Source organism: Actinomadura harenae (assembly GCF_003696215.1).
Lineage (GTDB): Bacteria > Actinomycetota > Actinomycetes > Streptosporangiales > Streptosporangiaceae > Spirillospora > Spirillospora harenae.
In genome coordinates this window covers 114044-170875 of record NZ_RFFG01000003.1, presented here as the reverse complement: position 1 = coordinate 170875, position 56832 = coordinate 114044, and the positions used below count along the sequence as shown (strand labels likewise).

Annotated in this window: 49 protein-coding genes and 2 tRNA genes; 23 read left to right on the top strand and 28 right to left on the bottom strand. The window is 70.9% G+C overall.

What is annotated here, in order from left to right; all coding sequences use genetic code 11:
- Positions 1-807 precede the first annotated feature (807 nt).
- From EBO15_RS44010 to EBO15_RS43515, 7 genes are read left to right on the top strand one after another with little or no spacing between them, the layout of a single operon-like run.
- Positions 808-1233 carry a hypothetical protein gene (locus EBO15_RS44010; RefSeq protein ID WP_158628110.1) on the top strand — a complete coding sequence of 142 codons (426 nt, stop codon included), beginning with the start codon at positions 808-810 and terminating at the stop codon, positions 1231-1233.
- Positions 1178-2350, top strand: coding sequence for a S8 family peptidase (locus tag EBO15_RS02945; RefSeq protein ID WP_158628109.1), 1173 nt, complete (start codon positions 1178-1180; stop codon positions 2348-2350). Before EBO15_RS44010 ends, EBO15_RS02945 begins: the two co-directional genes overlap by 56 nt.
- Before the next feature lie 53 nt (positions 2351-2403).
- On the top strand, positions 2404-2691 hold the full coding sequence (locus EBO15_RS02940; RefSeq protein ID WP_158628108.1) for a YbaB/EbfC family nucleoid-associated protein: 288 nt from the start codon (positions 2404-2406) through the stop codon (positions 2689-2691).
- A 5-nt stretch (positions 2692-2696) separates the two neighbouring features.
- Positions 2697-3071: a hypothetical protein gene (locus EBO15_RS02935; RefSeq protein ID WP_122192708.1), complete on the top strand. Its 375-nt coding sequence runs from the start codon at positions 2697-2699 to the stop codon at positions 3069-3071.
- Positions 3072-3090: 19 nt separating this feature from the next.
- The gene (locus EBO15_RS02930) at positions 3091-3801 is read left to right on the top strand and encodes a hypothetical protein (protein ID WP_147481358.1); all 711 of its coding nucleotides are present in this window, start codon (positions 3091-3093) and stop codon (positions 3799-3801) included.
- A 17-nt stretch (positions 3802-3818) separates the two neighbouring features.
- The gene (locus EBO15_RS43520) at positions 3819-4367 is read left to right on the top strand and encodes a DUF3558 domain-containing protein (protein WP_147481357.1); all 549 of its coding nucleotides are present in this window, start codon (positions 3819-3821) and stop codon (positions 4365-4367) included.
- Positions 4368-4400: 33 nt separating this feature from the next.
- The gene (locus tag EBO15_RS43515) at positions 4401-4751 is read left to right on the top strand and encodes a hypothetical protein (RefSeq protein WP_147481356.1); all 351 of its coding nucleotides are present in this window, start codon (positions 4401-4403) and stop codon (positions 4749-4751) included.
- A 298-nt stretch (positions 4752-5049) separates the two neighbouring features.
- On the opposite strand, the gene EBO15_RS02910 is transcribed toward EBO15_RS43515, so the two are convergent.
- From EBO15_RS02910 to EBO15_RS02900, 3 genes are read right to left on the bottom strand one after another with little or no spacing between them, the layout of a single operon-like run.
- Complete coding sequence (locus EBO15_RS02910) at positions 5050-5841, bottom strand: ABC transporter permease subunit (RefSeq protein ID WP_122192703.1); 792 nt, start codon at positions 5839-5841, stop codon at positions 5050-5052.
- On the bottom strand, positions 5834-6634 hold the full coding sequence (locus EBO15_RS02905; protein ID WP_122192702.1) for an ABC transporter permease subunit: 801 nt from the start codon (positions 6632-6634) through the stop codon (positions 5834-5836). Before EBO15_RS02905 ends, EBO15_RS02910 begins: the two co-directional genes overlap by 8 nt.
- Positions 6631-7545 carry an ABC transporter ATP-binding protein gene (locus EBO15_RS02900; protein ID WP_122192701.1) on the bottom strand — a complete coding sequence of 305 codons (915 nt, stop codon included), beginning with the start codon at positions 7543-7545 and terminating at the stop codon, positions 6631-6633. Before EBO15_RS02900 ends, EBO15_RS02905 begins: the two co-directional genes overlap by 4 nt.
- Positions 7546-7733: 188 nt before the next feature.
- On the opposite strand from EBO15_RS02900, the gene EBO15_RS02895 reads away from it, so the two are divergent.
- The 6 genes from EBO15_RS02895 (at position 7734) to EBO15_RS02870 (ending at position 12846) form a co-directional block, all read left to right on the top strand.
- Complete coding sequence (locus EBO15_RS02895) at positions 7734-8924, top strand: sensor histidine kinase (RefSeq protein ID WP_122192700.1); 1191 nt, start codon at positions 7734-7736, stop codon at positions 8922-8924.
- Positions 8921-9577, top strand: coding sequence for a response regulator (locus tag EBO15_RS02890; protein ID WP_122192699.1), 657 nt, complete (start codon positions 8921-8923; stop codon positions 9575-9577). Before EBO15_RS02895 ends, EBO15_RS02890 begins: the two co-directional genes overlap by 4 nt.
- A gap of 115 nt (positions 9578-9692) precedes the next feature.
- A complete protein-coding gene (locus tag EBO15_RS02885) occupies positions 9693-10208 on the top strand; it encodes a hypothetical protein (protein ID WP_122192698.1) in 516 nt (171 codons plus the stop codon).
- A gap of 229 nt (positions 10209-10437) precedes the next feature.
- On the top strand, positions 10438-11196 hold the full coding sequence (locus EBO15_RS02880) for a L,D-transpeptidase family protein (protein WP_122192697.1): 759 nt from the start codon (positions 10438-10440) through the stop codon (positions 11194-11196).
- Between the two features lie 312 nt (positions 11197-11508).
- On the top strand, positions 11509-11982 hold the full coding sequence (locus tag EBO15_RS02875) for a BlaI/MecI/CopY family transcriptional regulator (RefSeq protein WP_122192696.1): 474 nt from the start codon (positions 11509-11511) through the stop codon (positions 11980-11982).
- 24 nt (positions 11983-12006) lie between these two features.
- The gene (locus EBO15_RS02870) at positions 12007-12846 is read left to right on the top strand and encodes an arylamine N-acetyltransferase family protein (protein WP_122192695.1); all 840 of its coding nucleotides are present in this window, start codon (positions 12007-12009) and stop codon (positions 12844-12846) included.
- A 4-nt stretch (positions 12847-12850) separates the two neighbouring features.
- Here EBO15_RS02870 and EBO15_RS02865 read toward each other — a convergent pair whose 3' ends face one another.
- The 3 genes from EBO15_RS02865 to EBO15_RS02855 all read right to left on the bottom strand — a co-directional run bounded on the left by EBO15_RS02865 (position 12851) and on the right by EBO15_RS02855 (position 17102).
- Positions 12851-15643, bottom strand: a complete 2793-nt coding sequence (locus EBO15_RS02865; RefSeq protein ID WP_122192694.1) for an FAD-binding and (Fe-S)-binding domain-containing protein — start codon at positions 15641-15643, stop codon at positions 12851-12853.
- Positions 15644-15778: 135 nt separating this feature from the next.
- Positions 15779-16003 (bottom strand): DUF397 domain-containing protein, encoded by a 225-nt coding sequence (locus EBO15_RS47200; protein WP_122192693.1) that lies wholly within the window; start codon positions 16001-16003, stop codon positions 15779-15781.
- A gap of 226 nt (positions 16004-16229) precedes the next feature.
- Positions 16230-17102, bottom strand: a complete 873-nt coding sequence (locus EBO15_RS02855; RefSeq protein ID WP_122192692.1) for a helix-turn-helix domain-containing protein — start codon at positions 17100-17102, stop codon at positions 16230-16232.
- Positions 17103-17970: 868 nt separating this feature from the next.
- On the opposite strand from EBO15_RS02855, the gene EBO15_RS02850 reads away from it, so the two are divergent.
- The gene (locus EBO15_RS02850; protein ID WP_147481355.1) at positions 17971-19722 is read left to right on the top strand and encodes a cyclic nucleotide-binding domain-containing protein; all 1752 of its coding nucleotides are present in this window, start codon (positions 17971-17973) and stop codon (positions 19720-19722) included.
- 139 nt (positions 19723-19861) lie between these two features.
- On the opposite strand, the gene EBO15_RS02845 is transcribed toward EBO15_RS02850, so the two are convergent.
- From EBO15_RS02845 to EBO15_RS02835, 3 genes are all read right to left on the bottom strand, one after another.
- Entirely contained in the window at positions 19862-21226 is a 1365-nt protein-coding gene (locus tag EBO15_RS02845; protein ID WP_233615890.1) for a sensor histidine kinase, read from the bottom strand.
- A gap of 213 nt (positions 21227-21439) precedes the next feature.
- Positions 21440-23134, bottom strand: a complete 1695-nt coding sequence (locus EBO15_RS02840) for an adenylate/guanylate cyclase domain-containing protein (protein WP_233615889.1) — start codon at positions 23132-23134, stop codon at positions 21440-21442.
- A gap of 240 nt (positions 23135-23374) precedes the next feature.
- Complete coding sequence (locus EBO15_RS02835; RefSeq protein ID WP_122192690.1) at positions 23375-24790, bottom strand: amino acid permease; 1416 nt, start codon at positions 24788-24790, stop codon at positions 23375-23377.
- A 450-nt stretch (positions 24791-25240) separates the two neighbouring features.
- On the opposite strand from EBO15_RS02835, the gene EBO15_RS02830 reads away from it, so the two are divergent.
- The 3 genes from EBO15_RS02830 to EBO15_RS02820 are packed head-to-tail and all read left to right on the top strand — an operon-like array spanning position 25241 to position 27851.
- Positions 25241-26215 (top strand): ABC transporter substrate-binding protein, encoded by a 975-nt coding sequence (locus EBO15_RS02830; RefSeq protein ID WP_122192689.1) that lies wholly within the window; start codon positions 25241-25243, stop codon positions 26213-26215.
- Positions 26212-27084, top strand: coding sequence for an ABC transporter permease (locus EBO15_RS46700; protein ID WP_122192688.1), 873 nt, complete (start codon positions 26212-26214; stop codon positions 27082-27084). Before EBO15_RS02830 ends, EBO15_RS46700 begins: the two co-directional genes overlap by 4 nt.
- A complete protein-coding gene (locus tag EBO15_RS02820) occupies positions 27081-27851 on the top strand; it encodes an ABC transporter permease (RefSeq protein ID WP_122192687.1) in 771 nt (256 codons plus the stop codon). Before EBO15_RS46700 ends, EBO15_RS02820 begins: the two co-directional genes overlap by 4 nt.
- On the opposite strand, the gene EBO15_RS02815 is transcribed toward EBO15_RS02820, so the two are convergent.
- Complete coding sequence (locus EBO15_RS02815; RefSeq protein WP_122192686.1) at positions 27842-28270, bottom strand: hypothetical protein; 429 nt, start codon at positions 28268-28270, stop codon at positions 27842-27844. The two genes, EBO15_RS02820 and EBO15_RS02815, sit on opposite strands and share 10 nt — an antisense overlap.
- Positions 28271-28473: 203 nt before the next feature.
- Between EBO15_RS02815 and EBO15_RS02810 the strand changes: the two genes are divergently transcribed.
- Positions 28474-28548: transfer RNA gene (locus EBO15_RS02810), tRNA-Asp, on the top strand.
- 23 nt (positions 28549-28571) lie between these two features.
- Positions 28572-28645: transfer RNA gene (locus EBO15_RS02805), tRNA-Phe, on the top strand.
- 86 nt (positions 28646-28731) lie between these two features.
- Here the strand turns inward: EBO15_RS02805 and EBO15_RS02800 are convergent.
- The 11 genes from EBO15_RS02800 to EBO15_RS02745 all read right to left on the bottom strand — a co-directional run bounded on the left by EBO15_RS02800 (position 28732) and on the right by EBO15_RS02745 (position 41927).
- Positions 28732-29397, bottom strand: coding sequence for a site-specific integrase (locus EBO15_RS02800; protein ID WP_233615887.1), 666 nt, complete (start codon positions 29395-29397; stop codon positions 28732-28734).
- Between the two features lie 379 nt (positions 29398-29776).
- Positions 29777-31192: a DEAD/DEAH box helicase gene (locus tag EBO15_RS02795; protein ID WP_122192684.1), complete on the bottom strand. Its 1416-nt coding sequence runs from the start codon at positions 31190-31192 to the stop codon at positions 29777-29779.
- Positions 31193-31527: 335 nt separating this feature from the next.
- Positions 31528-31731 (bottom strand): cold-shock protein, encoded by a 204-nt coding sequence (locus EBO15_RS02790; RefSeq protein WP_122192683.1) that lies wholly within the window; start codon positions 31729-31731, stop codon positions 31528-31530.
- Positions 31732-32491: 760 nt separating this feature from the next.
- Positions 32492-33841 (bottom strand): hypothetical protein, encoded by a 1350-nt coding sequence (locus EBO15_RS02780; RefSeq protein ID WP_122192682.1) that lies wholly within the window; start codon positions 33839-33841, stop codon positions 32492-32494.
- Positions 33842-33848: 7 nt separating this feature from the next.
- Positions 33849-35114, bottom strand: coding sequence for an ATP-grasp domain-containing protein (locus tag EBO15_RS02775; protein WP_122192681.1), 1266 nt, complete (start codon positions 35112-35114; stop codon positions 33849-33851).
- Entirely contained in the window at positions 35111-36325 is a 1215-nt protein-coding gene (locus EBO15_RS02770; protein ID WP_147481354.1) for an MFS transporter, read from the bottom strand. The genes EBO15_RS02775 and EBO15_RS02770 overlap by 4 nt, the downstream gene beginning before the upstream one ends.
- A gap of 41 nt (positions 36326-36366) precedes the next feature.
- Positions 36367-37599: an ATP-grasp domain-containing protein gene (locus tag EBO15_RS02765; protein ID WP_158628107.1), complete on the bottom strand. Its 1233-nt coding sequence runs from the start codon at positions 37597-37599 to the stop codon at positions 36367-36369.
- 8 nt (positions 37600-37607) lie between these two features.
- The gene (locus EBO15_RS02760; protein WP_122192678.1) at positions 37608-38981 is read right to left on the bottom strand and encodes an iron-containing redox enzyme family protein; all 1374 of its coding nucleotides are present in this window, start codon (positions 38979-38981) and stop codon (positions 37608-37610) included.
- Entirely contained in the window at positions 38978-40066 is a 1089-nt protein-coding gene (locus EBO15_RS02755) for a 50S ribosomal protein L11 methyltransferase (RefSeq protein ID WP_122192677.1), read from the bottom strand. Before EBO15_RS02755 ends, EBO15_RS02760 begins: the two co-directional genes overlap by 4 nt.
- Positions 40063-40539, bottom strand: a complete 477-nt coding sequence (locus EBO15_RS02750; RefSeq protein WP_122192676.1) for a Rieske 2Fe-2S domain-containing protein — start codon at positions 40537-40539, stop codon at positions 40063-40065. The genes EBO15_RS02755 and EBO15_RS02750 overlap by 4 nt, the downstream gene beginning before the upstream one ends.
- On the bottom strand, positions 40536-41927 hold the full coding sequence (locus EBO15_RS02745; RefSeq protein ID WP_122192675.1) for an iron-containing redox enzyme family protein: 1392 nt from the start codon (positions 41925-41927) through the stop codon (positions 40536-40538). The genes EBO15_RS02750 and EBO15_RS02745 overlap by 4 nt, the downstream gene beginning before the upstream one ends.
- Positions 41928-42787: 860 nt before the next feature.
- Between EBO15_RS02745 and EBO15_RS02740 the strand changes: the two genes are divergently transcribed.
- Positions 42788-43339: an RNA polymerase sigma factor gene (locus EBO15_RS02740; RefSeq protein ID WP_122192674.1), complete on the top strand. Its 552-nt coding sequence runs from the start codon at positions 42788-42790 to the stop codon at positions 43337-43339.
- A gap of 10 nt (positions 43340-43349) precedes the next feature.
- Positions 43350-43814, top strand: a complete 465-nt coding sequence (locus EBO15_RS02735; protein WP_122192673.1) for a peroxiredoxin family protein — start codon at positions 43350-43352, stop codon at positions 43812-43814.
- An 8-nt stretch (positions 43815-43822) separates the two neighbouring features.
- Here the strand turns inward: EBO15_RS02735 and EBO15_RS02730 are convergent, their stop codons facing one another.
- Positions 43823-44314, bottom strand: coding sequence for an HAD domain-containing protein (locus tag EBO15_RS02730; RefSeq protein ID WP_122192672.1), 492 nt, complete (start codon positions 44312-44314; stop codon positions 43823-43825).
- A 104-nt stretch (positions 44315-44418) separates the two neighbouring features.
- Here EBO15_RS02730 and EBO15_RS02725 point away from each other — a divergent pair, with 104 nt between their 5' ends.
- Together EBO15_RS02725 and EBO15_RS02720 are read left to right on the top strand one after the other, a co-directional pair.
- The gene (locus EBO15_RS02725; RefSeq protein ID WP_122192671.1) at positions 44419-45027 is read left to right on the top strand and encodes a dihydrofolate reductase family protein; all 609 of its coding nucleotides are present in this window, start codon (positions 44419-44421) and stop codon (positions 45025-45027) included.
- 473 nt (positions 45028-45500) lie between these two features.
- Positions 45501-46166 carry a response regulator transcription factor gene (locus tag EBO15_RS02720; RefSeq protein ID WP_122192670.1) on the top strand — a complete coding sequence of 222 codons (666 nt, stop codon included), beginning with the start codon at positions 45501-45503 and terminating at the stop codon, positions 46164-46166.
- 4 nt (positions 46167-46170) lie between these two features.
- On the opposite strand, the gene EBO15_RS02715 is transcribed toward EBO15_RS02720, so the two are convergent.
- The 6 genes from EBO15_RS02715 to EBO15_RS02690 form a co-directional block, all read right to left on the bottom strand.
- On the bottom strand, positions 46171-48174 hold the full coding sequence (locus EBO15_RS02715) for a prolyl oligopeptidase family serine peptidase (RefSeq protein WP_122192669.1): 2004 nt from the start codon (positions 48172-48174) through the stop codon (positions 46171-46173).
- 39 nt (positions 48175-48213) lie between these two features.
- On the bottom strand, positions 48214-49839 hold the full coding sequence (locus tag EBO15_RS02710) for an ATP-binding cassette domain-containing protein (protein ID WP_233615886.1): 1626 nt from the start codon (positions 49837-49839) through the stop codon (positions 48214-48216).
- A 125-nt stretch (positions 49840-49964) separates the two neighbouring features.
- Complete coding sequence (locus tag EBO15_RS02705; RefSeq protein ID WP_122192667.1) at positions 49965-51710, bottom strand: ABC transporter ATP-binding protein; 1746 nt, start codon at positions 51708-51710, stop codon at positions 49965-49967.
- A gap of 138 nt (positions 51711-51848) precedes the next feature.
- Entirely contained in the window at positions 51849-51980 is a 132-nt protein-coding gene (locus tag EBO15_RS02700) for a SapB/AmfS family lanthipeptide (protein WP_122192666.1), read from the bottom strand.
- Between the two features lie 57 nt (positions 51981-52037).
- A complete protein-coding gene (gene lanKC, locus EBO15_RS02695; RefSeq protein ID WP_122192665.1) occupies positions 52038-54782 on the bottom strand; it encodes a class III lanthionine synthetase LanKC in 2745 nt (914 codons plus the stop codon).
- Positions 54783-55294: 512 nt separating this feature from the next.
- Positions 55295-56314 carry a hypothetical protein gene (locus EBO15_RS02690; RefSeq protein ID WP_147481353.1) on the bottom strand — a complete coding sequence of 340 codons (1020 nt, stop codon included), beginning with the start codon at positions 56312-56314 and terminating at the stop codon, positions 55295-55297.
- Positions 56315-56832: the final 518 nt, after the last annotated feature.

The window sequence follows — 56832 nt, the reverse complement described above, 5'->3', positions numbered from 1 at the left end:
TCGGCGCTGCAGCAATACAGCGCGGTGCTTCCCCAGTACAAGACTGTGCAGTGGCCCGCCGATCCGATTCCGGCGACTTCCAAGCCGATGGCAGACGCCGCAGCACAGGCCCTGATGCTCACGGTGACACACCACATCGTCAGCGCTTGGGCGGGGATGCCGGACAAGGTCACCAACGATCTCCCCTCCCTGGGGGACGAACGCTATGTGTCAGAGCCAGGCCCCGGCTCTGGACCGTCCGGGCCGGGCGGCGGAACAGGCGGTGGCTCGGGGCCTCATCGTTCGCTTCCCGGGGGCGGTCCTGGCGGCCCATCGGGCCACGCCCCACAGAGTCCGGGCGGCTCTCACGGGGGCACGCCACACCGCGGGGGTTCGCATCCTGGTGGATCGCATTCTGGGACATCGCCCTCGGGGCCTGGTGATGATCCACGCACCGGGTCTCCCTCTGATCCGTTCTTCTCCAAGCCTCCGACTGACCTGTCGGCCATGCCGCCCTCCGCTGCGCCTGGGAGTGGGCCAGGCGGAGGCACGTGGGGGTGGCCTGGTGGGAATCAGTTCGGGGGCCCGGCCGGTCCAGGGGGTCCGGCTTCGGGATCGGGAGGCTTCGGCTCCAGTCCATTCCTCGCGCCTCCGGGCGGGGATCCGATCGGGATGCGTGGATCGATGGGGCCGAACACCGTGGACGCAGCGGCCTCCCAAGCGCAGGGCAGCGCGGCGGCGAGGGCCACCGCCTCGGAGTCGGCGGTTCCCGGTCAATCGGCTGAGGACCGGAAGCGACGTGAGCGCGAGCGGCGTCGTGACTCCTGGATGGCCGAAGAGGCGGATCTCTGGGATCACGGTGGCGAGGTCGCGCCGTCACTGATCGGTGAGCTACCTCAGGGCAACGGTGAGCGGAGTATCGAGGAGCTGCTGCTCCAGGCGGCGAACGAGCCGCTCGGCATCGACGAGCTCCAGCTTCTCCTGGACAGCGCTGTCCGGAGACCGCAAGCTCCGGCAGGGTGGTCAACAAGCCCTGCCGGAGACAGGGACGACGACCTCGGGGAGAGCCCAGCCCGCCATGCAGATCCTGTTCCCGACGCGTTCCCGGAAAATGAACCGCCGCCGGAGAGAACGGAAGCGCCCGGACCTGCTGAGGAAGACCTTGGGGATCTCAGCGACGATCTCGACGATCTCCTCGATGGTCTTCTGGATGCCGATGAGCCCGGCGAGCGCCGCCCCGGCGGTTCGGGATGAGGAGTGGTGGTTCTCCACCTGGGGCATCCAGGACCGCCTTTGGCCGGTGAGCACTGGCAGGGGGGTCACCGTCGCGGTCCTGGACTCCGGAGTGAACGCCGAGCTGCCCGACCTGCGCGGTGCGGTCCTCCCCGGTTATGACGCGACCGCTGGCAAGGGAGACGCCAGAACCGATTCCGACGACGTCAACGGCGGTCACGGCACTGGTATGGCCGCGTTGATCGCCGGACAGGGGCGGGATCAGCGGATGGCAGGAGTCGCTCCGGACGCCCGGATCCTGCCCATCCGGGTCCTGCACGGATCCGACGCGGTCGGCTTCACCTCGGCGGAGGCGCAGGGCATCCGTTACGCGACCGACCACGGGGCCAAGGTCATCAACATCTCCGTTGGCACACCGACGACCTCCGGCAAGTACCGGTGCATGCCCTGGCTCCAGGACGCGGTCGACTACGCGCTCCAGCATGAAGTACTCGTAGTCACGGCCGCCGGCAACAACGGGCATGCCGACAACCCCTTGGAGGAGCCGGCCTCCTGTGCCGGAGTGCTCGCGGTGGGGGCGGTCGACAACAAGTACAAACCTTGGTTTCGCACCGGCCGTCAGGACTACGTCGCGGTGGCCGCCCCAGGCGTGTACGTCGGCACGCTGTTGCGGAACGGGAAGTTCGACCCCGATCTCAGCGGAACGAGCCAAGCCTCTGCGCTGACCTCCGGCGTGGCCGCCCTGATCCGCTCGAAGTTCCCGGACATGACGGCGCGCGAGGTCACCCGGCTGATCATCAACAGCGCCCGGGACACGGGCAAGAAGGGAGCGGATCAGCAGACCGGTCACGGCCTGATCCGCCCCTACCTGGCGCTGGCCCCGCAGGGCGTGACCGGAACCGACAATCCGGTGTTCAGCGCTTGGGACGTCCACATGAAACAGGACGGGAGTGGCAGACAGAACGACGGCAAGGCTGCACCGAGCGCAGCTCCAGCAGCACCCGAACCTGGCCGTGAACACCAAGGAACCGGCATCGGTACCTACCTCTGGGCCGTCCCCGTCGTGTTGGGCGGCGGTGGACTCGCGCTCTGGGGCGTTCTCCGGATGAGAAGGAAGCAGGCAGGGGAAGTTCGATGAACGATCAGGAGCTCCTTAACGACGGAGCACCGCCTGACGCGGCCGAAACTCAGATGACGCTGGAGCGTCTGACCAGGCTGGGGCGCAAGCTGGAGGAGCTCCATCGGAGGCTGGACGCGAAACTCCTGGAGTGCCGGTCCGCCGACGGCCTGGTCGCGGCGACGGTGACCGGCAACGGCGACATCGTCGACCTCACCATCGACCAGCGGGCGATCACCGACCCGGACGCGCGCCGACGGCTCGACGCCGTCATCACCGAAGTGATCGGCCAGGCGAACGCGAAGTCGCGCCGGCTCCGCGAGGCGGCCGAGACCAAGGTCATCGAGAGCCAGGGGAGGTGAGGCCGATGCTCCCACGCGACACGGCCCTGAGCGGCCCTCCGTCCGCCGCCCGAAGCAACCTTCTGATCGAGGAGGTGCTCGCCCTCGCCGGTGCCATCGAGGCCAGGGTCCAGGCTGGTGAGGACGCGGTCGAGCGGAGATCCGCACTGCGCGGCAGGTTGCGGGACGCGGAGGTCGTCCAGGAGATCAGGCCCGGCCTCGGCGTCGCGATCGTACGGGGTGATGGAGGCGTCCAGATCAGGCTGGACCAGGCGGCACTGCCGCACGTCGATGCCGGCCGGCTCGGCCCCCGGATACTCGAGGCGATCAAAGCAGGAAGTGACCGCCTGAGCGCCGCCTACGCCGACGGCGTCCAGCAAATCTCTCGCCGCACGTACTGAGCCGAGCAAGGACAATCTCGTGACGAAGCCCAAACCTGAGATCAAACCCAAGCCCAGTGGCGGCGAAGGAAAAACCGGCCCCGACCAAAAAGCCACCGATGCCATCGAGAAGTCGTGGCCGTCCCGCTCCGAGCAGGTGCTCAATACCGCGATGGGCGTCGTCCTGATCTACGATGCACAACGAGCGCTCGCGACGGCGAAGAAGCTGAAAGGCGACTACAAAGCCGTCCTCCGCGCCGCCGGATACTGGTTCGAGGCGGCCGATCAAATGGGCTCGGCGAATACCGCGCTCTTCCAGGCCACAAACAACCTTGGCGGCTTCTGGGACGGCCCCGCATACAGGTCGTTCTCCGAGTACATCACGCGCAATGGTCAGGTCAGCGACAGCAACGCCGCGGTTCTCCGCGAAGGCGGAGACCAGCTACTGGAAGTCACCAAGCAGATCCTGGCGGCCTACGACAAGGCAGTCGACTTCACCATGGAGGCCAGCAGCCGAGTCGAGGGCCTGGTCGGAAACTTCGACCCGTCCAAAGAGGACAAGATGACGATCACCGTGGCCTTGCGGGATTTCGTCAACAACATCTTCAAGACGCAGATGGACCTGAGGAACGCGATCGCGACCTATCAGATCAGCGCGATGTCCTTGAGATCGAAGATCGGAAAGCTCACTCCTCCGTCCCATCTTCAGGACGCCGCCAGAGACCCCCAATGCTGGAAGTTCACCCGATGACGTCCCCCACGAGACGAGTGGCCACCCTCGCTCTGGCACTGACCACCGGATGCCTGCTGGTCGGCTGCAACGACACTCAAAGCAGCCGAAGTGGCCCGGAGAGCCCCGCACCGGTTTCTTCTCCCACCACCACATCGGGCACGCCAGAGCCCTCGAAGATCCTAGCCGCCTGCGACGTCATCGACACGACAGCGATTCCCGAACTCAAGGAATCGAACCTCACGGCGAAGACCACCGAGGACACCGCCGACCGGACCTCCTGCCGCTGGACTCCCCGGACAAATGACGCCACGGTCTTCTCGCTGCAACTCACGGTGCAGAAATACCCGACGCCTGCGGCAAATGACATCCTGTCCAGCAAGGAAAAGGGGCGGGGGTGTGCCACCTTGAAACGGAGCCTGCCGATGAAGAACTGTGTCTACGGCAACCTCGGCTCGATCGACGTCGGCCACTCTGACACCATCGTCACGGCGACCTGGCGTTTCCACCGGCCAGATCTCACCTACTCCAAGCAGATCGGGTTCGCAGGCCGGATCGGTGAACAGATAAGCAGCCATCTGCAATAGATCATCGAGACCCGAGATCGCCCAGGAGAACCAATGTCCAACGGCAAAGACATTCATTTCCAAGCTAACCAGATACGCAACTCGGGTGGCTATGCCCTCAATGAGGCCGTCAACGCCTGGTCCTTCGCCAACTCCGCACTAGATCAAGCGGTCATCGTCATGGGCGCGCTCGGCCCGGTGGGCGAATCGTCCGGAGTCAGAGCACAGTTCGAGGAACTGAGGAAGGACACGATGCAGACGCTGGCGGAAGGCGTCAGCGTCCTCATCGAAGCCCGGGAAGCGATATTCCTCACCGCCGACCAGTACGAGGGCGTCGAGACCAAGATCGCCAAGGAGGTCGGGAAGGTCATCCCGCACCACCGCCCGGAAATCGACCGCTACTGAACGTCGCCGCCGCCATGAACGCCGAGCTCTCCCGGGTACGGGCCCGGGCCCGCCCCCGAGCCCGCCCACAACGACGTGCTCGGCGAGAACGATTCGCGGCGCCAAGGTCTGGGGCCACTGGTACTGGGCCCGCAAAGGCACGGGGCCGCGCTCGTCTTCGTGGTGACCAAAGTCAAGGACACGCGGGGCGACCCATCTTCTACACCGCGGCCCGCGGCCCCAAGCTCAGCGTTCGCCGAGTCCGGGGGGCAGGGCCCTTGATGACGACGGCCGGACCTTTCGGGTCCGGCCGTCCTCTTTAGGGGTCTTGGGACATGCGGTGGGCGCCTAGGGAGAGGAAGACCAGGAGGTAGGTGGCCAGTTCTATGAGGGCCATGGTGGTTGTGGGGGCTCGGAGGGCGCTGGGGCCCGATTGCGGGTGGGTTCTGGAGAGGGTCTGGTAGGCGCTGACCAGGAGCCAGCGGTCGGGGGTGTAGGTCCATTTCTCGACGGCGTGGGTGGCGGCGTAGGTGAGCCAGATGACGGCGAACATGACCGAGATCGCGGCGGCGGTGTGGCGGATGAGGGCGCCGAGGCCGTAGCCGATCAGGCCGACGACGGCGAGGTAGAGGCCGGTGCAGGCCACGGATCGTAGGACGCCGGGGTCGGTGGGGCGAGGGGCGAGGTGCTTCGCGGAGAGCATCCACTGGCCGCCGAGGAAGGTGACGACGGCGAGGACGAGGCCGGCGGCGAGCATGACGCCGCCCGCCACGATGGCCTTGGCCGCGAAGACCCTTCCGCGCCTGGGGACGGCGGAGAGCGCGGTCCGGATCGTCCCTGTCTCGTACTCGACGCTGACGGCGAGGACGCCGAGCACGCCGAAGGCGAGTTCGCCGATCTGCATTCCGGCGAAGGTCTCCGCCAGCGGGTCGAAGGACGCCTTGTCCTCGATGGACATGGTGTTCCAGGACTCGGTGACCGACAGGGTGTCGAAGAGGCCGAAGGCGAGGACGAACAGCAGCGCGCACAGCAGGGTCAGCCAGGTGGAGCGGACCGAGCGCAGCTTGATCCACTCGGAGGCGAGCATCCCCCGGGTCACGGGTTCAGGCATCGCGGGAGATCCTCCAGGCGCCCAGCGCGAGGAACACGACCAGGTAGAGCGCGAGGCCGGTGTAGGCGAGGTCGAGGGACGGTATCCGCAGCGCGGGTTTCCCGGTGGCCGGGTGCGCTCGGGTGATGGCGTCCGCGATGTTGAACAGGAGCATCCGGGACGGCAGGTAGGAGAGGTGGTCGAGGATCCGTCCGACCGGGTAGGTGAGCCAGAGGAGCGCCACGAGGGCCGCGATCGCGGCGGCGCCGTGCCGCAGGATCGCGCCGAGCCCGAATCCGATCATCGTCACCGCGAACAGGTACAGCCCGGCGGAGAGGACGGCCCGCAGCACGCCGGGATCTCCCAGGTGGACCTCGAGGTGCTCGGGCGACAGCATCGCCTGCCCCAGGACGAAGGAGCCGAAGGCGAGCAGCGTCCCGAGGAGCAGCGAGACCGCGCCGACCACCAGCGCCTTCGCGAGGTAGACGCGTCCGCGCCGGGGCACCGCCGAGAACGTCGTGCGGATCAGGCCCGTCCGGTACTCGGTGCTGACCGCGAGGACGCCGAGGACGCCGAACGCCAGCTCGCCGAAGATCAGCCCGATGAACGAGTCCCCCAGCGGATCGAGCTGCGCCCGGTCCTGGGCGGTCATCGTGGCCGCGCCGCTCGCGTCCGACGAGGTGGCCAGGACGCCGAGGACGACGGCGACGAGGGTCGCGAACAGCACCATCACGGTGGTGGAACGCACCGAGCGCAGCTTGATCCACTCCGAGCGCAGCACCCCGCGCCCCGGCACCAAGGACGGCGCGGTCATCGGCCGCCGTCCTTCGCGCGGTACTGCACGGACGCGTCGGTGAGTTTCATGTACGCCTCCTCCAGCGACGCCTGCCGCCTGGCCAGTTCGTGGACCTCGACGCCGTGGGCGGCGGCCACCTCGCTGATGGCCTCGGTGGTCAGGCCGGTGACCGCGAGCCCGCCGTCCGGTTCGGCGGCGACCCGGGCGCCCTTGGCGGTGAGGAGGTCGGCGAGGTGCCGGGTCCGCGGCGTCCGGACGAGGACGTCGTTCAGTGAGCTCGACTGGATGAAGTCGGCCGTCCCGGTGTCGGCGATCAGGGCCCCGCGTCCGATGACGATCAGGTGGTCGGCGGTGAGCGCCATCTCGCTCATCAGGTGGCTGGACACGAAGACCGTGCGGCCCTCGGACGCCAGCGACCTCATGAGGGTGCGGATCCAGACGATGCCCTCGGGGTCGAGTCCGTTGACCGGCTCGTCGAACATCAGGATCGGCGGGTCGCCGAGGAGGGCCACGGCGATCCCGAGCCGCTGCCTCATCCCGAGCGAGAAGCCCCGGACGCGCTTGCGGGCCACGCTGGAAAGCCCGGTCCGCTCCAAAACCTCGCCGACGCGGGAGCGCGGCAGGTCGTTGGTGGCCGCCAGCCATTCCAGGTGGTTCCTGGCGCTCCGTCCGCCGTGCACCGCGCCCGCGTCCAGGAGGGATCCCACGACGCGCAGCGGCCTGTCGATCGTCCGGTAGGGGACGCGGTCGACCAGGGCCCGTCCGGACGTGGGGGTGTCCAGGCCGAGGATCGCGCGCATCGTCGTGGACTTGCCCGCGCCGTTCGGCCCGAGGAAGCCGGTGACCCGGCCGGGACGGACCGCGAAGGACAGGCGGTCGACGGCCGTGACGGAGCCGTAGCGTTTGGTGAGCTCGTGGACTTCGATCATCAGATCTCCTTGACCGGGGATGTCCGTCCACGGTGGCGGTCCGGGTGGTGGCGAATCGTCCCCCGGCGGGCGCTTTCTCGGCTCTGCACGCGGGCGTACGAGCGGAATGGTCAGCGGTGCGCGTATGCCCGCGGGGATACGTCCGCAGGGCGATGCGGTATCCGGGGGAGCGCCTCTACGGTCGGGGCATGCATTCCGAGCTCCGCCCGCCGCTGTTCAGGTGGGTGCGCGCCGGGCACTGGCAGGCGCTGGACCACCTCGCCGCCGCGGCATGCGCCCTGATGATGCCGATGTCGTTGTGGAAGTACATGCGCACGCCGGGTCTCGCCCTCCTGGTGCTCTCCGGGACGGCGCTGGTCGTCGCGGCGGTGGCGCTGCGACGGCGGTATCCGCTGGGCGCGGTCCTCGCGATGACCGCCTCGATCCTGACGCTGCTTCCCGTCCATGGCGGCGGGGGTGCGGGGGCGCCGGTCGTGGCGATGCCCTACGTCCTCTACTCGGCGGCGTCCCTCTGCCCGCCGCGCGTCGCGGTCGCCGCGCTCGTGGTGGCGCAGGCGCCGGTGGTGGCGATCGCGGCCTCGCCGAGCCGGGGCATGGTCATGTTCGTCTTCGTCTTCGTCACCGTGTGGACGGTCGGCTTCGCGGTGGGACAGCACCGCGCCCACACCGAGAACCTGCTCCGGCAGCAGGCGGCGCGGCAGGCCGAGCAGGCGGAGGCCGAGCGGCAGAGGGCCCGGCGCCAGGTCACCGAGGAACGGATCCGGATCGCCCGCGAGCTGCACGACGTGGTCGCGCACAGCATGAGCGTGATCACCGTCCAGGCCGGTTTCGGGCACCTCGTGATCGACGACCGGCCGGCCGAGGCGCGCACCGCGCTGGGCATCATCGAGTCCACCGGCCGGGAGACGCTGGGCGAGATGCGCCGGCTGCTCGGACTGCTGCGCGAGGACGACCCGAGCGGCGGGACCGACGGCCCCACCCGCGCTCCCGCACCAGGGCTGGCGGATCTGGAACGGCTCGTGACGCAGACCGCCCAGGCGGGCGTCCAGGTCGACGTCGTCATCAGCGGACGGCCCCGCGACCTGCCCGCCGGGATCGACCTGTCGGCGTACCGGATCGTCCAGGAGGCCCTGACCAACGTGGTGCGGCACTCCGGGAGCACCACGGCGCGCGCCGTCATCGACTACCGGGTGGACGAGCTGTCCATCGAGGTGACCGACCACGGGGACGGCGGCACCGCGCCCCCGGTCCACGGCCACGGCCTGGACGGCATGCGGGAACGCGTCCACCTCTACGGCGGCCGGTTCCACGCGGGCCCCCTGCCCGGCCGGGGCTTCCAGGTCGCCGCCCGGCTCCCCCTGGCCGAGGACGCCGCATGATCCGCGTGGTGGTCGCCGACGACCAGGCCCTTGTCCGGGCGGGGCTGGTGGGCATCGTCGACTCGGCGGACGACCTGACCGTGGTGGGCGAGGCGGCGAACGGGCTCCACGCCGTCGAGCGGGCCCGCCGCGAACGGCCCGACGTCGTCCTCATGGATGTGCGCATGCCCGAGATGGACGGCATCGAGGCGACCCGGCTCATCACGTCGTCCACGGACGTGCGCGTCCTGATCCTGACCACCTTCGACCTGGACGCGTACGTCTTCGGGGCGCTGCGCGGCGGGGCCAGTGGCTTCCTGCTCAAGGACACCCCGCCCCTGGACCTGCTGGACGCCGTCCGGGTGGTCGCGGCCGGTGACGCGCTGCTGGCCCCCGGCATCACCCGGAGGCTGATCGAGGAGTTCGCGGCCCGCCCGGAGCCCGACCCGTCCCCCGCGACGCCTGCGGCGCTCGACGCCATCACCGACCGCGAGCGCGAGGTCCTCGTCCTCGTGGCCAAGGGGCTGACCAACGCCGAGATCGCCGAGCGGCTCTACATCGGCCCCGGCACGGCCAAGACGCACGTCCGCCGGCTGCTCGCCAAACTCGGCGCGCGCGACCGCGTGCAGCTCGTCATCATCGCCTACCAGACGGGCCTGATCCCCCTTCGCTGACGCACCGCATCCCCTGTGGCGTAAGGGCTGCGCGCGAAAAAGGATGATCAAGTTGTCGGTCCCGCGGGGTAGCATCCCACCACTCACATCACACCCCCGCACAAAAGGTGTCAGCATGAACAAACTCACCGCCGCCCTCGTGGGCGGAGCGGCGCTGGCGACCACCCTCGCCACGGCGCTCCCCGCGTCCGCGGACGCCGGCCACCGCGTCGCCCCGAACGCCTCCCTCCAGGGCACCGCGGACGTGTCGTCCGCCGCCAAGATGGTGCGCACCGGGAAGATCCACTACTACAAGGCCAAGGAGATCCGCGGCGCCAAGGTCTACGGACACTGGTACTGGGCGCGCAAGGGCAAGGCCCCCGCGTTCGTCTTCGTGGTCATCAAGGTCAAGGACACGCGCGGCGACGGCAAGAGCGCCGGGTTCTGCTACGACCTGTCCGCGAGCAAGACCGAGCCCGCGATCCACGACTGGTGCCTGGTCAACCGGAACGGCAACGGCACGACCAGCCGTTTCACCGGCGCGCTCGAGGGCGGCCAGAAGTTCCGCGTCTACGCGGCCGTCGGCCGCCTGGACACCAAGAAGCACATCTTCTACACCTCGCTGGTCGGCCCGAAGTTCCGCGTCCGCTGACCTCGTTCCTGAGCGCCGCGTCCGCTGACCCCGCCCCCGCGCTCCGAACCTGGCCGCGGGGCCCGTCCGGGGAGGACGGCGCAACTCGAGTATGACGACGGCCGGACCTCTCGGGTTCGGCCGTCTTCTCGTGGCTTTTCGCACCCCACGCCCCACTTGTCCCCCGCCTTCGGGAGGACTAGTAAGAGGGAGAAGATCCTTCCCCCTCACACCCCCCGAGGAGAGTTGCATGCGCCGACTCCTGCTTGGTCTCGTCCCGCTGGCGATCGCCGGGACGATCTCGACGGCCCTGCCCGGCACCGCCGAGGCCGCCGTGCACCGAGCACCGGATCGGGCGGGCCTCGTCCCGCACTCCGTCACCGCCGCGAAGGGCGACGTCGCGGCCCAGGCCAAGACCCTGCGCTTCGGCGACAAGGGCGCGACGGTGAAGTACCTCCAGACGCGCCTGCGGGCGCTCCACTACGACCCGGGCACGGCCGACGGAAAGTACGGCAAGGACCTGCGGTACGCGGTCTACGCCTTCCAGCGGGTCAACAGGATCACGCCGAGCAGCACCGTCGGCCCGAAGACCTGGAAGGCCCTCGCGCACCCGGCGCAGCCGCCGCGCATCATCAAGGGCGGGGCCGCGAACCGCGTCGAGGTGTCGAAGAAGCACCAGCTCGTGGTGGTCTACAAGCAGAACAAGGTCCAGCTCATCACCATGACGTCGACCGGCTCCGGCAAGCGGTACTGCGTCAACGGCTCCTGCTCGTACGCGAAGACCCCGTCGGGCAACTTCCACGTACTGCGGAAGATCAACGGCTGGCGGCACGCGCCGCTGGGCGGGCTCTACAAGCCGCTGTACTTCCACGGCGGTTACGCGCTGCACGGGGAGCCGAGCGTTCCGCTGTACCCGGCGTCGCACGGCTGCGCGCGCATCCCGATGTACCACACGGCCGATCTGCTGTTCCGGCTCGTCCCGGTGGGCACCGCCGTCTACGTGCGCTGACCACGGGAAACACGGCGAACGCCGGGGAACTCGGCGCGGTGGGCGGGTCGCCCACCGCGCCGGGCCGCTTCCGGAGCCCGGGGGTCGGTGACGGGCTCCGGCAGGTCCGACCTGGCGCGGCAGGCGTCCTTGCGAGAGAGAATGATTACTCTCCGCAGCCTCTTCATTACCCTTGAGCATGATCGCTAACCGTGCGATGGGAATCTCCTGGAACCCGTGCGAGAACCGGGTGGGGCGAGGCGTACCAGACCGGACGCCGCGGACTACGATTGCCCCATCATGCAAACGTCGGACGGAGCGGGGACTGATCCGGTGACGCGCAGACGGCTGGGACAACTGGAGGCCGAGGTGCTGGCCGCGCTCGCCACCGCGGAGCGGCCCGTCGCGACCTCGGAACTGCGCGACGCGCTGTCCGGGGCACCGGCCTACACGACGGTCAACACGATCCTGTTCCGGCTGCTGGGCAAGGGCCTGGTCAGCCGGATGCGGGAGGGCCGCCACTTCCTCTACAAGCTGGCCGTGGACGAGTCCCGGCTCGTCGCCGACCAGATGCACGACCGGCTCCGCGTCGCGAGCGACCCGCCCGAGGTGCTGGCCCGCTTCGTCGCGACGCTGAGCCGCGAGGAGGCCCTGACACTCCGCGCCATCCTGGCGACACCGGGCGAGGTCCCGGCGGCCCCCGGCGAGATCCTGGCGACACCGACGGACGAGGCCGCCTTCGACCGTCCCGTCACCGAGCAGGCTCCCGTCGCGGCGCCGGTCGGCGAGCGGCTTGACCTCAAGTGAGGTTGGGGTCGTAGCGTTCTCCGCATGAGCGACATGTGGCACGGAGCCGACCTGGATCTCGACGCGTACCTGGACCGGATCGGCTTCGACGGGGAGCGGGCGCCGACGCTCGCGACGTTGCGCGCGCTGCACCGCGGGCACACCACCTCGATCCCGTTCGAGAACCTGGAACCCGTGCTCCACCGGCCCGTCCCGCTGGACGTGCCGTCCTTGCAGGACAAGATGGTGCGGTCCGACCGCGGCGGCTACTGCTTCGAGCACGCCGCGCTGTTCGCGGCCGCGCTGGAACGGCTCGGCTTCGACCTCACCGGCATCGTCGGACGCGTCGTGCTCGACGCGCCCGAGGGGACCGTCCGTCCCGCGACGCACGCGCTGCTGGTGGTCCGGCCCGAGGACGACGACCGCTCGTGGCTCTGCGACGTCGGGTTCGGCGGCGGGCCGCTGGAGCCCCTGCCGCTGGAGGACGGCGCCGAGTCCGACCAGGACGGCTGGCGGTTCCGGCTCGTCCGGCTGGACGACGACGAGTTCGGCGTGCGGAACTGGGCCATGGAGCAGCACGGCCCGGACGGCTGGGCGCGGCGGCACGTGTTCGCGCAGGTCCGGGCGTACCCGATCGACTTCGTCCTCGGCAGCCACTACGTCGCCACCAGCACGCACTCCCCCTTCGTCACACGGGTCTTCGCGCAGAAGTTCACCGTGGACACGCTCCGCCAGCTCGACAACCTCACGCTGATCACGATCCTGCCGGACCGCACCAGCGAGACCCGCGAGCTGGAGCGGTCCGAGTTCGCCAAGGTGCTCGCGGATTTCGGGATCGTCCCGTCCGCCGAGGACCTCGAAGGGATCCTGAAGGTGGTCGTCTGATCGGTCAGGGGGACGGTTCGAGCGCGTCCGCCAGAAGTTCGGCCAGGTGGACGGCGCGGCGGCCCGTCCCCTGGACGATCTGGACGCGGCACGAGAACCCGTCCGCCAGGACGAGCGGCGCCTCGCGCGCCTTCGGGTACAGCTCGCGTTCGGCGCAGCCCTGCGACACGTCCCAGTGCCCACGCGCGAACCCGAAGTCGCCCGCGAGGCCGCAGCACCCGGCCCCGACGACATCCGTCCGGACCCCGAGCCGTTCGAGAACACGCAGGTCAGGGGCGTAGGAGCCCTTGGCCTCCTGGTGGCAGTGGACCTGCGCGACGGCGTCCTGGTCGACGGTCCCGAAGGGCCAGGGGCCGGCGTCCGCGACGAGTTCGGCCAGCGTGACCACGGACGCGGCCAGCCGGTGCGCGCGGGGATCGTCCGGCAGCAGCTCGGGCGCCTCGTCGCGCAGCATGACCGTGCAGGACGGTTCGAGCCCGACCACCGGGAGCCCGGCGTCGAGCGCGGGTCCCAGCACGTCCAGCGTCCGCCGCAGCACGCGCTTCGCGACCCCGAGCTGCCCGGTGGAATGCCAGGTCAGGCCGCAGCAGACCGCGCGCGGCGGCAGCACGGCCCGGTGCCCGGTCGCCGCCAGGACGGACACGGCGGCCCGCCCGATCCCGGGCGTGTGGAACGCGGTGAACGTGTCCGGCCAGAGCACGACGGGCCGTCCCGCGGTCCGTGCGGGCAGGCCGGCCCTCCGCAGCGGACGGCGGGCGAAGGACGGCAGGTCACGCCGCGTGTCGATCCCCGCCGCGCGCTTCAGCGCGGTCGCGATCCGCGGTTCCCGCAGCACCGCGTTCGCCGCGTCCGCGATGCCCGGCGCGACCGTCGCGAGGCGCGACCAGAGCGGCAGCCATCCCATCGAGTAGTGCGTCATCGGCCGGACGCGCCACGCGTAATGGCGATGCAGGAACTCCGCCTTGTACGTGGCCATATCGACGTTGACCGGGCAGTCACTCGCGCACGCCTTGCAGGAAAGGCACAGGTCGAGCGCGTCCCGCGCCTCGGCCGAACGCCAGCCGTCCCGCAGCGACTCGCCGCGCAGCAGCTCGGCCAGCACCCGGGCCCGCCCGCGCGTCGAGTGCACCTCGTCCCGCGTGACCTTGAACGACGGGCACATGGACGTCCCGCCCTCGACCGTCCGGCACGCCCCGACGCCCACGCACCGCTGCACGGCGGCGGCGAACGATCCGCCGTCCCGCGCCAGCGCGTGCACCGGCGTGATCGCGAGCCGGTCCGCGCCCGGCCCGGGACGCAGCCGCTCGTCCAGCGGCTCCGGATCGGTGATCACGCCCGGGTTGAACGCGCGGTGGGGGTCGAAGAGTCGCTTGAACGCGGCGAACGCCACCCGCAGCTCCGGCGGGTACATGCGGTCGAGCAGCTCGGACCGGGCGCGGCCGTCGCCGTGCTCCCCCGACACCGACCCGCCGTGCGCGACGACGAGTCCGGCCGCGTCCTCCGCGAACGCCCGGTACACCCCCGGACGCGTCGCCAGCGGAAAGTCGAGCCGCACATGCAGGCAGCCCTCGCCGAAATGCCCGAACGGGACGCCGCGCAATCCGTGCGTCCGCATCAGTGCGTAGAGATCCCGCAGGTAGGCGGCCAGGCGGTCGGGCGGGACGGCCGAGTCCTCCCAGCCGGGCCACGCCTCGCCGCCGTCCGGAAGGCGCGTCACGATCCCCGCGCCCGCCTCCCGAATCCACCACAACTCCCGCATCCGGCGCGGATCGTCCACGACCACGGAACGCGCCGCCGTCGCCCGCGCCAGCGCGTGCGCGGCCTCGCGCGCCTCCCCCGGACTCTCCCCGCCGACCTCGCAGTACAGCCAGCCGCCGCCGGGTGGAAGATCGGAGCCCGCGTCATGCCGTCCGGGCCGCGCGCGCAGCGCGGCGAGCAGGTCGGACGCCATGCCCTCGACGGTCAGCGCCGTCCCGGACGCCGCGATCGCGGGCGCCGCCTCCGCCGCCTCGAACACGTCCGCGAAGCCGAGCACCGCGAGCGCCCGCGCCTTCGGCGGCTCCACCAGCCGGACGGTCGCCTCCGTGACGATCCCGCACGTCCCCTCGGCCCCGACCAGCGCCTTCGCCACGTCGAAGCCGTTCTCGGGGAGCAGATGATGCAGGCCGTAACCGGAGCCCTGCCGCGCGAACCGGCCGAGCTCGGTCCGCAACGGCCCGAGGAAGGCGTCCCGCAGGGCACGCAGCCCGCGCTCCAGCCGGAGATCGTCGACGCCTCCGTGCCGCGCGGTGACGTGCCGCCCGTCCGGCAGCAGAAGCCGCAGCTCCACCACGGCGTCCGCGGTCGTCCCGTACGCGACGCTGTGCGACCCGCACGCGTTGTTCCCGATCATCCCGCCGAGCGTGCACCGCGAATGCGTCGACGGATCGGGCCCGAACGTCAGCCCGTGCCCGGCCGCGGCCGCGCGCAGATCGTCCAGGACGACACCCGGCTCGACCACCGCCGTCCGCGCCTCCGGGTCGATCGCCCTGATCGCGTTCAGGTGCCGCGACACGTCGACGACCAGCCCGTCCCCGATCGCGTTCCCCGCCACGGACGTCCCACCGCCGCGCACCGTCACCGGCACCCCGGCCTCGGCCGCCACCCGCCGGACCCGTTCGAGGTCCTCGACCGAGCGCGGCTCCGCCACGGCCACCGGAACACGCCGGTACAGGGACGCGTCCGACGAGTAGGCCGTCCGCGTCGTCAGATCCGTGCGGACGATCCCGGAAAGCTCCCCGGTAAGAGACCCCAGCATCCCCTCACGGTAACCAGCCCCGCCCATCCGCCCGACGACCGGCACAGCACGACGCCACCCCGGGCCCTCCGCCTCGCCCGAGCGCTGGCGCCCCACAACCCACACTCGAACACACGGAATTCCGCTGGACGAAAATCAGCTGGATCTTGGCACGACGTCACATCGTCCAGCACGGATACTCGTCAGAAGTCCGCGCCACCGCTCGCGGCTCAACTCCATCTCCCCGCGCTCCGGCGCGTGAGAATCCCGCACGAGCACCGACGTCCGCCACGGCGCGACCTCGACGCAATCGCCCGAGTCACCGCTCATACTGCTCTTCCGCCAGAAGAGCACGTCCCCCCGGTCCGACCGAACGACCATCCAGCAACCCTCCATACATTGCTGGCAGGGGTCACCTCGCCCGTAAACGGACCGGCACACCCACCGAGCCAGGGTCGAGTAGGGCACAACTCACCACAACCTTGTGGCCTCTCCGCCCATGAGTGTAAACGTTCGTCCTTTTCCCGCCTACACTCCGCCACAAGATCAAGGGTCGTCCTATATGGCCCGACGGCCCGATAGGTGTGCGATTCGGGCTATCCCTCCCTCACCTCTCCAGCTCGTCCGCGACCTGCCGGATGAGTTCGACGGTCTCGTCGGCCGACAGCGCGCCCTCGAGCATGCGTTCGAACGTGTCCCGGTACTCGGCGATCTGCGGGGAGTCGCCGGTGATCGTCGCCGCCGTGCCGGGGCGCCCCTCGAGGTGCAGCACGTCGGACAGCTCGCCCTCGAACTCCAGCAGCACGAACGGACCGTAGACGCCCTGGTGGTATCCGGCCGTGAACGGGATGACCCGCACGGTGAGCTCGTCCTCGCTCTCCACCCGGTCGACGATGTGCCTGAGCTGCATGGGCATGATGCCGGGGTCTTCGCCGACGCCCACGTGACGGCGGATCACGGCCTCATCAAGGAGGTAGTACTGGCGCGGAGGCTTCGCGCGCTCAAGGAGGCGACGCTGACGGTCCAGCCGCAGCTCGATGCTCATCGCCGCCGCCGTCGGGTCACTGAGGTCCGACACCAGCACCTGCGCGTACTCACGGATCTGGAGCAGCCCCGGCACCAGGGTGCCGTGGAACTGGCGGATCACGGAGGCTCCGGCGGTGTAGCCGGTGAGACTCAGCAGGTCGTCGTTGACGAGACCGCGGTACCGGTTCCACCACGGGGTCTCGCGGGCGCCTCGCGCGAGGGTCTGCAGACGCTCCTGGCGGCTCTCGGACGTCACGTCGTACATCCTCAGGAGCGCCTGGAGATCGGTCCGGGTGATCGAGCTCTTGCCGCCCTCGACCCGGATCAGTTTGGACGGCGACCACTCCAGGGTGCGCGCCACCTGCTCCTGGGTCAGGCCCTTCTCTTTCCGAAGCCTGACGAGCTCGCTGCGCAGCAGCGCGCTGTCGACTACAGGACCCTGGTCCGTGGCCATCTCAGCCTCATCCTCACTAGGAATCGGGCGCAGGTGGGCGCGTCCGGCGTCCAAGCCCGAACGAGCGGCACCTTCACCCGCTTATCCGCTCGTTCTCACGTTGTGTAGCTGAAATCATATAGCCGGTTGCCACATGGCAACTGGTAACAAGTCACATTGCTGGCGGTCGCGTCGGCATCAACCGTGGCGCCACCCGTCCACCCGACGGTAGGCATCGCGCCACCGGGCGTCCTCCGCGCCGCCGCCCACCGGGCGGCCCGCCGAAGAAGTATCCCCATGTCCACCTCTGTCATGGTTTCATTCCTCTTCCTTGCGGTAAGGCAGGTGTTAGGATGCAATGTAGCAAATCGGTAGACGCTCAGATGCTCCACACCAAGGTGGATGGTGCGACCCGGGATCGTCCTTACCGCGCGTGACGGGTTGCGGCTCCGCCCAGGGAGGCGGTAGCGCGCCGAGGACCGCGCCGACGCTCGGGAGGCAGTGACGACGGAAGTCGACCGCCCTACGGGGACGCGAACAGAGCCGCCCCGGATCCGTCTCGACCGCCGGTTGCCAGCCAGGGAGATCGAGAAGGGACGGGGGCGGCTCCGCAGGGGACCGCCAGGGAGTCCGCCGCGAACGGCGACCCGCACCCGAACGTCCGGGGTGTGGGCTCTTTGACCAGCGGAAACGATGACGGTCTTTGTCAATCAAAGCACGCTCGACCGGTTCCTACCAGGGCCGGATCGGCTTCCGTTCCCGTACCGCCCCGGTGGTGCGGGAGAGGTCCCGGAAGCCGAACACCGCGGGCCGCACTCCCCGTGCCGGGCCCGCCCCAGCGCTTCGATGACGGCGGTTCGTCCCGCCCTCTCCCCCTATGAGGGTCCTGATGACCACATTCCCCGACCGAAAATTCCCCTTCGACCCCGACGAGACCCCTGACCCCGGCGACATCGACCAGCCCCCTGACGAGGTCACGCGCCGGGACCGGCCGACCGGCGACCGGCGCGGGAAGGCGCCGGCGCGTTCCGTCGCGCGGTGCGACGACGATGACCTGTTCCCGCCGACCCAGCCGATGCTCCGGCTCCCGGACGACGCGGACGACACGGGCGACGAGAGCAACGCGGACGAGGCGGACGAGGTGGCGGCGCCCACGCGGCCGACGGCGTCCGGCAGCGGCCGCCGTCCGGAACCGGACGGGAGCGGACGCGGCGGCCGCCCGCCCGTCAACGCGACCGGATGCGACACTTCCCGACTCGACACTTCCCGATTCGGCACGTCCGGGCTCGGCACGTCCGGGCTCGGCACGTCCGGGCTCGACAGGGCCGGGCTCGACAGGGCCGGGCTCGACGGGACGGGGCTCGATCACGTGCCGGGCCGAGCCGTCGAGGGGGCGGCCCGGCCCGGCGTCCCCGCCGTCCAGGCCGGTGTGCCGGGGGCGGCGGCGGTACCGGCGCGTCCGGGGGGACGCGGCCCGAGCGGATTCGGCGGCGGGCCCGCGCTGCCGAACCCGTTCGAGGAGCCACCGCTGCCGCAGCCGGTGGGCTGGACGGCGGGTTCGGCGGACTTCTGGTCCGCGCTGACGTCGGTCGAGCGGATGTGCTTCCTGCGGTTCTCCGAGCCCGAGGTGCTGCCCGCCGGGCACGTCCTGTGGCGCCAGGACGAGCCCGCCGGCCACATCGCGGTCCTCTGGTCGGGCAAGGTGACGATCCGGGTCCGGGAGAAGAGCGGTGAGCGGATCGTCGCGGTGCGGGGGCCGGGCGACCTGATCGGGGAGCGGGCCGCGCTGATGGTGCCGAGGCGGTCGGCGACGGTCGTCGCGCTCGACCGGCTGACCGTCCTGCGGATGCCGGTCGGCGAGTTCGCCGCGTTCCTCACGGCGTTCCCGCGCCTGCTGGCCGTCCTCGACCAGCAGCTGTACGCGCGGCTCACGCAGCCGCCGGCGCAGGAGGACCGGCACCGGCAGGTCGCGGCCGGGGCCGCGACGGTCCCGATCCCGGTTCCGGCGGCGCGCGGGTCGGTTCCGCCCCCGGCGCGGCGGCGTCCTTCGACGACGCTCGACTGGGCCGGGACGGTCTGCTCCATCATGTTCGTCGACGTCGTGGGGTTCTCGGCCGAGCACCGCAACGACACGGACCGCATGGAGCTGCGGCGCGTCCTGTACGAGGCCGTGCCGGACGCGCTGGAGGGCTCGAACGTCCCCTGGGCGGCCTGCTACCACGAGGACCGCGGGGACGGCATGCTCATCGTCGTCCCGCCGCAGGCCCCGCCCGCGCGGGTCGTCGACCCGATGTTGTCGCTGCTCACCGCCCGCCTGCGCCGCCACAACCACGCCGCGAGCGAGGCGATGCGGCTGCGCGTCCGGATGTCGCTGCACATCGGCCCGGTGATGCCGGACCGGGAGGGCGTGAACGGCTCGGCGATCATCCAGGCCGCCCGCCTGCTGGACGCCCCGGAGCTGCGGCACCGCATGGCCGACACCGAAGCGGACGTCGGCTTCATCGCGTCCGACTACGTGTACCAGTACGTCCTCGCGCAGGGGCCCGGGTACATCAACCCGCGGTCCTTCCAGCGCATCCGGTTCCGCGCGAAGAACGCCGCCTACACGGGGTGGATGCACCTGTCCCAGAGCACCTTCTGACCGTCCTCACCGCGATCGACCCCGCCGGGCGGCGGCACGGGAGCACGCCGGCCGGTTCGCGGACCACCCCTGCCCGTCCCCCGGCACCACGCGGGGGACGGGGACGGCGAGGAGGCGGAGGACGACGCGGTCCGGTGACCTAGCGCTTCGGCCTGCCCTTTCCGGGGGCGCGCGGGAGGCGCAGGACGAAGCGGGCGCCGGTCTCGCTGTCGGCGATCGTCAGCGTCCCGCCGTGGGAGCGGGCGATCTCGCGCGCGATCGGCAGGCCGAGGCCGGTGCCGGCGGGGTCGCGGTCGCGGCTCTCCCGCAGCCGGACGAACCGCTGGAAGACCAGTTCGCGGTCCTCCGGCGGGATGCCCGCGCCGTCGTCGGCGACGGTCAGCACGGCCTCGTCGCCCTCCCCGGCGACCGACACCGAGACCCGGGACACGGCGTGCCGTTCGGCGTTGGTGAGCAGGTTGGTCAGCAGGCGGGCGAGCTGGAGCCGGTCGCCGCGGACGACGACGCCCTGGTCGAGGTCCACCGAGGTGTGGGTGTCCCGGACGGCGCGGGCGAGCTCGGTGGACACCAGCCGCGCGAGGTCCACCTCCTCGTCCCCGGCGTTCGCCGCGGCGTCCAGGCGGGCGAGCGCGAGCAGGTCGGCGACGATCGCCTGGAGGCGGTCCAGCGACACCAGGACGTTCTGGGCGACCCGCGGCCAGTCGGCCCCGTCGGGGTGCATCAGCGCCTCCTCAAGCTGGGCGCGCGCCCCGGTGATCGGGCTCCGCAGGTCGTGGGACGCGTCGGAGGTGAACCGCCGCTGCCGCTCCAGCGCCGCGTCCAGCCGGTCCAGGGTGGCGTTGGCGGTCTCGGCGAGGCGGCGGATCTCGTCCCGCGTGGGCGGCACCGGCACCCGGCGCTCGGACTCGGTCGCGGTGATCTCGGCCAGCTCGGAGCGGATCGCGTTGACGGGCGCGAGGGTGCGGTCGATCGTCCTGCGGGTGAGGAACGCGGTCAGCAGGGTGAGCGACAGGCTCGCCGCGAGGACGAACATCAGCAGCGCGCCGCTCCCGTACCAGGGGCCGATCGGGTCGGCGGCGTACACCGTCCAGTCGCCGTCGGGCTGGGACACGCTGAAGGCGATCACGTCCATGCAGCCGTGCAGGCCCCGCGGCGGGCAGAGCACCTGGAAGGTGCTGACGGCCTCCTCGGACGGCTGGAACGAGGCCATGGGCGGGCCGCCGACGAGGTCGGGCGTGGCGGCCACCACCCGGCCTCGCGGGTCCAGCACCTGGGCGGCCTGGACGCCGTCCACGACCGGGAGCTGGCCGGGCAGCCGGCCCTGCTTGATCATCTGGACGAAGGTGAGCGCCGCGGTCGTGGTCCGCTCCCGGTCGTACTCGGCCACCCGGCTGTGCACGCCGCCCACCAGGAGCACGCTGATGATCGTGCAGGCCAGCGCCGCCACCGCTCCGGTGACCAGCGGCAGGCGCACGCGTATCGGCAGAGTCCGCAGTCTGGGCAACCGGCCTCCCGTCCGGAGGTGACCGTTCCGTACGTCCCGTTTCCTTCTTACGGTGGGCCACACGGCGATAAGAGAGGGCAAAAACCGGGTCATTTCGCGACGCCGAGGCGTCAAAACCCACCACGGAACGATGGATTGGACGGCGAGCCCGAGCGATCGAATCGGTCGGCGTGGACGGTCAGCCCGCGCGATCGGATCGGTCGGCGCGGACGGTCAGCCGACGACGTCGGGTTCGCCGTCGGCGGCGGGACGGCGGCGGATCGGGACGCGCGGGCGCGGCAGCCTCGGGAACCGGCGGGAGTCGCGCTGCTCGTCCTGCTCGGCGGTCTCGGCCGCGGCGGCGTCCGGGGCCTCGTCCGGGGAGCCGGGGAGGGCGAGGCGGGTCGCGCCCCGGCGTCCGCGCAGGGTGATCGTCTCGCCGAACCGCCACTGCCCGGCCTCGGCCTCGGCGGCGCGCTCGACGACACGCCCGGACGCCAGCACCCGCTCGTCGTGGGTCTTGGCGAGGTCGCTGAGCCGTGCGGCCTCGTTCACCGGGTCGCCGATGACGGTGTACTCGAAGCGCTGCTCGGCCCCGATGTACCCGGCGACGACCGGGCCCGCGGAGACGCCGATCCCCGCGTCCACCTCGGGGACCTCGGCGCGCAGCCGGCCGCCCAGCTCGCGGGCCGCGCCGAGGGCCGCCCCGGCCGCGTCGTCCATCGCGGACGGCGCGCCGAAGATCGCCAGCGCCGCGTCCCCCTCGAACTTGTTGATCCAGCCCGCGTGCGCGGCGACGACCCGGACGACCACGGCGAAGAACGCGTTGAGCAGCTCGACGACCTGGTCCGGCGAGCGGGTCTCGGCGAGCCGGGTCGAGCCGGTGAGGTCGACGAACAGCACCGCGACGTCCCGGGTCACGCCGCCGAGCTCGATGTCGTGCTCGAACGCCAGGCCCGCGACCTCCTCACCGACGTGCCGTCCGAACAGGTCGCGGAGCCGCTCGTGCTCGCGCAGCCCGGCGACCATGTCGTTGAACCCGGCCTGGAGCTGCCCGACCTCGCTCGCGTCGTACACCTCGACCTCGCCCGACAGGTCGCCGCGCGCGACCCGGGTCATCCCGCCGCGCACCGCCTTGATCGGGTCGGCGATCGCCCGGACGGCCAGGAACGTCACGCCCGTCCCGACGCCGATCGCGGTCCCGGCGAGCACGAGGACGGTCAGCGCGAGCTGCGTGGTGCGGATCCCGGGCGTGACCAGCGCCGCGATGCCCACGCCGAGCAGCCCGAACACCGGGACGGCCGTGCCGAGCGCCCAGGCGAGCATGACCCGCGTCGTCACCCCCGGCAGCCGGACGTTCTGCGCGGACCGGCTCGCCAGCGCGAGCGCCGCGGCGGGCCGCAGCAGCCGCTCCGACAGCAGGTAGACGATCGTGCAGGTGGTGATCGCGCCGAGCAGGCAGGTCGACCCGACCTTGGTCGCCATCCGCGCGCTGAACAGCGTCGCGTCGAGGACGGCCCAGCCGATCGCGCCGACCGTCCACAGCATCCCGACCAGGAGCGTCAGCCGGAGCGGCCCGAGCAGGACGGCCCGGCGCTGCGTCTCGTCCGGGACGCCGCCGTCGCGCGCCAGCCGGATCACCGGACGCCACAGGTACAGGCCGGTGGCCATCGCGACCGGCCCGGCGAGCACCGGGTAGCTGAAGAACGCGGCGGTGTTCACGAGCCGGACATGCGTGATCCCGTGGGTCGGCGGGTCCGGGATGACGACGGTGGCGAACAGCAGCACCACCAGCGCGCCGCCCAGGTTCGCCGTCGCCACCACGATCAGCAGCATCCACCGGACGCGCAGCTCCAGCATCGTCCGGGGCGCGACGGGGATGAGGTCGAGCCGCGCGGCCAGGCCGCGCCTCACGGTCCTGCCGGTCACCGGTCCCTCCCCCGTCGGGTGCGTCCACGATAGATCCGCACCCGGCCGGGGGCCCAGTCCGACTCACCCCGCTATGACGGCGTTCACCCGCGATCCTCCTCCCGCGGCGGCCGGACCTGGCCGAAAACACCCGAAACCAGGACGGGGGCTCCCGGCACGTGCCGGGAGCCCCCGTCCGGGGATCGAACGCCCTTCGGTAGAACCGTCCTTCGGTAGAACCGTCCTTCGGCAGGGCGCGCGTCAGACGGTGGCCGGGGCCTTCTCGCCGGCCTCGGCCGAACGACGCGCCGAGGAGCGCCGGACGAACCGCCAGCCGACCAGCATGATCGCGGCCCAGCCGAGCATCACCCACAGCGCGACGCGGGTGTCGGCCTCCCACGCGATCGTCACGGTGACGAAGGCGAAGAACGCCAGCACCAGGTAGCTGGTGTAGGGCGCGCCGGGCATCCGGTAGGACGACGCCTCGAGCTCACCGCGCGCGACCTTCCGCCGGTACACCAGGTGCGAGACGATGATGACCGTCCAGACGAGCAGCGCGCCGCCGGTCGACACCGAGGTGATGTAGTCGAACGCCTTGCCCGGCGCGACCGCGTTCACGACCACGCCGACGCACATGACCAGCGCGGAGATCACGACGGTCAGCACCGGGACGCCGCGTCCGTTCAGCCGGCTCAGGATCACCGGGCCGTCGCCGTTCACGCCCGCCGTGCGCAGCATCCGGGACGTGGAGTACAGCCCGCCCGCGTTGCAGGACGACAGCGCCGAGGTGAGCACGACGAAGTTGACGATGTCACCGCCGTGCGCGATGCCGATCTTGTCGAAGGCGAGGACGAACGGGCTGGAGTCCGGCGTGAACGCCGACCAGGGCACGACCGACAGGATGACCAGCAGCGATCCGAGGTAGAACAGCGCGAACCGGATCGGCAGCGCGTTGATCGCGCGCGGGATGTTCTTCTCCGGGTCCTTGGCCTCGGCGGCGGTCACGCCGACCAGCTCGACGCCCAGGTAGGCGAACAGCACCATCTGCAACGTCATGATCACCGGTGTCGCGCCCTCGGGGAAGAACCCGCCGTGCGACCACAGGTTGTCGACGGACGCGGTCTTGCCCGCGTCCCCGAAGCCGAACGCGACCACCGCGACGCCGATCGCGATCATCGCGACGATCGCGACCACCTTGATCATCGCGAACCAGAACTCCAGCTCGCCGAAGAGCTTGACGGAGATCATGTTCACGACGAACAGGATGATCAGCGCGATCAGCGCCGTCTTCCACTGCGCGAAGTGCGGGAACCACTTCTGGATGTACTTGCCGGCCGCGGTCAGCTCGGCCATGCCGGTGGTGACCCAGATGATCCAGTACGTCCAGGTGGTGGCGTAGCCCCAGAACGGGCCGAGGAACTCGCGCGCGTACCCGGCGAACCCGCCCTCCGCGCGGCGGTACATGAGCAGCTCGCCCAGCGCCCGGACGACGAAGAACAGCATGATCCCGGCGACCAGGTACGTGACGATGAGGCCCGGACCGGCCTTGGCGATGTTCTTGCCGGCGCCGAGGAACAGGCCCGTGCCGATCGTCCCGCCGATGGCGAGCATCTGGATCTGCCGGGTGCCGAGGCCCCGCTGATACCCCTCCGCCGGGGTGGATTCAGATTCAGCCATGAGCCGCCTTTCTCGATCCGGACGCGCCGGGTGGGAGCCGCGCGCCACGACGGGAGCTGGTGCAGAAGGCTACAAAAGCGAAGAACATGCTTTAAGCGCCACACCCGTCGCCGAACCCGGTACCCGACCGCGATCGGCCCGTTACCTGGTGTCGTTCTATCTCCCCCGAATCCGGTTCCAAACACCCATCGCGGCTGTCCCGGACGACTCACCGCACATCGCCCCTCGGGGTCGCGGGCGTCCCCCAAGGGTCCCGGACGGGGGTTTCGGCAGGCACCTTCCGAAGGTTTCGGGGGACCCGTCACACCCCTTCGGCGACGTTTCTCCAGGCCCGGCGGAAACCCCTACAGGGACGGCGAATCGGATGTTTCGAAGCTCTCTGTCACGGACAGATGATCTTCCGTACACTGACGCCTCTTCGCAGCTCCCTCGACGAGGAAATCCCCCCAAATGAAGCGCTCCCTCCTCGGGCTCGCGGCCGTCGCCGCGGGCCTCGTGCTGTCCGCCACCGCCTGCGGATCCTCCGGCTCCGGCGCGGACAACCCCCAAGGGCTCGAGAAACCCGTCCTGAACATCGGCGTCGTGCCCGTCCCCGACTCGGCGCCCCTCGCCATCGCGCAGCAGAAGGGCTTCTTCAAGGACGAGGGCCTGACCGTCCGGACCAGGCCCATCAAGGCGTCCCCCGAGGCCACGCCGATGCTGCTCAACGGATCCCTCGACCTGGCCCTGCTGAACTACGTCTCCACGTTCACCGCCCAGGACAAGGGCGCGGTCGACTTCCGCCTCGCCGCCGACTCCTACCAGGGCACCAACGGCTCGTTCGCGGTCCTCACCGCCCAGGACTCCGACGTCCAGGGCCTCGCCGGGCTGAAGGGACGCAAGATCGCCGTCCCGGCCGTCAAGAGCATCACCGACCTGCTGCTCGCCGTCCAGCTCAAGCACGCGGGCCTCGACCCCGGCAAGGACGTGACGGTCGTGCCGATCCCGCTGCCGAACATGGGCGCCGCCCTCAAGCAGGGCGTGGTCGACGCGGTCGCCGCCGTCGAGCCGTTCGTCACCGACATCCAGGCGAACCAGGGCGGGTACCTGCTCGCCGACCTGGTCACCGGCCCCACCGACGAGTTCCCCATCTCCGGCTGGGGCGGGACGGCCACGTTCGCCCAGAAGCACCCGAAGACGATCGCCGCCTTCCAGCGCGCCATCGCCCGCGCGACCAAGGTCGCCGCCAACCGCGCCGCGGTCACCCAGGTCATCCCGACCTACACCCAGATCCCCGCCGGCACCGCGGGCAAGATCTCCATCGGCGCGTTTCCCACCAGCCTGGACGCCGCGAAACTGCAGAAGGTCGCCGCCCTGATGGAGCAGTACGGCTACCTCCAGAAGGCCCCGGACGTCCGGAAGATGATCGTGGCCTCGCCGAAGTGACCCCCGCGCCCGGAACGCCCGACACCACCGCGCCTCCCCCGGCGCGGCGGCACCCCACGGCGTCCCGGGGCCCGACGCGGACGCGGACGCGGCGGAACAGAACGCCGACGCGAACGTGGACGCGGACGAGGCGGGGCCTCCAGGGCGTCGCCGCGTTCCTCCTCCTCGCCGAGCTGGCCTCCCGGACCGGCCTGGTGGACCGGGCCGTGCTGCCGCCCGTCTCGTCCGTCCTGACCGAGGCCGGACGCCTCGCCGGGGACGCCGCGTTCGGGACCGACCTGCGCGCCACCGTCACCGCCTGGCTGCTCGGCCTCGCGGAGGCGGTGGCGCTCGCCGTCCCCCTCGGCCTCCTCCTCGGCTCCCTGCCGCGCCTGGACGCCGTCGTCCGCCCGGTCCTGGAGTTCCTCCGGCCGATCCCGGCCGTCGCGATCATCCCGCTCGCCATGCTCGTCCTCCCGGACCCGCTGGACCTGAAGACGACGATCGTGGTCTACGCGTCCTGCTGGCCGGTGCTGATCAACACCGTGTACGGCCTGCGCGAGGTCGACCCGGTCGCGCGCGAGTCCCTGGCGTCCTTCGGCTTCGGGCCGCTCGCCGTCCTGCTGCGCGTGTCCCTGCCGTCCACCGCGCCGTTCATCGCGGCCGGCGTCCGCGTGTCGGCGGGCATCGCGCTGATCGCCACGGTCAGCGCCGAACTGTTCGCGAGCGGCTCGGCGGGCCTCGGCACGTTCATCAACACCGCCGGAAGCTCCGCCCGCACCACGCCGATGCTCGCCGCGGCCCTCTGGGCGGGCGTCCTCGGCCTGCTCGGCAACGGCGTCCTCGCCGCCCTGGAACGCCGCCTGTTCCGCTGGAGGACGCCCCGATGATCCACCGCCTGGCCCGCCTGGCCTCCCTCCCGGCCGCCTTCGCCGCCTGGGAGATCGCCGCCCGCCGCGCGGACGACCCGTTCTTTCCGCCGCCGTCCGAGATCCTCGCCCGGATGCACAAGGACTGGTTCTCGGGCCCCGCGTCCCACCTGTTCCTCACCGGGCAGGCGACGGGCAACATCCTCCCCAGCCTCGCCCGCCTGCTGACCGGCTGGGCCCTGGCCTGCGTCCTCGGCGTGTCCGTGGGCCTGCTGGCCGGACGCTCCCCCGCCGTCGCCGACCACCTGGCGCCCCTGATCCACTTCTTCCGCGCGATCCCGCCGCCGGCCCTCGTCCCGGTCTTCCTCGCCGCCTTCAAGATCGGCACCGAGATGCAGGTCGCGACGATCGTCTTCGGCGTCGTCTGGCCCGTCCTGCTGAACTCCGTCGAAGGCGCCCGGGACGTCGACCCGGTCAAGCTCGAGACCGCGCGGGCCTTCCGCCTCTCCCGCCGCGCCCGGATCCTCCGCGTCCTGCTCCCGGCCGCCGCCCCCAAGATCTTCGCCGGACTCCGCCTCAGCCTCTCCACGGCCCTGATCCTCATGGTGATCTCGGAGCTCGTCGGCAGCGTGAACGGCATCGGCTACCTGCAGATGCTGGCCCAGAGCACCACCGACGTCCCCGGCGTCTGGGCCTGCATCGTCCTGCTCGGTGTCCTCGGCCTCGCCCTGAACGCGGCGTTCCTCACCTGCGAACGCCGCGTCCTGTCATGGCGAGGTCACGGGTGATACTGCTGGACGATCTTGTTCACGTGCCCGTACCGGTTGAACGAGACCGCGAAGTACCGCCACGTGTCCCGCTTGCCGACCGTGGCCCGCAACTGCGCCCGGCTCGCCGGCCGTAGCCCGATCCGCCCGCCCTTCTCCGACACCAGGCACACGACCGCGTGCGCCGACAACCTCTTCGCGTGCGCCTTCCCGTAGGCGACGTAGTACCCGTCGTCCACCGGCGCCTTGTGCCACTTGGCGTACCGCCCGCTCAGCCTCGCCCCGTGGACGCTCCCCCGGTTGAGCTCCATCACCCGCGAGAACTTCCCGCCGCAGGACACCCGGGCCGCCCCCTCGTCCGCCATCGCCGGCGCCGCGACCCCCGCCACGACGACCCCGACCGCCCCGCCCAGGGCCACCCGCCTCACCAGGTTCCTCATCCGTTCCGCCTTCCTCGTCGAGAGTCCGGAACGTCAGATGCCACTTCCCCAGCAAAGGTTCAAACCCACCCGATCCCACCCCGGCTTATCGAGTTGGCACTCACCTCGAGCATCCCGTAAGCTCATGCCTGTCGCCGAGAGCGAGGGCCCCAAAAGCCCCGGTCACGGAACACCTCCGAACCAGCTAGACTCGGAGCACGCAAGGTCCTGTGGAGCAGCTAGGAGTGCTCGCCACCCTGTCAAGGTGGAGGCCGCGGGTTCAAATCCCGTCAGGACCGCAAGACGCGCGGACGCGCGTCATGGGTAGGTAGCTCAGTCGGTACGAGCGTCCGCCTGAAAAGCGGAAGGTCGGCGGTTCGACCCCGCCCCTGCCCACACTTCTGAACAGCCAAAAGGCCCGGACACGTGATCGTGTCCGGGCTTTTTGACGGCAACCCTGACGGCAACGTCCGGCTACAGCCTCAGCCGAGCGCCTCCCCCAGCTTCCCAAGCGCCGCCCGCTTCTCGTCGAGCGAGGTGTGGGCATAGATCGTCATCGTGACCTCGATGTCCGAGTGCCCCACGATCTCACGGACGACATCCGGGGCCACCCCGAGGTGGAGCAGCAGCGAGACGCAGGTGTGCCGCATGTCATGAAGCCGGACGCCGTCCAGGCCTGCCGCCTCGCGGACACGGCCCCAGCTCCGACGCAGGTTGTCCGGCTCCATCGGCGTTCCGACCCGAGACGGGAAGACGAGCCCCTGTTCCTGCCAGTTCGGCCAGGCGTCCGCGCGCTCCTCCAACTGGCGAGCCTTGTGCTTCGCCAGACTGACAGCGCAGAACAGAGGCAGCGGAATGGTCCGCTCGGAGTCCTCGCTCTTGGGTGAGACGAACCGCAACTCGCCCCCGACCCGCTGAAGCGTCTGGACCACTTCGAGGGTGCCACCTTCGACTCCCTGCCCAGAGCAGATCTCGCAGTCCAGGCCATCGATCTCACCACCCTCGCCGTCGCAGGCACGGCAGGAGATCCAGGTCACGTCATCCCAGCGCAGGCCAAGCAACTCCCCGCGCCGCAGGCCAAGGCACAGCGCCAGGACGTACAGAGCGTGGAGCCCCTCATCCTGCGCGGCCCGGAGAACGGCGCGCACCTGGTCGATCGTGAGGCCCCGGTTGATCCGGTACTTGGGGGCGGAGACCCGGACGAGCTTGGCGACGCGGAAACGGGGATGCCCTGGTCAGCCTGCTCCAGGAGCTTCGGATGGCGGTCACGCTGCAGCGGCCCGATCACAGCTGGGCAGCCGTCGCGAACGCGGCCAAGCGACTCCGGCGGGACGGCCACGCCTGATTTCCAAGTTGGCCTCAGGCTCGTGGTGACACGGCCAGCCCGGGGGTGCAGCAGGTCGCCCAAGAAGGATGGGCGACCTGCTGAGCCGTGAGGTGGCCGGCCCGTTGCCATCCACCTCCGGCTCTCGCCGTCGCCTTGGCTCGACGCCCCGCGGTGAAGTTCCGCGAGCGTCGACCGGGTGCTTATTTGCCAGCGCGCTCGGTTGTCGCGAATCGCTGGGGGCGGCGGTTTCGTGCGGGACGGCGGTTACGCCCGGCTCCGCTGCCACGCCGTCCTTCGGAGGCCGGAGCGGAGATGGTAATGGGGATGCCGGAGGGCGGTCGGGCACCGGTGATGCGGTTGAGTTCGGGATCACCGGGCCGCACCCGCGTAGAGTGCGGCGAGATGCCGGCCGTCGACATCATCCGGTCCATCTCACGGCGCTGCCTGGGCAGCACCAGGGTGACCACGGTGCCGGACTCGCCCGCGCGTGCAGTGCGGCCGCCTCGGTGCAGGTAGTCCTTGTGGTCGTTGGGCGGGTCGACGTTGACGACCAGATCCAGTCCATCGACATGGATGCCGCGCGCGGCCACGTTCGTGGCGACCAGGACGGTGACGTCTCCGTTGCGGAACTGCTCCAGAGTACGGTTGCGCTGCGGCTGCGACTTGCCCCCGTGCAGCGCCGCAGCGCGTACGCCGCTGTTCAGGAGGTTGCGGGTCAGCCGGTCGGCGGCATGCTTCATGTCGACGAACATGATGACGCGGCCGTCGCGGGCGGCGATGTGCGTGGTGGCATCCTGCTTGTCCGCCTCCGTGACGTGCAGCAGGTGGTGCTCCATGGTGGTCACCGCTCCCGCCGACGGATCGACCGAGTGAACGACCGGGTCGGTGAGGAAGCGCCGGACCAGACGGTCGACATTGCGATCCAGCGTCGCGGAGAACAGCATCCGCTGACCGTCCGGGGCGACCTGGTCGAGCAACGCGGTGACCTGCGGCAGGAAACCCATGTCGGCCATTTGGTCCGCCTCGTCCAGGACGGTGGTGCGTACGTGCTCCAGGCTGCAGGCGCCCCGGTTGATCAGGTCCGTGAGTCGTCCCGGGGTGGCGACCAGGATCTCCGCACCGCGATGGAGGGCGGTGGCCTGCCGGGAGATCGATACGCCGCCGACAACGGTGGCCGACCGAAGCCTGAGCGACTGAGCGTAGGGCACGAGGGCGTCGGTGACCTGCACGGCCAGTTCGCGGGTCGGGACGAGTACCAGGGCCAGCGGCTTACGCGGCTCGGCGCGCCGACCGGCGCTACGGGCGAGCATCGCCAGGCCGAAGGCGAGGGTCTTTCCCGAGCCGGTACGTCCACGGCCGAGGACATCGCGGCCGTTCAACGCGTCCGGAAGCGTCGCAGCCTGGATGGCGAACGGCTCCGCCATCCCCTGTCGAGTCAATGTGGACAGCAGGGCCGCCGGCATGTCCAACTCGGCGAACGACGCGACCGGGGGCAGCGGCGGCGTGGAACTGACGGGAAGCGCGAAGTCGTTCTGCCGCCGGGCGGCCGGCTGGCGCGAGGCCCTGGTGGGCGAGTGAGAGAAGCGACGTTGAGACGGACGGGTGCCATGGGTCATGTGCAGGCCTTCCCTGAAGCGGCACGTTTCGAGGAAGACTCCGCAGCCCGTGGCCGGAGCGATCGCAAAAACGAACCAAAGTGAACCGCGAAGCAGCGCCGAAGCCGACAAGGGCTCCGCGTGATACCGCGGAAGGCGGCTGAAGGACGGGCTCTGGGCTGAGCGGTGTGCAGCCGAGAACCCGCAGCCAAGTACTTGGGGGAGCCGTAGGGCAGAACGCCGTAGAAGGGCTACGCCCCTGAAAGATCAGACGCGGGCATCGGCAGGAAGATCGTTTCCTGCCGGCAGGCGGGGTGCCGGGCCCAGGTGTGGGCCCGGCACCGCACTGTTCGTTCTCAGGCGGGAACGATGTTCTCCGCCTGCGGGCCCTTCTGGCCCTGCGTGATGTCGAACTGGACCTTCTGGCCCTCCTGGAGCTCACGGAAGCCCTGGGTGGCGATGTTGGAGTAGTGGGCGAAGACGTCGGGGCCGCCGCCGTCCTGCTCGATGAAGCCGAAGCCCTTTTCCGCGTTGAACCACTTGACGGTGCCGGTGGTCATACTCGTCCCTTCCGAAAGGCAATTACGGAGCCCACACTCTGCGAGCCACGCGTCGCCGTAATGACCCCATCCGGACGGACTACCGGGGAAACAAAAAATGCGCCTTTGCTGAGTACCAGCAGGCGCACATAAGCTCATGGGAACCACAACTGCAACTTTCGTTATGCTACCACCGATGGGTGGATCAGGCAACATGGCGGGCAGTGTCCGGCCGACGTGCTCCGCCGGCTTGCCGTCCGACCGGGGGCAGATGACCAGATTGCGCGATCTTCCTCGTGGCCGGAGACAAGACCGGCCTACGGTCCCGATGGTACGACGAGGTCATCCCACTGGCCGAGATCGCCCAGATTCTCGGCGTCTCACAGTCCCTGGTTGCACAGATCGAGAACGGCGACATCGAACCCGTGGAGTTGGAGACCTCCGCGCCTACTCCACCGCACTCGGCGGACACGTGGACATCACCGTCAGCGTCGGCCCCGCTCCATCAAGGCCGCCTGGCTCGCGGGGCTGGCAGCAGCAGCGGCGACAGCGACAGCAGGCACCAGCGCCGGCCGCGGGCGCACACCGGCAGCCGGTCAGGCTCGGACGATGCTTCACCGGTAGGGGTGTGGCTCTAGCTGAAAAGCGGAAGGTCGGCGGTTCGCCCCCGCCCCTGCCCACATTTTCTGAACATTTGAGAAGCCCGGACACGGTTGTGTTCAGGCTTTGATGTTTTGTGTGGAGTGGCCGGGGGGACGGGGTGTCCCCCCGGCTGCGGGGGTCAGGTGGTGGCGTGGAGGACTGTGCCTACGGCGGCGCCGTTGGTGAGGCTGATCAGTTCGGTGCCGGAGGAGATCGTGGTGGCTCGGGTGAAGCCGCCGCCGTAGCCGCTGGCCACGGTGAAGATGCCCCAGGAGACCATCCAGGGTTGGGGGTCGTCCGCATCGGTTTGGAAGAGTTCGGGGACGGGGACCACTCGGCGTTGCAGGACGTAGGGGCCGTCGACGGCGGCGGTGAGCTGGGCGTGCCAGTCCTCGGGGGTGACTTCGGGGAGCCAGCCGAGGACGACGCCGTGGCCGCCGTGGAGCTGGGTGGGCTTGAGGGCCAGGTGTTCCTGGTTGGCCAGGGCGTAGTCGAGCAGGTCGACGCGTTCGCCGTTCTCGAGTGTCACCTTGCCCGGACGGACCATGCGGGTCCACGGCAGGATGCGGTCCAGGCTGGCCAGTTCGGCGGGTGAGAACAGGCCGCGGTTGCGCTCGTCGGAGAGCATCGCGAGGGCGCCCTTGCTGCCGAAGACCTCGGCGTCCATCGGGGTGAAGATCTTCACCTGGCCCCGGTGGGCCGCGTCCAGGACGGGGTTCATCAGGCCGGGGGCCTCGGCGGATTCCAGCAGGTCCTCGATGAGGAACATGCGGTAGATGATGTCGACCTTGCGGTCGCCCAGCCAGACGCCGTCGTCGCGGACGTCGAGGTGCCCGACGTGGCAGGGGTGGGCGTCGAGGCCGAGCTCCTGCCAGCGCGCGCAGTAGTGCGTCATGTAGGAGGACAGCTTGTCGAAGGTCGCCGGCCAGTCGGTCATCGCGACCACCGGACGGGAGCCGGGCTCGAAGCCGCTCTCGGCGAAGACGCTGTCCACGAGCTCCTGCATGGTGTCCACGTAGGTCAGGTCGTGGCGTTCGGCGAAGGAGGCCAGGACGGGGTGCTCCAGGAGGGCGCGGCTCATGTCGGCGCAGTCCAGGCCGCCGAGCGCGCCTCCCATGTTGACCTCCAGGACGCGGAGGCCGGACGTGTCGGCGTACATGTCCAGCCGTCCGACCCGGGTGGGGGCCGGGCCGCGGCTGCGCATGACCGCCGAGACCTGCAGCTCGGACATGCCCACGGCCCGCGCGAACGCGGTGAGGTCGCCGCCGTACAGGCGGTCGGGCAGGCTGGTCAGGGCGGTCCGGAAGTTGTCCAGGTCCGCGACCAGGCGCTGGTGCTCCTCGTGGCCGAGGAACACCGGGCGGGACAGGTAGCGGCCCTTGTAGAGGGCGTTGAGGAAGTCCGACTGGGGCAGCTCGCCGAGGAGGTCGCGGGCCGGTATCCCCGCGCTCGCCTGGAGGTACGCGTCGGTCAAGGACTCACGGGTCATGGCGCGGTCACCCTTCGGGGTCGATGATGAGCTGCTGCTCCAGCTTGCGGATGACGTCCCGGTCCTCGTAGAGCTGCTCGGACCGCTCGTGGGCGAGGGTGAAGTAGCCCATCATCATGCTGCTGTGGATGTCGTTGCTGGCCTCCACCCGGTCGCCGGTGGACACCAGGTGGAAGGTGGAGTGGAAGCTCGGCAGGGAGCGGGCCTCGTCGAGGATCTCGGCGTTGCGCACCACGCCCGAGGTGTTCGCCTTGACGAAGACGGCCAGGACGTTCTGCCGCAGCGTGAACCCGTCGGGCAGTTCGCCGCCGCGGCCGGCGCAGACGTCCACGGCGCGGGTGAGCTGGCTCTCGCCGGTGGCGATCTTGGTGAGGGTGGGGTGGCCGATCCCGGCGAAGCGCGGGTTGACCTCCAGGAGGCGGGGCCCGTCCTCGGTCATCATGATCTCGGTGTGCGCGGCCCACTGCCGCAGGCCGACGGCGTCGAGCGCGGCCAGCGCGTAGTCCATGAGCGGGCCGAGGACGGGGTCGTCCGGGGCGTACGGCATCCACTCGACGGCGTTGTAGACGGCGATGCCCTCGCCGTACTCCGCGCGGTCGTACCGGATGATGTCGGTGAGCGAGTGGCGGCCGTGGTGGCTGACGGTGTCGACCGCGTACTCGGTGCCGGTGAGGTGCTCCATGACCAGGACGGCCTCGGCGAGGATGTCGTGCTTGTCGCGCTCGCCGTTGATGGCGTCGAACTGCTCGCGCCAGCCCCGTCCGCCCGGTGCGCGGCCCACGTTGACGATGCCCGCGCTGGCGGGGGGCTTGATGACCAGGTCGCGGCCCGTCAGGCCCTCCCGCTCGATCCAGGCCTCGACCTCGGCCGGGTCGTTCGAGCAGATCTGCCGGGCGACCGGCAGTCCGGCCGCGGCGAGCGCCTGGTGCATCAGGTACTTGTGCCGGCGGGCGTCCATCAGCTCGGTGACGTTGGCCTCGTCCGGGGTGACCGCGTCCGCGCACAGCTGGGACAGGGGCAGGGACGCCTCCATCGCGGGGATGACGGCGGTGGTCGACAGCGCCCGCAGGTTGCGGACGGTCCGCTCGATGTCCCCGTGGTGGTTGATGATCGCGTCGTAGTTCTCCGGGTGATGCGAGGAGCGCACCGGTTCCAGGGACGGCCCTTCGTAGTCCATGACCGCCACCGGGCTCATCCCGGCCTCCCGCAGCAGCGGCGCGAGCATCGCTCCCGAGCTGAACGGCTGGACGACCGCGACGACTGGCTTGCTCATGCTGGCTCGCTTTCTGGTTCGGTGGAGACGTGCATCTGGCGCTGCCGTGGCCGGGTGGTGAGTCCGGCGCCCACCGCCACGCAGACCGCCGCGGCGCCGGCGCAGACGCCGGTCAGGACCCACAACCTGGTGCCCCACAGGTGCCAGGCGGTCACCCCGGCGACCGGGCCGACGCTGTAGGCGATCTGGGTGGCGAGCGTGGCCAGGCCGATGTAGCGGCCGCGCAGCGCGGCGGGGGCCACCAGTCCGGGGTAGGCCAGCATCGACGGGGCGGCGATCAGCTCGCCGCAGGTCCAGACGATCGTCCCGGCCATCAGGACCCAGGTCTGGGACGGGCCGAGGTAGGCCAGGTAGCCGAGGCCGAGCAGCGCCATGCCCGCCGTCATCGGCAGCCCGATCGGCGCCTTCTGGGTCCACTTGGACAGCCAGATCTCGAGCGCGATCACCATGAAGCCGTTGATCGCCAGCATCACCGCGTAGATCCGGCTGTCGAAGCCCGAGCCGGTGACGAACAGCGGCAGCGACGAGTTCATCTGGATGTAGGCGACCGACGTCAGGAACAGGCCGAGCACCACCAGCATGAACCGGCCGTCGGTGAGGACCTTCCCGTATCCGGGCGCCGGCTGCTTCTCGGCCTTCTCGTCCTGCTTCGGCTCGGTCCGGGCGGCGTCGGCGGGGAGCACCAGGAGCGCGACCAGGCAGTAGCAGAGGGAGGTCGCGGCGTCGGCGAAGAACAGCGGGACGTAGGAGCCGAACCAGGTCAGCAGGAGCGCGGCGGTGAGCGGGCCCAGGGTGGAGCCGATGTTGAAGGTCGCCCGCCAGATCGAGAACGTCATGACGTGGCGCTCGTCCGGGGTGAGCTCGACCACCCGGGCCATCGCGGCGGGACGGAACGCGGTGGCCGTCAGGCCCGCGGCGGCCGAGACCACCACGGCGGCCCAGACGTTCGGGACGTAGACGATCGCCGCGGTCAGCACCGCCGTGGCGGCCGTCGAGCCGATGATCGTCCACCGGTAGCCGAACCGGTCGGCCGCCGCCCCGCCGACGGCGCTGCCGAGGACGCGGCCGACCATCAGCGCGGTCAGCGCCACGCCGCTCTCCCACGCGGAGAACCCCTCGTGCAGCAGGTAGAGCACGAGGAACGCGTTGAGGAAGGCCGCGAGGTTGCTGACCAGGTTGCCGAGCATGAGCACGCGGACGGTGCTCGACATCTCCCGGAGGGTCCGGAGAACCGTCACCTCCGTCTTTCCACTCACTGGAGGGGCCGCCCGGTGATCTCGAAGAAGCGGGCGGGGTCGGCGAGCGCCGCGCGGGACTCCTCCAGGGACGGCGCGACGGCGATGACGTAGCCGGACCGGGCCAGCCCGCGCGGCGGCAGCCGGACCGTCCCGCCGGGCACGGCGCTCATCCCCATCTCGTAGACCGGCGGGACGAGGAGCTCCTCGCGGGCCCGCGAGGTGGTGACCTCCATGTCGAACGCCGGGTAGGCGAAGCGGACGGAGGCGGCGCGGCGCGGGTCGGGGAACTCCACGGTCGGACGGCGTCCGACGGCGACGTCCGCGGCGGCCAGCACCGCGTTCGTGCCCGAGGTGAGCATCCCGAGGTAGGGGATCATGCCGCCGCCGAGGCGGGCGTTGACCTCGATCAGCTGGAGGCCCTTCGGGGTGACCTTGTACTCGGCGTGCGTGAAGCCGTTGTCGAAGCCGAGCGCGGCGTGGGTGCGGCGGACGAGGTCGACCACGTCCGGGTCGTCGAGGAGGGGGTCGGCGCCGTCCACGTCGTGGCCGATCTCCTCGAACGCCATCGCCTCGGTGTCGCCGAGGACCTTGCGTCCGACGATCATCGGGGTGCAGTCGCCCTCGAAGACCACCGAGTCGACGGAGACCTCGGGGCCGTCGAGGAACTCCTCGACGATCACGCCGTCCTCGAACCGGTGGATGCCGGGGACGCCGACGCCGGAGGTGACCTCGAAGGCCGCCTCCAGGTCGGCGGGGTCCTCGACCTTGCGGAGGCCGAGGCTGCCGCCGAGGTTGCGGGGCTTGAGGATGACGGGGTGGCCGACGCGCGCGGCGAACGCGCGGGCCTCGTCCAGGCTCGCCACCGCCTGGGAGGCGGGCTGCGGGATCCCGGCCTTCTCCAGGGCCTGCCTGGTCGCGGTCTTGTCGCGGCAGCGCGCGATCGCCGCCGGGTCGAGCGTGGTGAGGCCGAGCGCGGCGCCGGCCCACGCCGCGGTCTCGACGTACACCTCGTCGTAGCAGAAGAAGCCGGCGACCTTGTGCTCGTGGGCGACCGCGGCGGCGGCCGCGGTGAGCGCGTCCAGGTCGAGGCAGTCGACGACCGTGTGGCCCTCGATGTACGGCTGCTCCCAGGTCGGCGGGGTCGGGTTGAGCAGCCAGAGCCGGTAGCGGGTCGTCACCGCCCGGAAGATGTAGGAGCGGAACGCCGCGTAGCTGCTCGCGACGACGATCAGGAGAGGCTTGTCCATCGTTCCCCTCATCGGGTCGTGGGGCGGACGGCGATCTCGGCCTTGGGCGACACGGCGCGCAGGCCGTACAGGCGGCCCGCCGGGACGAGGAGGGTCTCGCCCTCGTCCATGCGGTGCGGGCCCTCGGTGGCCCAGGCGTGGACCGCGACCTCGCCGGCGGTCACCTCGACCAGCCGGTCGCCGTCGTGCACGACGGTGCTGAACGGGTCGCCGGGACGCAGTCCGGTGACGGTGCCGTCGTCGTCGGCCGAGGTCGCGAGCTTGGTGCCCAGCCGGGTGTGCTCCTCCAGGGACGAGGCCCAGGCGATCTGGGCCTGGAAGTCCTCGTCGCCGAGCCGGAGCAGTTCCTTGGTCTCCACGATCCCGCGGACCAGGTCGGGGACGACGGCCTCGCCGTGGCGGCGGGCCAGGCCGAGCAGCAGGTTCTCGAAGGTCATCCGGCCGTGGTGGATGTCGATGTGCGCGTGCTCGTCGGTGTACCGGGTGTCGGCCCGGTCGCCGAAGACGGCGCGCAGCATCCTTCCCATGTCCGCGAAGCCCTGGGCGAAGAGCCACTCCAGGTAGCTCACGGCGGCCATGTACCGGAACACGCCCCGGTGGTTCTTGGTGAGGTAGTTGAAGTAGTTGGCGCCCGCCAGCGAGCTGGTCAGGTAGAAGTTCCAGTAGGCGTGCACGTCGGTGCGCAGCCCGATGCTGGCGATCATCTCCCTGAACAGGGTGCTGTGCTTGGCGTTGTAGAGCCCGTAGCCGAACTCGTCGGTGAAGACCTTGAACAGCTCCGACTGCTCCGGGCCGTAGAAGCCCGCGAGGTTGCCGGCCATCGCGGACGCCTCGGTCAGGCCGTCCAGTGAGAGCTGGATCAGGTTCAGCCGGGCGGCGTCCTCGGCGTCGGGGCACTCGGTGATGGCCGCCATCGACCCGGTCAGCCGGGGGAGGACGTTCACCGCCGGGTTGTTCCCCGAGGCGTCCGGTGGCGCTCCGGCGTCCTCGACCTCGCCGAGGAAGTACGCCTCCAGCTCCTCGACGGTGCGGACCTCGGGGGCGGGGAACCTCTCCAGGAACGTGAAGGAGTACCGCTCCAGGGATGGACGCAGTCCGTCGTGCAGCCGTCGGACCTCGGGGCCGTAGAACAGGTCGAAGTCGGACTTGACCGGCCCCACCCCGTCCTCCGGCAGGAGGATCATCTCGCTCTCGTAGGCGTTGCAGAGGACGCGGCTCGCGAGGAGGTGCCGCCGGCTCAGGAACTCGGCCTCGGTCACCGGCTCGGTGAAGTCCCCGGCGTCCGGGAGCGCGATCGGGCGACGGTAGGGGTTGGCGTCCAGGTAGACCTCGGGGCCGGGACGGAAGATCGGCAGCGCCTGGTAGTCGTCGAGCTCGGTCATGACGTCGCCTCCCTCATGCCGACCGCGGTGAAGTGGAGGGATGCCTCGTCGTGCCGCGCCTCGAGGAGGAGCGGTTCGCCGGGCGTCACCTGGAGGGGGTCCGGCAGGCACTGGACGGCCTGCTTCCAGTGGGACTCGGGGTTGCCGGGAGAGTTGGTGAGCCCGATCCCGGGGACCAGGTCGAGTTCGAACCAGAACACGATCGCGTGGCAGCGGCCCTCGGCCGTCGGCGACACCACGAACTCGGCCCGCCGCTCCTCGGGGCCGTCGCGGTAGAAGTCGAACGCGAAGATCTCCATCGGCTCCGACAGCGGACGCCACCGGTGGTTGCGCAGCCGCGAGTCGAAGTACTCCAGCGAGGCGAGCCGGTTGAACTCCGAGAGGTCGAACCCGTAGAGGTCGCCGACGTGGTTCTTGCGGAACAGCGAGTCGCTCTCCACGAGCTGCGCGAACACCCGTCCGGCGGACGGGAGGATCAGCGCGTCCTCCTTCAGCAGGTGCTCGCGGGCGTGCGCGATGGTGCCGAGGATGCCCTCGCCCAGCAGCGCGCAGTCGATGGTCTCGGTGATCAGGATGTCGGCGCGGGCGGGCATGTCCTCCGGCACCCGCATCGCGGTCGACCGCTTCGGGACGACCGTGATCGCGCGATGGTGGCCCGCGGCGTGGATGATCTGCTCCGCGACGGCCGCGACGGCGGGCTGCCCCTCGCAGGCGATCACCTCGCGGGCCCCGGCGCGGGCGGCCATCATGGACAGCAGCCCGGTGCCGGTGCCGATGTCCAGCACCAGCCGGTCCGGCCGGACGACCTGGCGGATGGCCCGGTCGTACAGGTCGGCGCGCTCCTTGTCGTGGAGCATCTCCCAGTGCCAGCGGGGGACGTGGCGGCGCACGGCGCGGTTGTGCCCGAGCACCGCCTCGCGGTTGTCGCCCGCCAGGGCCAGCGCGAGTTCGAACTCCTCGATGGCCTTGTCGAACCGTCCGGACTCGTGCAGGTCCCGGCCGCGCCGGATGAACTCGGCGACCTCCCGGTCGACGGCGCCGGCCGTGTCCTCCGGGAGGACGGCCTCGTGCAGGTCTTCGCTCATCGTTGCACCTCGCAGGGCTCGACCGCCTGAGGCGGACAGGGCTCGGCCGCCCCAGGTGGAAGGTCGGCCGCCCCGGACGGAAGGTCGGCCGCCCCGGACGGAAGGTCGGCCGCCCCGGACGGAAGGTCGGCGGCCTCGGGCGGAAGGTTGGCCAGGATCCGCTTCTGGACCAGCGTCACGGGCACGTCGTCCGGCGTGTCCGGGAGCAGCACGATGGCCTCGTCGCCGCTGCGCACCATGGGCACCCCGGTGCGCCGGACGGCGGCGACGCCGACCTTGGTCCCGTGCCACGGGCAGGTCAGGCGGCGTCCGTCGGGGGTCAGCCGGGAGAGGCTGAGCGGCCCGCCGCGGTGCGGGCACCAGTCGCGGACGAGATGCGACCGCTCGTCCTGGCCGACGAGGAGGAAGTACCGGTCGTGACCGGCGAGCACGGTGTTGTGCACCCGCAGGTCCATCACCACGATGCGGCTCATGAGTCGTCCCGTACGGGGTGGAGGAGGTGGACCGAGGAGTCGGAGACGGACCGGACGCCGTAGACGCGGCCGGCCGGGACCAGCACCGCGTCGCCCTTGGCGAGGGGCTCGGGAGTGCCGGTCGCGCTGGTCACGAGCTCGGCCTCACCGTGTTCGATCTCCAGCACCATGTCCCGGTCGTGATTGCGGGTGGAGAACATCGCTTTCCGTGTCCGTTCGACCCGTTCCGGAGGGCCCTCCAGGGTGCGGCCGGCGGCCCTTTCCCGGTGCGCGGGAATGGTGTCGGCCCATTCGATCTGCGCGGCGGTGTCGTCCTCGAACCAGCCTCCGAGCAGGCGCGCCTCGGCGATGCCGCGCATCAGCTCGGGGACCACGTGGTCGCCGTGGCGCTCGGCGAGCGCGAGCAGAATCTCTTCCCTGGTGATTCGCCCGTGGTGTTCGTCGATGTGCGCGTGCTCGTCGCAGTAGTGCAGGTCGACGTCGTCACCGAAGACGTCCCGGAACACCTTGATCATTTTCACGAACGCCGGGGCGAAAACGGCCTCGGCATAGGCGACCGCGCCCGCGTAGCGGAAGAATTTGGAGTGGTCCCGGGACAGCAGGTAGTAGTGGTTGTTGATCGCTATCGGACCGGGAAGGTAGAAGTTCCAGTAGGCGTGCACGTGCGAGGCCATGCCCCGGCTGCGCAGCATCTTGGTGAAGATCGTGGTGTGTTTCGCCTCGTAGGCGCCGTACCCGAACTCGTCGATGAAGACCTTGAACAGCGCCGACTGCTCGGGGCCGTACGCGCCGCCGAGGTTGCGCGACATCGCCGAGGCCTCGGTGAGTCCGTCCAGCGCGAGCTGGACGAGGTAGGTGTCGGCGGCCATCGGCCGGTTCACGGCGCCGGCGACCGCGTTCAGCGCGGCGGACTCGCCGTTCGCCGCCTCGTCCACCAGGTGCCGCAGGTAGGTGTCGAGCACCTCGGCCGTGCAGTCGCCGCTGACCTCGACCTCCGAGTCGAGGAAGCCGAAGGCGAATCGCTCCAGGTCGGAGAGGGACGACTCCCTGATCCGCCGGAGATCCTCGCCGTAGAAGGTCGCGAAGTCCGTCCGCAGGCCGGCCAGCCCCTGGTCGGGGAGCAGCACGGTCTCGGACTCGTAGTAGGTGCCAAGGATCCGGTGCGCCGTCAGCGATCTGGAGGTCGCGAACTCCCGCGCCGCGAGGGGACGGTCGAAGTCGAGCTCCGCCAGCGCCTCCGGCACCAGCGTGCGCCGGTAGGGGTTGGGGCCGTGCAGCGGGTCGGGCTGTCCGCCGAACAACTCGCTCGCCGCGTAGGTCGCCACCCGGCCGCGCAGAGCCTCCCCGTTTGATTCGAAAACGGGCAGGCGTTGTTCCTGAATTGTCATCTGAAGCCAACCATCCTGGGGTGGAACGATGGCCGTGAATCCCCGCCTGCCGTTTTGTGGCACGGCGGAGCATGCCGGCTTCGCCTATCGGTGAAGCGACTTGGGTGTTACCGGAGTTCGTGGGCCGGGATCAGGGCCTGTCGGGCGGGACGATGATTCCTGGTGAACGATCGTGGCGTGCAGGCGACATCTACACGTCCCTCCCTGGGCAGCTGAATCGACTTTGATCCGGTGCGCAATGAAGCCGAGAGTGTCGTCCGGTGGACGATAAGGCGGCCCCGTTCCGCCTGCCCCTGTGGACGACCGACCGAAGAATAAGCGGATCTTGAGAGGGAGGTCCAGATTGTTTTCCCCGAAACTTCGTCACGCAAGGTAACTTTCGCAGGCCGGTCGACCTGCCGGTCCGCGACAATGAGGCAGCGTGAGGCGTCGGCATGAGGCGTCAGCATGAGCAACGCGCCGGATGGACTCGTGCCACCAGGCCGAAGGTGGCCCTGCGTGGCCGAATCCGGTCATCCCTTTCCCGGCTCGTACTCGTCATGGCGACGATTGCCTTTGGACCGTTCCTTGGGGTGAGATTCCCTGTTCTGGCACGGCATGACGTGAGTCGAACGGCCTTGCGGCCCCCGTCACCGGAGGCGCCGCCGCGGTGCCCGCGTCCCTCTCCGCCCGCCGAACACGCGGTGCCCGAAACACCCGGCCCCGCGAGGCGCGCCACTACGGACCGCTACCACCCGATCCGAAGCGCATTCGCCTACTCCGGCCCCCGAACCCCACAAGGCCGCGACACGTCGAGGTGAATCCTTTCTCGGGGTGGCGGGCTCTTATAGGGGTCGGTCAAGCGAGGAGGAGGCGCGGGCATGGCTGATGGGTCCTGGGCGAGTGCGCAGCTGATCCGGGCGGCGCAGGCGGGTGACCGCGAGTCGATCGTGGCGGTGCTCGATGGCGCGCACGTCCATGTGCGGCGGTTCGCGGAGCACCTGTGCGCGACGCCGCAGGACGCCGAGGACGCCGCGCAGGAGGCACTGATCATCCTCTACCGGAGGATCGGTTCACTGCGCGCGACCGCGGCGCTGGCCTCGTGGATGTTCCGGATCGTCCGTAACGAGTGCCTGCGGCGGGCCCGGCCGCTGGTCGTCGCGCCGGTCGCCGCGCCGGAGGAGGGCGAACCGGGGTTCGCGACGTCCGCCGAGGAGGAGGCGATCCGGCGGCTGGAGGCGGAGCGGGTCGCGCAGGCGATCCAGCAGCTTCCGGACGTCCAGCGCCGGGTGCTCATCATGCGGGACGTCCTGGGATATCCCGGGCGGACGGTCGCGGAGCGGCTCGGGCTGAGCACCCCGGCGATGAAGTCCCATCTCCACCGGGCCCGGACGCGGCTGCGCCTCAGCCTCGATCCCACTCACGCATGTTAGGGAGTTCGCCATGCTCGAAACCGGATCGCTCGCACCCGGCGTCCTGCTCAAGGACACGGACGGGCACGCCGTCCGCCTGTCCGCCCTCGACGCCGGTGCGGCGCTCGTGTACTTCATGCGGTCGACGTCCTGCCCGGTCTGCAATCGGCACGTCCAGGACCTCGTCCGTTCGCGCGCCGAGTTCGCCGCGGCCGACGTTCAGGTTCTCATCGCCGTGCCCGAGGGCAGGGAGGCCGCGGCCGCCTGGAAGGCCAAGCGCGACATCCCGTTCTCCGTCCTCGTCGGACGCGACGGCGCGCCGCACGCGTCGGTCGGCCTGAGCCGGAAGGTCTTCGGCTCGATGCAGCAGTCGGGCAGCGTCCTCGTGGACGCGCACGGGATCGTCCGGCACGCCCACGGGTCCACCATGCCCACCGGCGCCTACGACAAGAAGGGCATCGCCGCCGCCGTCCGCGGCCTCCGGACTCTGGTGTGAGGGCGGGGTCATGTCGTTTGGCGTAGCCAGGTGGTCAGGGCGGCGAAGTCCTGAGCGGTGAGGCCGCGGGTGGAGTCGACGTGGTGGAGGAGGGCGGCGGACGGGTGGTGGTCCGCCACCCAGGCGCGGTCCGTGGCGGTGAGTTCGTCGTCGACCCAGGCGAAGGGGCGTCCGTCGGCCCAGTTCACGAGATGGCGGGTCTTCCAGTGGAGGCCCGCCTGCTCGTCCAGGTCGTCCTGGTGGGTCGCCTTGGGCCAGTGGACGACCGGGAGCCGTGGCAGGCCGAGCCGGGGCGCGACCAGGTCGTTGGCGTCGGACGTCCAGGCGGTGGCCCAGACGAGTTCGCAGGGCAGCGAGCGGAGGGGCGCGCCGAGGGCCGGGTCGATCCGGGGCAGGAAGGGGTTGTCGCCCTCCGGCTCGAAGGTGGGGTAGGGGGTGTCGGCGCCGAAGGGGATGAGCGGGCCGTCGACGTCGAGGAAGAGCAGCGGCTGTTGATCCACCTCAGTGGGACGGCCCGCCGTCCGGATGGGTTCGGCCGCGATGACTTCCAGGGCTGAGAAGAGTCTCCTCTGGGCAGAACGTCATCGACGAAGGAGCGGTAGCGATGCGGAAGATCACGGCCGGGCTGTTCATCTCGCTCGACGGCGTCGTCGGCGACCCGCAGGACTGGCACTTCCCCTACTACGACGAGGAGATGGGACGCGCGGTGTCCGCGCAGCTCACCGGCGCGGACACGCTGCTGCTGGGACGCACGACGTACGACAGCTTCGCCGGCGCGTGGCCGGAGCGGGAGACCGCGGGCGGCGAGGACGCGCCGATGGCCAAGGCCCTCGGGGATGCGCGGAAGGTCGTCGTGTCCCGGCAGAGCCTCGAGTTCACCTGGCGGAACTCCGAGGTCCTTCAAGGGGAGCTCATCGAGGCCGTCGCGGCGCTGAAGAACGGGCCGGGCGGGGACATCGCGATGAGCGGGTCGGTCTCGGTCGTCCGGCGGCTGCTGGAGGAGGGGCTGCTCGACGAGCTGCACCTGCTGGTGCATCCGATCGCGGTCCGGAAGGGGACGCGGCTGTTCGAGGAGGCGGACGCGCCCCTTCCGTTGAAGCTGCTGAGTTGCACGCCGTTCTCGAGCGGGGTCGTGCACCTCGTCTACGCCAGGGACGAGAACCCTCCCACGGGCGACTATGAGACGGCCAAGGCCGCGCTGTCCCAGGAGTAGCGCTTAAGCCGCCCGGACCGGAGGCTCATAAAGTCCATGAAGCCGATTCTTCTTAATGGACGCATGGGCCTCCCAGCGGGGGAAGTTCCGCGTGCGTGTCAAGGGCAATTCCTCTTCTCGCAGCGTACCGGCCGGTATCGAATCCGTGGCCGGATGCGGTCGCCGGGGGCGGGGCCAGGGAATCCTTGGTCGTCGGAGCGTGATCCCCGATGGTCATGCGTGTGCGCGTGGACACTCTGTGCGACTACGGGCTCGAAAACACTCACCTCACGGGTATAGGGAAGATGATTATTCCGACATATCGCATTTGACGTGCCGCGGGCTTCTCCCGCACGCTGGCGTCTGCCGCGCCCCAGTCCAACCCAAGGCGACGCCATGCCTCTCGTCCCCCAGCCCGGACGTGCCCTGACCCCATTCCGCAGACCAGCGCCAATATCCCCGTCAGGACGGGATCCGATCCCGGGGAACCGCCGGTGATCCGCGTCCTCCTCGCCGAGAACGTCCATCTGTTCCGCAGTGGTCTGGTCGCCCTCCTGGACGGCGAACCGGACATCCGCGTGGTCGAGACCGTGGACTGCGCCCGCAAGCTGCCCGCCGCGGCGGCGCACGGCCGTCCGGAGGTGGCGCTCGTGGACCTCGGGCTGCCCGACCTCGACGGCGTCGACGCCGCCGCCGGGCTGCTCGGCCTGCTGCCAGGGTGCCGCGTGATCATCATGGCCGAACGACGGCGGCCCGGCGACCTGCGCCGGGCGGTCGCGGCGGGCGCGGAGGGGTTCCTGCTCAAGGACACCTCGCCGGCCCGGCTCATCCAGGCGATCCGCGACGTCGCGAACGGTGAGCGCGTCATCGACGCCGAGCTCGCGTTCGCCGAGCTCGCGACGTCCCGGAGTCCGCTCACCCCGCGCGAACTGGAGGTCCTGCGGGAGACCGCGAAGGGCGCGACCGTCGCCGAGACCGCGCGGTCGCTGTTCCTCGCCACGGGAACCGTCCGGAACTACCTGGCACGCATCGTCTCGAAGGTCGGCGCGCGCACCCGCCTGGAGGCGGTCGCGATCGCCGAGGAGAACGGCTGGCTCGGGGGCGGCGGCGGCATGCCCCGGACGCCCCGCGTTCCCCGCTCTCCGCGCGTCGGACGGTGACCCGTCAGGCAGATCCTCCTATCCGAGTCGTCACGAAAGTGAGGAGGTCGGCCGCGAGATCGTAGGAGCGTCCGGCGGATCGGGACGCGTGCCCGACGCCGGACTCCCTGCGCAGCAGGACGGGCCGGTCCCCGGCGGCCGCCCACTGGAGCGCGGCGCACATCTTGCGCGCGTGCAGCGGGTCGACGCGGGAGTCGCCGTCGAAGACCGCGAAGAGGGTCGCCGGGTAGCCGGTCCCCGCGTGGACGTGGTGGTACGGCGAGTACGCGTGCAGCCAGCCGAACGCCTCGGGATCGGCGGGCGAACCGTACTCGCCGTGCCACGCCGCGCCCATGCCGAAGCGGTCATAGCGGACCATGTCCAGCAGCGGCGCGACGCAGACGGCCGCCGCGAACAGGTCCGGGCGCTGGGTCAGCGCCGCGCCGACGAGGAGGCCGCCGTTGGACTCGCCCCAGATCGCCAGCCGGTCCGGGGTCGTCCGGCCGGTGGAGACGAGTTCCTCGGCGGCGGCGAGGAAGTCGTCGAAGACGCGCTGCTTCCGGTCGAGCATGCCCGCGCGGTGCGAGACCGTGCCGTCCTCGCCTCCTCCCCTCAGGTGGGCGATCGCCAGGACGCCTCCCTCCTCCACCCAGGCCAGCGCGTCCGCGGCGTAGGACGGGGTGAGCGGAATGCCGAAGCCGCCGTAGCCGTAGAGGATGGTCGGGCGTGGGCCGGCGCCCTGCCGGGGGCGGGCCATCAGGTCCACGCGCACCGGGGTGCCGTCGGCCGAGACGCAGGTGATCTGGTGCGTCTCGATCGGCGGCAGAACGATGGGGCTAGGGGACGGTTCCCAGACGGTGAGATCGTTGTCGCGGACGTCGTAGCGCCAGACGGCCTCGGGCGTGGCCAGGCCGCTGTGCGTGAACCACAGCTCGTGTCCGCCGCCGGGACGGGCCGACAGCGGGCCGAGCACGCCGGGGCCGGGCAGCGGGACGTCGCGTCGCCGCTCTCCGGTGCGCGCGTCGTGCAGGGACAGTTCGGACGTTCCGCCCCGGACGCGGGTGACGGCGATCAGGCCGTCGAGGAGGGCGAAATCCGCCAGGACGGCCTCTTCGTCCTCGGGGATCAGCTCGGTCCAGTCGGCCGGACGGGACGGATCGGCGACGCAGAGCCGCACGCGCGGCGCGTCCCGGTCGGTGACGATGAAGAGGCGTCCGTCCGGGCCGACGGCCGCGGCGGCGCGGGCGTCCACGTCCCGCTGGACGGGCCGGAGGTCGGGGTTCTCGGCGGAGAGGTCCGCGACGACGAGGGCGTTGCGGGGTTCGGCGCCGTCCGCGGTGGAGATCACGAGCCAGCGGCCGTCGGCGCTGATACCGACGCCGTGGGACGCGGCCGGTCCGGTGACCGGGGTGTCGAGTTCGGGTGGTTCGCCGACGAAGTGCAGGTGGACGCGGCGCCGCGTCTCGTCGCCCGGCTCGCCGCGGACGTAGTAGAACCCGTTCGAGTCGGAGAGCCAGGCCACCGGGGAGTAGCGGCAGCGGTCGATCGGGCCGTCCAGGATCGCGCCGGTCGCGACGTCCAGGACGAGGAGGTCGGCGCGTTCGGTGCCGCCCCGCGACACCTGGCAGGCCAGCAGCCGCCCGGACGGGTCGGGGCGCCACGCGTCGAGCGTCGTCGTGCCGGACGGGTCGAGCGAGGCGGGGTCGAGGAGCGTCCGCTCGGGGCCGCCGCCGTCCGCCACGTGCAGGACGGCGTGCTCCTGCCCCGCGACGCGGCGGAGGGTGAAGCGCCGGTCGCCGCGCCAGACGGGGGCGGCGACGGTTCCGGTGTCGGCGAGCTCGGCGACGCGCTCACGGAACGTCCGCCGGATCTCGGGGTCGATGTGCTCGTGATACAGCTCGTCCTGGGCGTCCAGCCAGGCGCGGGTCGCGGGCGCGGTGGGGTCCTCCAGCCAGCGGTAGGGGTCGGGGACGCGGCGTCCGTGCAGGGTCTCGACGACGGGCCCGCGTTCGGCCTCGGGGTATCTCATGGCGGTGTTCCCTCCGGGCGCGCGATGTGGGCGGAGATGTCAGGAGCCGGGGCGCCAGCGTCCGGCCAGGGCCGCGTACGGGGGCGAACCGTGGACGAGGTCGTCGTGCGTCCCGAGGCGGGTGCGCGTGCCGTCCATCAGCAGGACGCGGCCGGCGCGGCGGGCCGAGCTGATCCGGTGCGCCACGACGATCAGCGTGCCGGGCCTCCGGGCGAACGCCTCCTCCGCGCGGGCCTCGGCGGCGGGGTCGAGATGGCAGGTCGCCTCGTCCAGCACGACCAGGCGCGCGGGCGCGAGGTAGGCGCGGGTCAGCGCGATCAGCTGCCGCTCCCCCGCCGACAGCGCCGCGGGGTCGAGCTCGGCGTCCAGGCCACCGAGGCGGGCCACCAGCCCGGCGGAGCCGACGGCGTCCATGGCCGGCGCGAACGGCGGCCGCGGGTCGGACGTGAGGTAGCCGAGGTTCTCCCGGACGGTGCCGCGGAACACGTACGCCTCCTGCGGGATCAGCACCCGCGCGGCGGGATCGACCAGGTCGGCGCGGATTCCGCCGATGGCGGCCGTCCCGTCGCGCGGACGCGTCAGGCCCGTGATGACCGCGGCCAGGGTGGACTTCCCGATGCCGCTCGGGCCGACCACCGCGAGGTGCTCGCCGTCCGGGATGTCCAGGTCCAGGGCGTCGATCACCGGCATGGCGTCCGGGCCGTAGGCGGCGGTGACCGCGCGAAGCCGCACGTCCGCGCGCTCCGGGGAGGCCGAGGGGACGGGCGGCGCGGTGGAGGCGGTCGACAGGACGCGGTCCACGGCCACGCCGAGGCGGACGGCGCTGACGCCGAGCCCGCGGACCAGGCCGCCGAACGCGGGGACGAGCGACTGCGTCAGGTACGTGAGCGCGCCGATCACCATGGCCGCGCCGACGCCGTGGCGTCCGAGCCAGGGCACCGCGAGGAGGAGCAGGAGCACCGGCGCCCATCCGCCGACGGTCAGCGCGACCGTGCGGAGGGCGGTGACCCCGGCCAGGGCCCGTCCGGCCGCCTCCTGCGCGGCCACGCGCGCGCGGACGGCGTCTCCGGCGCGCTCCTCGGCTCCGCAGGCCACGACGTCGCGGAGCCCTCCGATCAGCTCGGCCGTCGCGGCGACCGTCGCCTCGTCCGCGAGCAGGTACGCGCGCTGGCGGCGGGCGAGCGCGGGCAGCGACACCGCGAACAGCAGGAGTCCCGCGACGAACGGCGGCAGCACCCACGGCAGGACGAGAGGTTCCAGAACGGCGAGGCCGACGACGACGCTGACGGCGGTGAACGCGAACGAGCGGACCACGGTGACCAGGGCAGCGAGCGCGTCCCGTGCCAGTTCCACCTGGAGGTTCACCCGCGCGACGGCCTCCGATCCGGGCGGGCGTCCCGCGTTGGCCGCGTGCCGCAGCGTCCCGGCGACGGCCTCGGTCAGCAACCGGTCGCGGAAGGGCTCGACGGTGGCCGCCACGGCCAGAACGACTTGACGCGCCCCGATCGCGGCGACCGCCCAGACCAGGGCGAGCGCGCCTAGCCAGGCCGTCCCTGTCCATGGGTGCCCAACTGCGAACCCGTTGCCGATCGCCTTGGCGACCGCCTGGCCGACGAACAGTGCGGGACCGGCCTCCACAACCGACCAGATGAGGACGCGCAGCAACGCACGCGGTTCTGCGAGCAGTCCCCGGATGACGAATCCCCATGCCCCGTTCTCGTGATGAGGAGGTGAGGCCGTGCCGGGGTTCGTTCGGGGGATCGGGCTCGTGCGCGGGCGTGGGGTGAGGGTCATGCCGTTCCCTTAGAGGCTGTGGGGTCGGCTCCCTTGGAAGCTGTGGGGTCGGCGAAGAGGGCCCGGTAGTCGGGGTGGTCGCGCCATAGGTCGCTGTGGGGGGCCTGGGCGCGGACGCGGCCGTCGTCGAGCCAGACGACGTGGTCGGCCTCGGCGGCGGTGGCGACGCGGTGGGCGACGAGCAGGCGCGTCCGGCCGTCGGCCGCGCTGGTCAGGGCCGCGCCGATCTCGCGTTCGGTCACGGTGTCGAGGCTGGAGGTCGCGTCGTCCAGGACGAGGAGCCGCTCCCCTTGCGCGAGCGCACGAGCGATTCCCAGGCGTTGGCGTTCGCCGCCCGACATCGGTGCGTCCGCCAAGGCGGTGGCATAGCCGGAGGGCAGTCGTTCCAGGTAGGTGTCCGCGCGTGCGGCGCGGGCTGCGTTCCGCACGTGGTCCTCGTGCGCGTGCGTGTGGGACGGCAGGCCGAGCGCAACCGCGTCGGTGACGGTCTCCCCCAGCAGGACGGGACGTTCGAACGCATAGCCGACAGCGCGTCGAAGCTCGCTGCGCGACAGCTCGTGCAGGGCGACGCCGTCCAGGAGAACGATGCCTTCATCCGGGTCGAGCAGGCGTCCGGCCAGGGCGGCGAGCAGGGATTTGCCCGCACCGGAGCGTCCGACGACGGCGGTCGCGCCGCCGCTGGGGACCGTGAAGTCGATGCCGTGGAGCCCTTCGCCGTCCGGGGTGCCGATCGCGACATTCCGGAATTCGAGGGTTCCGGGACCGTGCAGGGGGAGGCGGCGCGTGCCGTGGCGGACGACGGGTTCCGCGAGCACCTCGGTGACCCGGCTCGCGGCCGCGCGCGATCGGGCGAGCTGCCCGACCTGGCCGAGCGCGCCCGACAGGCTCGCGCCGAGCACCGCGTAGCGGGCTGCGGCGTACAGATCCCCCAGGGTCAGGGCACCTGACGCGAGCCGCCAACCGCCCACGACGAGAACGGCCACCTCAAGAAGCGGAACGGTCAGCCCCGCCTGCACCCCCGCGCGCGCGTTGGCGCGCCATAGACGCAGCCCGTGTTCGCGGAGAACAGGCAGCGGGGCGAGGATCCGGCGGGTTTCCAAGTCGGTGGTTCCGGCGGCGGCGATCGTGCGGATTCCGGTGAGCGCGTCCATCAGGCGGGACGCGATGTCACTCTGTGTGCGCTGGTATCCGGCCGCGTGGACGGTGGTCGCCCGCAGGAAGCCGCGCAGGACGAGCGTGATCGCCACCAGGCCGGCGACCAGCGCGCCCAGAAGCCAGGGGTCGATGACGGCCAGCGCGACCAGCCCGCCGACGGTCGGGATGAGCAGCGCGGCGGCCGTGACGAGCGCCGCCGGAGCCTGACCGAGTTCTTCCGCGTTCAACCCGATACGGGTCGCGAGGTCTCCTTCGGGATGGCGGCGGGTGATCGCCGGTCCCGCGCCGAGGACCCGGCCGAGCAGGCCGCGGCGCAGCCGGGCCGCCGCCCCGGCGCCGGTGACACCGGTCGTCCAGGACGTCAGGACCTCGCAGGCCGCGATCCCCGCGACGACCGCCGCCGCGATGGCCGTCCACCGGTTGTGGACGGCGTTTCCCGAGGTCAGGCCGTCGAGTGTGCGTCCGATGGTGAACGGCAGGAGCAGTTCCAGGACGGCGCCGCCGAGGGCGCCCACGGCGAGGAGGACCGTCCAGATCCCTCCTGCGCGTGCGGTGCGCGCGACCAGGCGATCCGCCGCCGTCCGCATCCGTCGTCCTTCTTTCCTTGGAGAAGGTGAGCGCCGCGTGCGGTACGGCCGAGACCGCACCGCACGCGGCGGTTGTGGGCGCTCCGGATGACCGCCTTAGCGGCGGCCACCCGGATCGTCACGCCCGGGTGCCGGGGCTCAGTGGCAGAGCACGAGGCTCAGGTTGCTCGGCGTGTGCGATGCGCAGGTAGCGATGGTCAGACCGCTGCCTCCGCTGGCTCCGCCGGAGGCGGTGGGGGCCTGAAGGCCCTGCAGGTCGAGAAGCGCCATGGTGGTTGCTACACCTCCTTTCCCTTCCGTGGTGGGCGGGGTCGGGCCGTTCCGGCATCACGCGAGCGGGGTCTCCTTGGCCAGGCTCCCTACGCGGCCGGAAGGGCCGATCATGAGGCCGGACGATCCGGCCGGGGCGACGGACGATCCACTGGTGGTGGCCGAGCCGTCGGTGGTGGTGGTCGGGGTCGGGTCGTCGAGGAACGGCAGCGTCGGCCGCCGTCCGTCGAGCGCGGACGCCAGGGCGAGCAGCACCCCGGCCGTCCCGGTGGCGAGATCCATCGAGAGCCGCATGAGCTGGTCGCCGGTGAACGCCAGGCCGTCGCGGTAGGGCATGGCGTGCCAGCGAAGGCCCTGGATCTGAGCGTCCAGCCTCGGATCCGCGCGCGGATCGCCGTGCGGATCACCATGTTGGTCACCGAGCGGGGCGCGGTGCGGAGTGCGGTGGGTGCGGAGGCCGGTCGCGAGGGCGGCGATGATCCCGGCGCGTCCGGCGAACAGGCCGGACTGGACGAAGTAGCCGGATTCGGTGACGCGAGCGAGCCGGGACAGCGCGCGCTCGAACTCCTCGTCGGGCCGGTGAAGGAGGTAGCGGGCGACCACGAGACCGATGCCGACGGAGCCCTCGTCCAGGTAGGGCAGGCTTCGCCACCCCTGGTCGACCTGGAGGGATCCGTCCTCGGCGAGCATGCAGCGGCGCAGGTCCTGGCGGAGCGCGTCGGCGGCGCGGTCGAGGAGCTCCACGGAACCGCCGCGTTCGTAGGCGTGCAGGAACAGCAGCGCCGGGCCGGACGAGCCGTGCATGAGTCCCGCGCGCGGATGGTCGCCCCCGCTGAGCTCCGGGACGTCGTCCGGGCCGCCGAGGCGCTCGGCGCACAGGTCGACCATGCGCAGCGCGGCGTCGGTCAGTTCGGTCTCGCCCGTGGCCTCGCCCAGGTGGAGGAGGGTGAGGCCGGTTCCCGCCAGTCCGGAACACAGGTTCAGGCTGAGCCGGTCCCAGGACTCGCGAAGGCAGATGTCGGTGATGTCGAGTGCGTCCTGGCGGCGTCCGAAGCGGTCGAGGACGTGCGCGACGCCGTGGAGGCCGTCGTAGAGGCCGAGGGGCATGCCGACCTCGGGGTCCAGGGCGCGTTCGACCAGCCAGTCGACGTGTTCCGGCGGGACGTCCGCCCCGGTTTCGGCCAGGGCGTAGAGGACCCCGGCGGCTCCGTGCGCGAGGTTGACCGCGCCGCCGTCCCGGAACTGCGCGGGGTCGCCGGGGAAGAGGCGGTCCTCGCGGTCGGGGGTGGCCGAGGCCAGGATCGCGCGGTGCAGCGCCTCCCGGACGTCCGGCCAGGGGGCGCGGCCCGGCAGCGGCAGCGTGTCCAGCGGCGAGGGCGCCGGATCGGGATCCGTCCCGAGGAGGACGGCGACGGCGTCGTCGAAGTCCGCGCGCGGCACCGGGAACGTCTCGGCGATCAGGCCGGCGAGCTGCGCGGCCTTCCGCGGGTGCATGAGCAGGGTGATCGTGGTCTGCGGCGCGAACAGGTAGTAGCGCAGGCAGGCGAGCGCGTACCGGTCGACGTCGACGCCGCGCCGGTCGCGCGGAGCGAGGAACGCGGGATTGGCGAGGGTCGTACGCGCCTGGTCCTCGGCGGGCACCGCGACCTCGAAATCGATGAGGCAGAGCCGTCCGGACGCCGTCACCAGGATGTTGTTCGGATGCAGGTCGCCGAAGACCACGCCGCGTTCGTGCAGCCGCCGGACGGCGTCCTCGACCTTGGCGTGCATGTCCAGCGCCCACTCGGTATAGGCGGCGAGCGCCGTCGCGTCGTGGTCCGCCTTCGTCAGCGGATACCGGTGGACGATCTGGCGCTGGAGCGGATTGCCGTCCACGAACTCCTCGACCAGGAAATGGTGCTCCCCGAGGACGAAGTAGTCGCGCAGCGCCGGCGCGACGTCCAGCCCGGAGAGGCGTTCGAGGATGTCGCGCTCATGTTGGAGGCGGGTCACGGCGTCGCGTCCGATGACGTCGAGTCCCGCGTGCGGACGGGCCTCCTTCAGGACGACGCGCTCGCCGGACGCGCGGTCGCGGGCGAGGTAGACGCCGCCGCCGTTCGAGAAATGCAGGACGCTTTCGAAGTCGTACGGCATCTCGTCGACGCGGACGGAGTTGCGGGCGTCCACATGCGGCGCGAGGAAGGACGGCAGCGTCACCCATTCGGGCACCGAGAACGTCGCTCCGCGGACGTCCGGGACGAGTTCTCCCGCACCGTTCTCGATGGCGGGCACGAGTTCGCCGTCCTTGCCGGGGCAGCGGCGTTCGGCGAAGCCTCCGTAGCGCACGAAGAGCGGCCCCTGCGCATATCGGAGGTCACTCAGAATGTAGGGTCCCTCGATGCCTTCGAGTAGCTCGTCCAGCTCTTTGAGGATTCCCTCGCATTCGTTCTCGTCCCTCGGGTAAAGGGTGACGAGCTTCCCGCTGGCTCCACGCGAGGCGGCCTTGGAGTTCCGCATGAGCAGGACGGACCGGCCGCGCAGGTACTTGAACACGATCCCGCGCGGGACGCAGTAGTCCCAGATCAGGGCAAGTGCGCGCTCGGCGTCGTCCAGCCGGGCGGACACGTGGATCTTCCAGCCCTGGGACGGCAGCGTCCCCTCCCCTTGGGGCGCGTAGTACATCCAGACGTCGGATTCGTGCCGGACCCAACCCTCGGGAACGGGACGGGCGACGAGCGAGAAGTCCGACGCCTCGTTCTGCTTTTGGCCGAGCTTGTCGTAGAAGAACAGATCGGCGAGGCAGTAGGGCTCGTACTGGTCCACCGCGGTCCTCCTCCGTGGTCGGCTGCAATTCAGCATCACCGGCAGGAAGTCCCGGGCCAAGTCGAATCCGCAATAGTTGATTGTGAGGAACGCACCATCGCGTGTGTGCGTTCCTCCACATCACCCCGTGTGACCGGGTCAGGGAGGTGAGAAAGGAGAAGGCCGCAGGGTTGTTGTCGGCTCCCTCGGGGAGAACGGCGATGCCGTCCAACGCGTATCCGGGACGCGTGCGCAGCGGCAAACGCGTGGGCAGCGGCATACGCGTGCGCACGAGCCGGACGGCTGCGCGGCCAGCTCGAACCGGCACTGCGTCACGGATTCAGGAAGCAGACGTTCAGTGAGGGCTTCGACCGGTGCAGCGTCCCAAGCCGGGACGCTGCACAGGCCTGCGGCCGGGAAGCGGTGGACGGGGGCTGGTCCTTGGCTCATGGCGCCTTCGGGTGGTCCGGGTGCGGGCCATCCCGGTGATCAGCTTCCCGTCCGCCGGGGCCAACGGCGCCCAAGGGCGAGGGTCAGTGCCGGATGTCCCGCCAGGCGCAGGACGCGCCGCGCGTCGGGGTCTTCGCCGGGTGGAGGTCCAACAGGTAGCCCTTGTGGTCGGTGTCGGCGACGACGTGCATCTCGCCGCAGGTGCCGCCGCGTGTCAGCTTGCCCGAGTAGTAGATGTGCTGAAGGCCGCTGACGCCGTTGTACTTGCCGTTCGTCTCCAGGTCGTGCAACCCCCAGAAACCGGTCGGCGCGCAGTGCACCCGCACGCGGGAGCGCGAGATGTTGGTGTCGCCCGCGAAGACCGTCGCTCCGGACCCGTGCGGCGCGAGCAGCCGGTCCCGGATGTAGGCGCACTCGCGTGGTTGCAGCAGATGCCCGCCGGGGGCGTTCCCGTTGTCGTCCTGGCTGATCAGGGCCAGGTGGGCGGTGCAGACGCGGACGCCCTTCACGTTCACGCACACCCAGGAGCGGTTGTGCTGGTAGACGCTGCCCTTGGCCACGGGCTCGAAGTAGCCACCGGTACGGGACGACGCGTCCAGGCCGCGGGCGATGACGGCGTTGTCGGAATGCCCGCGCGTCGCCGACGACCAGCACGGACGCGGATGGCCGGTGTTGGCGGCGCCCGCCTCCTGGTCGACGTAGGAATAGTCGTATCCGGCGGCGCGGAGGCGCTTGACGACCTGGGCGATGTCGCCGCTGCACCCCTCGTTGACGGTGATCGCGTCCGGCTTCCAGTACTTGATCTGCGCGACGAGCGAGGCGCGCTTGGCCTCGGCCGTCTTCGCGAGGGCGGCGGCGCTCCCCTTGGGGAAGCAGGGCCCGGACGAGTCGGGCCCCCACATGCACATGTTGGTCTGGTAGACGCGGAAGGTCGCCGGGACCTGCGCCGTCGCGGCCGTCAGCCGGGTCTCCCCCGCCGTCCGCGTCCCCGGCGCCTGGCCGGACGTGAGCGCGAACGCCGCCCCTCCGGACAGGACGAGGGCCGCCGCGGCGGACGTCACGAGAATCGTCCGGCTTCGGTGCGTGAATCGCTTCTGAATCATCACGTTCCGTTTCGGTTGTGCTCGTTCCCGCCGCTCGGGCGTCGGGACGAGCGGGTGTCCTCGGGCTGCGCGGACCACAGGGGCGGACCACAGGGGACGCGCTGATCGGGCCTGTTCGGTATGCCCACGCCTGAAGCGGAATCGGTGGAGCGGGGAACACCAAGGCGTCAACGGTGAAGAAGGAGTAACGGTGGCGCACCCCGGTACGCGTCCGGTACACGCCCGTGGCGCCGAACGCCCAGCGTGACGAGGAGATGACACAAATAGCGCATTTGTGGATGGCCGGAACTGGCCCACGCCGCGCTCCGGGACGCATGGAAGGCGCGGAAGGGGCGAACCCGGCGGGGTCCGCCGCCCGCACGCAGAGAGGTGGGCTGCGGTTTCTTATGGGAAAGATGCGAACTCATGGGAGGATTCCGACGTCTCACTGAACGACGTTCGCCCGAACCGGGGGGACGGTGCCGGGGGCGCAGCCCTCCCGGGTCGGGGCCGGGAGGGGAATGCGGGAACAAGCACCG

Coding starts and splice junctions, on each gene's coding strand:
- EBO15_RS44010 (WP_158628110.1), top strand. CDS start 808: ATGGCCGAAGAGGCGGATCTCTGGGATCACGGTGGCGAGGTCGCGCCG.
- EBO15_RS02945 (WP_158628109.1), top strand. CDS start 1,178: ATGGTCTTCTGGATGCCGATGAGCCCGGCGAGCGCCGCCCCGGCGGTT.
- EBO15_RS02940 (WP_158628108.1), top strand. CDS start 2,404: ATGACGCTGGAGCGTCTGACCAGGCTGGGGCGCAAGCTGGAGGAGCTC.
- EBO15_RS02935 (WP_122192708.1), top strand. CDS start 2,697: ATGCTCCCACGCGACACGGCCCTGAGCGGCCCTCCGTCCGCCGCCCGA.
- EBO15_RS43515 (WP_147481356.1), top strand. CDS start 4,401: ATGTCCAACGGCAAAGACATTCATTTCCAAGCTAACCAGATACGCAAC.
- EBO15_RS02910 (WP_122192703.1), bottom strand. CDS start 5,841: ATGCCTGAACCCGTGACCCGGGGGATGCTCGCCTCCGAGTGGATCAAG.
- EBO15_RS02905 (WP_122192702.1), bottom strand. CDS start 6,634: ATGACCGCGCCGTCCTTGGTGCCGGGGCGCGGGGTGCTGCGCTCGGAG.
- EBO15_RS02900 (WP_122192701.1), bottom strand. CDS start 7,545: ATGATCGAAGTCCACGAGCTCACCAAACGCTACGGCTCCGTCACGGCC.
- EBO15_RS02895 (WP_122192700.1), top strand. CDS start 7,734: ATGCATTCCGAGCTCCGCCCGCCGCTGTTCAGGTGGGTGCGCGCCGGG.
- EBO15_RS02890 (WP_122192699.1), top strand. CDS start 8,921: ATGATCCGCGTGGTGGTCGCCGACGACCAGGCCCTTGTCCGGGCGGGG.
- EBO15_RS02885 (WP_122192698.1), top strand. CDS start 9,693: ATGAACAAACTCACCGCCGCCCTCGTGGGCGGAGCGGCGCTGGCGACC.
- EBO15_RS02880 (WP_122192697.1), top strand. CDS start 10,438: ATGCGCCGACTCCTGCTTGGTCTCGTCCCGCTGGCGATCGCCGGGACG.
- EBO15_RS02870 (WP_122192695.1), top strand. CDS start 12,007: ATGAGCGACATGTGGCACGGAGCCGACCTGGATCTCGACGCGTACCTG.
- EBO15_RS02865 (WP_122192694.1), bottom strand. CDS start 15,643: ATGCTGGGGTCTCTTACCGGGGAGCTTTCCGGGATCGTCCGCACGGAT.
- EBO15_RS47200 (WP_122192693.1), bottom strand. CDS start 16,003: ATGGTCGTTCGGTCGGACCGGGGGGACGTGCTCTTCTGGCGGAAGAGC.
- EBO15_RS02855 (WP_122192692.1), bottom strand. CDS start 17,102: ATGGCCACGGACCAGGGTCCTGTAGTCGACAGCGCGCTGCTGCGCAGC.
- EBO15_RS02850 (WP_147481355.1), top strand. CDS start 17,971: ATGACCACATTCCCCGACCGAAAATTCCCCTTCGACCCCGACGAGACC.
- EBO15_RS02835 (WP_122192690.1), bottom strand. CDS start 24,790: ATGGCTGAATCTGAATCCACCCCGGCGGAGGGGTATCAGCGGGGCCTC.
- EBO15_RS02830 (WP_122192689.1), top strand. CDS start 25,241: ATGAAGCGCTCCCTCCTCGGGCTCGCGGCCGTCGCCGCGGGCCTCGTG.
- EBO15_RS02820 (WP_122192687.1), top strand. CDS start 27,081: ATGATCCACCGCCTGGCCCGCCTGGCCTCCCTCCCGGCCGCCTTCGCC.
- EBO15_RS02815 (WP_122192686.1), bottom strand. CDS start 28,270: ATGAGGAACCTGGTGAGGCGGGTGGCCCTGGGCGGGGCGGTCGGGGTC.
- EBO15_RS02795 (WP_122192684.1), bottom strand. CDS start 31,192: ATGACCCATGGCACCCGTCCGTCTCAACGTCGCTTCTCTCACTCGCCC.
- EBO15_RS02790 (WP_122192683.1), bottom strand. CDS start 31,731: ATGACCACCGGCACCGTCAAGTGGTTCAACGCGGAAAAGGGCTTCGGC.
- EBO15_RS02780 (WP_122192682.1), bottom strand. CDS start 33,841: ATGACCCGTGAGTCCTTGACCGACGCGTACCTCCAGGCGAGCGCGGGG.
- EBO15_RS02775 (WP_122192681.1), bottom strand. CDS start 35,114: ATGAGCAAGCCAGTCGTCGCGGTCGTCCAGCCGTTCAGCTCGGGAGCG.
- EBO15_RS02770 (WP_147481354.1), bottom strand. CDS start 36,325: ATGTCGAGCACCGTCCGCGTGCTCATGCTCGGCAACCTGGTCAGCAAC.
- EBO15_RS02765 (WP_158628107.1), bottom strand. CDS start 37,599: ATGGACAAGCCTCTCCTGATCGTCGTCGCGAGCAGCTACGCGGCGTTC.
- EBO15_RS02760 (WP_122192678.1), bottom strand. CDS start 38,981: ATGACCGAGCTCGACGACTACCAGGCGCTGCCGATCTTCCGTCCCGGC.
- EBO15_RS02755 (WP_122192677.1), bottom strand. CDS start 40,066: ATGAGCGAAGACCTGCACGAGGCCGTCCTCCCGGAGGACACGGCCGGC.
- EBO15_RS02750 (WP_122192676.1), bottom strand. CDS start 40,539: ATGAGCCGCATCGTGGTGATGGACCTGCGGGTGCACAACACCGTGCTC.
- EBO15_RS02745 (WP_122192675.1), bottom strand. CDS start 41,927: ATGACAATTCAGGAACAACGCCTGCCCGTTTTCGAATCAAACGGGGAG.
- EBO15_RS02740 (WP_122192674.1), top strand. CDS start 42,788: ATGGCTGATGGGTCCTGGGCGAGTGCGCAGCTGATCCGGGCGGCGCAG.
- EBO15_RS02735 (WP_122192673.1), top strand. CDS start 43,350: ATGCTCGAAACCGGATCGCTCGCACCCGGCGTCCTGCTCAAGGACACG.
- EBO15_RS02725 (WP_122192671.1), top strand. CDS start 44,419: ATGCGGAAGATCACGGCCGGGCTGTTCATCTCGCTCGACGGCGTCGTC.
- EBO15_RS02715 (WP_122192669.1), bottom strand. CDS start 48,174: ATGAGATACCCCGAGGCCGAACGCGGGCCCGTCGTCGAGACCCTGCAC.
- EBO15_RS02705 (WP_122192667.1), bottom strand. CDS start 51,710: ATGCGGACGGCGGCGGATCGCCTGGTCGCGCGCACCGCACGCGCAGGA.
- EBO15_RS02700 (WP_122192666.1), bottom strand. CDS start 51,980: ATGGCGCTTCTCGACCTGCAGGGCCTTCAGGCCCCCACCGCCTCCGGC.
- EBO15_RS02690 (WP_147481353.1), bottom strand. CDS start 56,314: ATGATTCAGAAGCGATTCACGCACCGAAGCCGGACGATTCTCGTGACG.